Source organism: Bradyrhizobium sp. USDA 4502 (assembly GCF_054063355.1).
The window spans coordinates 6,127,315-6,181,135 of the sequence record NZ_JBSSGF010000001.1 but is presented as its reverse complement, the minus strand read 5'-3'; the positions used below and the strand labels follow the sequence as shown (position 1 = coordinate 6,181,135).

The window sequence follows — 53,821 nt, the reverse complement described above, 5'->3', positions numbered from 1 at the left end:
CAGCTGGAAGGCAGGGCGGCCGATATCGCTGCGGATCGCCGTGTCATCGAAGCCTATCTCGGAATGTCGACGGCATTCTCTTCGAAGCCACATGAGCGACAGATCGGCAGGGCAGGATGACACGCGCCACACGAGAGGCCATCGCACAGTTGAGCGAGCGGTTCGGCGACAAGCTGTCGACGGTGGCCTCGGTCCGCCGCCACCACGCCAGCGGAGTCACATCCCACATGACGATCGCGCCTGATGCGGTGTTGTTCGCAGCCTCGACGCAGGATGTCGTCGACGCTGTTACGATCTGTCATCACTATCGGTGTCCGGTGGTTCCATTCGGCACCGGCACCTCCACGGAGGGACAGATCAGCGCCGAGCAGGGTGGGCTAACCATCGATCTGTCGGGGATGGATCGCATCCTGCGAGTGTCGCCTTCCGATCTCGATTGCACCGTGGAGGCGGGTGTAACGCGCAAGGCGCTGAACGCAGCCCTGCGGGACACCGGCCTGTTCTTTCCGATCGATCCGGGCGCCGACGCCTCGATCGGCGGGATGGCATCGACACGTGCGTCCGGCACCAACGCGGTGCGCTACGGCACCATGCGCGAGTTCGTGACGTCGCTGCGCGTTGTGCTCGCCGACGGCCAGCTGATCGACACCGGGACCCGCGCACGAAAATCGTCCGCCGGTTACGACCTGACCCGGCTGTTCGTCGGTGCCGAGGGCACGCTCGGTGTCGTCACCGAAGTCACGTTGCGGCTCGCCCCAATCCCTGAGCGGATTGGTGCGGCGGTCTGTACGTTCCCGACGGTGGAGGCGGCGGTGTCCGCCGTCGTCACCGCGATCCAGAGCGCGATTCCGCTGGCACGCGCAGAGCTGCTCGATGCGTTGCAGGTCGAGGCTTGCAACCACTATTCAAAGCTCGACCTCGCCGTTCAGCCCACGCTGTTCCTGGAATTCCACGGCACCCACCAGGCCGTCGATGAACAGGTCAGCCTGATGTCTGCGATTACGGCGGAGTTCGGCGGCAGCGCGTTCCGGTGGGCGACCGCCCCCGAAGACCGGACAAAACTCTGGCAGGCCCGCCACGATGTGTGGTGGGCGGCGCTGGCGCTCCGCCCCGGATCGCAGGGGATACCGACTGATGTCTGCGTGCCGATTTCCGAGCTTCCGGGCGTCATTGCGCAGACCCGACAGGACGTCGTGGAGCTCAATCTGATCGCCCCACTGTGCGGGCATGTCGGCGACGGAAACTTTCATCTGTGCGTTCTGGTCGATCCCGAAGACGAGGGCGAGAAGCGGCGGATCGCCGAGCTGAACGCTCGCATGATCGCGCGTGCCCATGCGGTCGGGGGCACCTGCACGGGCGAGCATGGCATCGGCACCGGCAAGATGGATTACCTGGTCGCCGAGCGCGGGGCAGGGATGATGACGCTCGCGGCGCTCAAGCGGGCGCTCGATCCGCGCAACGTCATGAATCCCGGCAAGATCCTGCGCGTCGACGATTATCAACCTTACGCGTGATGTGGTTCGCCCCATGTCCTGAGCACAGAAACTCGAAGAAGAGCATTCCCATGACCCTTCGTGAAACTGCAACCAGCGTCGATCTCGACTACCGCCTCCATGATGCGATTACGAAGGCCGAGGGCCGCGTCTTCACCTCGGGCACGCAGGCGCTCGTCCGGCTGCTGTTGATGCAGCGCCTTGCTGATCGCCGCGACGGCATCCGCTCCGCGGGCTTCGTCAGTGGCTATCGCGGCTCACCGCTTGCGGGCGTGGACACCGAGTTGTGGCGGGCAAAATCGGCGTTAGCGGATCATGACATCCGATTTCTGCCGGGCATCAACGAGGATCTCGCCGCAACGGCCGTCTCCGGCACGCAGCGGGTTGGGCAGGACCCGAACCGGACGGTCGATGGGGTTTTCGCCCTCTGGTATGGCAAGGGGCCCGGCGTCGATCGGGCCGGTGACGCGATCCGGCACGGGCATGCCACCGGTGCGTCGGGTAAAGGCGGCGTCGTCCTTGTGGTCGGCGACGATCATGCCGCGACATCCTCTTCGATCCCGAACGCCAGCGACATGTCGTTGATGGGGTGGGGGATTCCGATCCTTCATCCGGCTAGCGTCGACGAGTATGTAGAATTCGGGCTCTGGGCTTGGGCGGCGTCGCGCTTCTCCGGCGCATGGGTTGCGTTCAAGGCGATCTCCGAGACTGTGGAAAGCAGCCGCAGCTTCACCGCCCCTGTGCTGCCGCGCTTCACGGCACCATCGCGAGACCGCTTTCCGGAAGGCGGCCTCGGATATAGCACCCGTGATTTTCTGACGCCTGCGATCGAGTTGCGCATGGCACGCCGGCTTGAAGCGATCGCCGCGTTCGCGCAGATGAACTCGCTGGACCGTATGCTGATTGATGCTCCGCAAGCAGATATCGGCATTGTCGCCGTGGGCAAGAACGCGACAGATGTTCTCGAGGTCTTCGAGCGCATCGGCCTGCCGCCGCATGTCCTGGCGCAGAAAGGTGTGCGGGTCTGGCGACCAGGCCTGATATTCCCGCTCGATCGCGCGGGCTTCGAGCAGTTCTCGCGCGGGCTGAAGCACATCTTGGTGGTGGAGGAGAAAACAAACCTCGTCGAAGGGCAGATCAAGGATGCGATCTTCAATTGGCCTGCGGATCGCAGGCCGAGCATTTCCGGTCGCGGTGCCCTCGATGGATCGCCCCTCGTGTCGGCGCTTGGTCAGCACCGCCCGTCGTCGCTTGCCGCGCCCTTGTCGGCCTGGCTTTCGAACATACGGCCGGATCTCGCCTTTGCCGACAGACTCGGTCGGTTCGAACGAGCGTCCCCGTTAAGCAACGCGGCCGACGGCATTCGGCGTCTGCCCTATTTCTGCTCGGGCTGCCCGCACAATTCATCCACCAAGATTCCTGAGGACAGCACAGCGCTGGCCGGCGTCGGTTGCCACTACATGGCGAGTTGGATGGACCGGCAGACGTCCGGACTGACCCAGATGGGAGCGGAAGGCGTGGATTGGGCGGGGCAGGCTGCCTTCACCACGACGCCTCATGTGTTCCAGAACATGGGCGAAGGCACTTATTTCCATTCCGGTCATCTCGCGATCCGGCAATCAATCGCCGCGGGCCACAACATCACCTACAAGATCCTGTTCAACGATGCGGTGGCGATGACCGGGGGCCAGCCGGTCGACGGCCAGCTCACGGTGCCCCAGATCGCTCGGCAGATGGCGAGCGAGGGGGCAAGGAAGGTGGTGATCGTCACCGACGACACCGCGCGCTATGCGGGGACGGCTCTCGATCAGGGCGTCACGGTCCATGACCGGCTCGACCTTGATCCGATCCAGCGCGAGCTGCGCGGGATCAAGGGCGTCACGGTGCTGATCTATGATCAGACCTGTGCGGCGGAGAAACGCCGGCGCAGGAAGAAAGGAACCTATTCCGATCCCGCGCGGCGGATGTTCATCAACAGCGCGGTGTGCGAGGGCTGCGGCGATTGCGGCAAGGCTTCCAACTGCCTCTCGATCGTGCCGCTGGAGACCGATCTCGGCCGCAAGCGCGCGATCGATCAAACCTCGTGCAACAAGGACTTCTCCTGCGTCGAGGGCTTTTGCCCGAGCTTCGTCTCCGTCCTCGGCGGACGGTTGCACAAGCAGCCGGCCTCGGGTCAGGACTGGATTGCGCGCGCCAACTCCCTTCCGCAGCCGTTGCTGGCGCTGCCTGACGGACGCCCGCACAACCTTCTTGTGGCAGGCGTCGGGGGGAGCGGCATCATCACCGTCGGCGCCATTATCGCGATGGCCGCGCACCTCGACGGTCTGGAGGTTGCCGAGCTTGACTTCACCGCGCTGGCGCAGAAGGGCGGCTCGGTGATGTGCCATTTGCGCCTTGCGCGGAACGGCCGAACGATCAACCAGCCCCGGATCGACTGGGGCGAGGCTGACGGTGTGGTAATGGGCGATCTCATCGTCGGCTGCCTGCCAGACAGTCTCGGAACGGTGCGCAAGGACGTGACCCGCGTTCTCGTCAACACCCATCTCGGCTCGACTGCGGAGTTCGCTCGCGATCCGGACGCGGATCCACGATACCACGATCTGCTCGCCAAAGTGCGCCACGCCGCCGGGACGGAGATGATCACGGGCTTCGATGTGCAGCAGCTCGCCCAGGAGCAGTTCGGCGAGACGACGGGCGCCAACATGATTCTGATCGGGCACGCCTGGCAGCAGGGGCTGATTCCAGTCAGCGCAGCTGCCATGATCCAGGCGATCACGCTCAACGGCGTCGCAGTGGAGGCGAACAAGCGTGCATTCGCTTGTGGTCGTGTGGTCGCCGCGCAGGGACTTCCCGCGCGGGGCGGGCAGCCTACGGTCTTGCTAGAGCCGGAGGAATGGCAGGCACTGGCCGACCGGCGCACCGAAGAGCTCGTGCGTTATCAGAACTCGCGCTACGCGGCGTCCTATCGGACATTCGTCGGCCAATGTGCAGCCACTGAGCGGCTCAAGCTCGGCTCCGCCAACACCTTCGTCCTGACGAAGACCGTGGCGAACGCGCTGTTCAAGCTCATGGCCTACAAGGACGAGTATGAGGTCGCCCGCCTCTACGCCAGACCGGAATTCATGGCCGATCTGAAGCAGCGTTTCGAGGGCGATTTCACGCTTCGCCTTCATCTCGCGCCTCCGTTCCTGGCAAGACCGCGCGCGGGAAGCACGGCGCCGCAGAAGATCGCGTTCGGACCCTGGATGATGCGCGTCTTTGCCGTTCTCGCGCGCCTAAGAGTCCTGCGCGGAACCGGGTTCGACCCGTTCGGCCATACCGAAGAGCGGCGCCTGGAGCGGCGTCTGATCGATGACTACAAGGCGCTGATCGACCGCCTCTCGATCGGCTTGTCACCAGCGACGCTCGACCAGGCGGTGCAACTCGCAAAGCTGCCCGAGAAAATGAGAGGATTCGGTCACGTCAAGCGTGCCAATGTGGCCGCCGCGAAACGGGAAGAGCAGCGATTGCTCCGGGAGTTCGAGACGATCGCGAATCCGACGCCTCGCGGCATCAAAGATGTTGCGTGAGGCTCCCATGCTGACGGTCGTCCGTTGCTTGTATCGGCCAGGTGGAGCAGACGAGCGTCTCGCCATCCGCGATATCCATGTCGCCTACATGATCGAGAACCGGCGCTGGCTCGATCAGGGGGGCGCCTTGATGTCGGCCGACGGGTCCGTGGTGGAAGGCATGTTTCTGGTGCTGCGCCACGAGACGCGCGAAGCGGCCGATGCCTTCCTGGCGAACGAGCCCTACACCCGGGCAGGTCTTTTCGAAAGCGTCACGATCGAGCCGTTTGAGCGTTTCGTCCCCCATCCGGATCCGCAATTTCTTGAGCATCTCCTCGTATCGGCCAGAGAATGGATCGCACGCAATTTGCGAACGCACGAGCAGCGGGGCTGAAGGCGGCTGCCCCTCCGACATTGCAGATCTCTTCGCGGAACTGACGTGAATCATCATTGAGGGATTATTGTGCGGGCATTTCATGTCGACCAGTTCGGACATCTCGACGGCCTCATTCTCAAAGAGACTTCCGTGCCGCCCCTCGGGCCAAAGGACGTTCTCGTTCGCATCCGCGCGAATTCCCTGAATTATCGCGATCTATTGATTGTGAGCGGCCAAGGCGGAAGCTTCAATGCCGCGAGCGGGACACGACCTGGATTGGTGCCTGTTTGTGACGGCGCAGGTGACGTCTTGGCGGTGGGCAAAGATGTCACGCGGGCAAAGATTGGCGACCGCGTTGCGGGCACGTTCATCAGACGCTGGATCGGCGGGCGTATCAAGCCGGAGTATCTCGGCGAGCAGCGGGGCCGGGATGTAGATGGCTTGCTGCGAGATCACGCAGTCCTCGATGAAGAGGAGGTCGTGCGCGTTCCGGACCATTTGTCCTATACGGAATCCGACTATCAGCCGCAGCTGATCCGCGTTTGCCAGCCGACGCCGGTCGCTACTCATGAAAATCTTTCAGGCGGCGGCCTGTTGGAGGGATCGTCCCTTTAATTGACAGAACGGTCGTACTATGAATAATAATCCGAAGAAGACAAGAGTTGGGGAGGACCATCTATGATGGAGATGCGACAACTCGCCTTGGACGATCGCTATACTGCGACGTCGGATGAGGTCCTGCTCAATGGGGCGCAGGGCCTCCTTGTTGCCATGACGAACCAGATAGGCAGCGGATTCGCGCTCGAGTACAGGACGCGCGAGGAGGCCGATCGCTTCCTCGTAGCCGAACCATACTGCGTCTCGGTGCATCCCATGACGGTGATGGTGCCTGAGCGCCATCCTGGCTTCCAGGAAGATGAACTCCGGCGCCAATTGTCCGAAATCGACACTTCCAAGCTGGTGCCGTGAGTCAGAACATGCGCGGGATCACAAGCATCGGAACCTGCAACTTCTCGCAGCTCGCCAACGCCTACGCTCACCGGCACGGAATCAATACTCGAGACCTCAAGCGCGCGATGGCGAAGGTTTCGGTGAAGAGCCACGCCAACGCTGTCAGCAATCCGCGAGCACATCTTCGCGGCCGACATTGGCGCCTCGCGCCGCTGCCGGCGTCACTGTCGGAATTCTTCCCGGCGGGCACCGGGACCAGCGGATTGTCGCTCTCCTATAGTTTCGCGGTAACGGTGTTCGGCGGCTTCGCTCCGTTCATCATCACATGGTGATCGCAACGACCGGCAGCAAACTCGCACCAAGCTATTACGCCGGCGCGGCCGCGACGCTGAGCTTGGTGGTTCTTATCGCACTGCGCAGCCGCTATCGTCCAACGCCCGAAACTATCAGCGCAATTTCGGAGGGCCGGTGATGAAATTCCAAGCCAATGCCCATTCAATCGCCGAATACCGCGAGCTCGCGCGGCGGGCGCTGCCGAGGATGATATTCGACTTCTACGATGGCGGCGCTGACGGCGAAAACACGCTTGCAGGCAACCGCGCCGCACTGGATGCGAAGCGACTGCTCGGCTCGGCGCCGATCGATGTCGGCCGTCGCAGCCAAGAGGTCAAGCTCTTCGGCAAGTCCTACGCAATGCCGCTCATCATCGGCCCGACGGGCCTGGCAGCAGCGGCTTGGCCGGACGGGGACATAGCTTTAGCTCGCGCCGCTGGCCGGGCCGGCATTCCCTTCGTCATGAGCACCGCAGGCACTTGCACGCAGGACGACGTCGCTTCGGCGGGCGACGGTAGCAAATGGATGCAGCTCTACATCTTCAAGGATCGCGCCTTTAGCGCGCGCATCGTTGACAAGGCGGAAACACTCGGCTTCGAAGCCATCGAGGTTACGGTCGACAACGCGGTCGCCGGCAAGAGGCTGCGCGATGAGCGTAACGGATTCTCGCTGCCGTTCCGATGGACGCCGGCAAAGCTGGCGGGCCTCCTCGTCCATCCCGGCTGGAGCATGAGGATGGCGCGGGCAGGGGCGCCGCAGCTCAAGGTGATGGGGGAAGGACTCGGGCTGGAAAAGACCGACACCATCGCCGCGCTGATGCAGAGCCAGTTCGATGCCTCGATAAGCTGGGACGATATCGCAAGACTGCGCGATCGCTGGAAGAAGCCACTGATCGTCAAGGGATTGCTCGACCCGTCGCATGTCAGCAAGGCCTTGTCAGTCGGGGTTGATGGTCTGGTGATCTCCAACCATGGCGGTCGTCAGCTCGATGGCGCTGTCGCCTCGATCGACGTCCTGCCCGACTTCGTGGCGGCGGCCGGCTTACGCTCTTGATCGATAGCGGTTTCCGCACAGGCTCCGACATTGCTCGCGCGCTCGCGCTCGGAGCTGACGCCGTTCAGGTCGGTCGGGCGACCCTCTATGCGCTTGCAGTCGGCGGCGAGGAAACGGTCTTTCATGCCCTTGGCCTCCTGAAAGCCGAACTGGACGTCGCCCAGGCGCTGATGGGCGTGGCCAGGATCGAGGATTTTCATCCAGGCATGATCCGTCAGCCGGCGCCGGTTCCGCTCGCGCCTCGGCCTGACGCCGGGGCGTCGCCAACTCCTGTCTCATACCTAAGAAAAGGCACATGACATGCGCATATTGAAGGGATTTCTTACCGCTGCCTGCCTCGCTTGGTTCGCATCGTCCGCGACCGCTAAGGACCTGCCTCTCATCGGCCTCACTTATATCGTGGAGCACCCCGCCATCGATGCCGTGCGTGAAGGCATCATCGATGGCCTCAAATCGGCTGGCTATGAAGATGGCAAGACGGCCAAGATTGTAATCCGAAGCGCCCAGGGAAACATGGCGACCCAGGCCCAGATCGCAAACGAGTTTTCCGGTCTCGACCTCGATATCTCGATCGCCATATCGACCCCTTCCGCGCAGGCCCTGAAAAATTCTCTGAAAGGCAAGCCGTTGATCTTCGCAGCGGTGACCGATCCTGTCGGCGCTGGCCTCGTCCCGTCGATGGCCAAGCCGGGCGGCAACGTAACCGGGACCAGCGACCAGCAGCCGTATCCGCCGATCCTCGAGCTGATCAGGAAGCTGGCGCCGGGCGCCAGGAAAATCGGCGTGATCTTCAACCCGGGCGAGGCCAATTCCGTCTCGCAGGTTGAATCTTTGAAAGTAGCGGCCAAGGCTTCTCAATTGGAGATCGTCGAGAGCCCTGCCGCCCAGTCGGCCCTGGTCGGAGACGCTGCGCGCAGTCTCGTCGGCAGGACCGATGCGATTCTGTTGCCTACCGACAGCACCGTCGTGTCGGTTGTCGAGAGCGTGGTGACTGTAGGCAAGACGGCGCGACTGCCCGTCTTCGCCTGCGACACGGGTTCGGTCGAGCGGGGCGCTCTCGCGGCGTTGGGCTTCAACTACTACGAGATGGGCAAACTGACCGCACAGATGGCGGGCAAGGTGCTCAAGGGAATGAATCCCGGCGAAATCCCGGCGCAGGTGCCGAAGAGCCAGGACCTTTATCTCAACGCGTCGTCAGCAAAGGCGATGGGTGTCGATGTCCCCGCCGAAATCCGCGCTGGCGCGAAAAAAGTGATCGAGTGAGATGAGTCTTTTCGCGTTCGCCGGCGCCCTCGAAACGGGATTTCTGTTCTCGCTGGTGGCCCTGGGCGTCTACATCTCGTTTCGTGTGCTCGCTTTTCCGGACCTCACGGTGGACGGCAGCTTCCCGCTCGGAGCCGCGGTCGGCGCGACTGCGATCGTGAACGGCGTCGATCCGTTCCTGGCGACCGCGCTGGCCGCTATGAGCGGCGCAGCCGTCGGGCTGATCACCGCCTTGCTCAGCGTGCAATTCCGCATCATGAATCTGCTGGCGGGCATTTTGTCGATGGTGGCGCTCTTCTCCATCAATCTGCGCATCATGGGGCGGCCGAACCTGCCGATCTACGGACGAGCGACGGTGTTCGATCGTTTCGGCGAACTGGGCGACTTCGGCCTGTGGCGAAATGTGATTGCTCTCGCCCTCTTCGCCATTGCCGCAAAGCTGCTGATCGACTGGTTCCTCAAGACCGAGATCGGCCTTGCTCTGCGGGCCAGCGGTGAGAACCCGGCAATGGCGGAGGCTCAGGGCGTCAACAATGCCGCGATGATCTATCTCGGAATGGCCATCAGCAACGCGCTCGTCGCGCTAGCTGGCGCGTTGTTCGCCCAGACGCAGGGCGTGGCCGACGTTTCCATGGGCGTCGGTACGATCGTCACAGGACTTGCGGCTCTGATTATAGGCGAGGCGCTGCTTAGGCGGCGGGCTCCTTTCTTCGGGACGCTCGGCTGCCTGGTCGGGGCGCTCGTCTATCGGCTTTTTATCGCGGCAACGCTGAGCCTGGGCTTCATCCAGGCGCAGGATCTCAATCTGGTGACGGCAATCGTGGTCGCAGCGGCGGTGATCCTGTCGCAAGGCCGTGGGCTGGGTATTGCGAAGGGCGGAATGGCCCGCCTTCTCGCACGTCGTGCAGGAGGCAGGGTCAATGCTGCGTCTGAATGATCTGCACGTCACGTTCAACGTGGGAACTCCGACAGAAGTGCGGGCGCTTCGCGGTGTAAATCTCGACATCTCGCCTGGCGAATTCGTCACGGTCATTGGCTCGAACGGCGCGGGCAAGTCGACGCTCCTGTCCGCGATTGTCGGCGCCGTGCGTCCGAGTCGGGGGACCATCAAGCTCGGCGCCCAGGACATAACGGATTGGCCGGCCTCGAAGCGCGCCGCGGATGTCGGACGCGTCTTCCAGGAGCCGCGGCTCGGAACGTGTGGATCGCTCAGCATCGAGGAGAACTTGGCCCTTGCCGCAAAACGCGGGCGTCGTCGAGGCTTCTCGACCGCCCTGTCGGGCGGTCGGCAATTCGCGGACAAGCTCGCGCGGCTCGGACTCGGTCTGGAGGACCGCATGTCGACGCCGATCGGCCTGCTTTCGGGTGGACAGCGGCAGGCCGTCAGTCTGTTGATGGCGACGCTCTTGCCGATGAAGATTCTGGTTCTGGACGAGCATACCGCCGCACTCGATCCTGCCGCTGCGGCGAAAGTCCTTTCGCTCTCAGCGGAGATCGCCGACGCCGACGGACTGACCGTGCTGATGGTGACCCACTCGATGGGAGACGCTCTGGCCCTGGGCACACGCACCATCCTGATGGATCGTGGCGTCGTCGCGCTCGATGTAAGCGGCGAGGAGCGGCGAAAGCTCGACATTCCAGCACTGCTTCAGCTCTTCGGCAAGGGCAACCGGAAGGGTCGTCGACAGCGATCAGATGATGCTGACTTGATCGTCTAGTGATGTGTTCTTGTGTGGGAAGCTGGAAACCTGATGAAACGAAAGCGAACCGACAGACAATCGTCGCAAGAGAACGAACTCGGGGCTCCGGCTGTATCTGCAGGCTTCCTTCCGGGCCCGGTCCGAACGGACAGCCTCCTGAAAGCTCACATAGCGGGAATGCCCTTTCACCCTAACAGATTCGCGCCTCCCGCTCCAAACCGACCGTTTTCCTACACCTTCAGCAGAAGAGACGTGTCGGCTTACATAGTTCAATCGTTCGTTCTATTAACTAGGCTACATCAAGGAAGAAACATATGATCAAGCACATCGACTCGGGCTATCTCCTGTCGCAGGTGACCGTCTCGAATGGCACGGCATATTTGTCCGGCCAGGTGGCGTTCGATTCTCGCGGCGCGGATTTCCCGACACAAGCCGCAGAAGTATTCGGGCGGATCGACGCACTTCTGGAGAAGGCCGGGACGGATCGATCGCGATTGCTGACGGCGACTGTGTGGCTAGCGGACCTCGGTCATTTTGCCGGATTCAATGAACTCTGGCGCCATTGGCTTGGCGTGCATGGGCGGCCAGCGCGCGCTACGGTCAAGGCAGATCTGGTATTGCCCGGGCTTTTGATTGAAATTCAGGTAACGGCCGCTGTTGGCGATTGATACGCACAGTTCAGAGGATCCAACATGCAGGCGTTTTCCATCGAGCAACCTGGTAACCCAAATAGCCTATTTCTGAAGAAACGGGCCTCTATAACCCCTGGTGCGCGCGAGGTACTTGTCCGCATCCGGGCAAATTCTCTCAACTACCGCGATCTGCTTATCCTGCGTGGCGATACATTCAACGTGCGGCCGGGTCTAATTCCGCTCAGCGACGGAACTGGCGATATTGTCGCTGTTGGAGATCGAGTCACACGGGCCAAGATCGGAGATCGAATAGCAGCGACGTTCTTCCCGCGGTGGATCGGCGGCCGGGTCAGGCCGGGGTACATTTCGGAACAGCGCGGCAGCGATGTCGATGGATTGCTATGCAGTCACGCCGTCATCAGCGAGGAGGAGATCGTTCACCTCCCGGCTCATCTCTCTTTCGCCGAAGCTGCAACGCTTCCCTGCGCGGCCTTGACCGCCTGGTCCGCACTGACTGGGCCGGTCCCCGTGATAGCCGGCGATACTGTTCTCATCCAGGGCTCAGGGGGCGTATCCTTGTTCGCTCTGCAATTCGCCAAGCTGTTCGGTGCCCGGGTCATTGCGACGACCTCGAGCGCCGATAAGGCCGAGCGCCTGAAAGAACTCGGGGCAGACGACGTCATCAACTATAAGGACACGCCTGATTGGGAGTTTGCCGTGCGGAAGCGAACAGGGGGATTAGGGGCAGATCATATAGTTGAGGTAGGCGGCTTAGGAACCCTGACGCGTTCCCTGAAAGCTAGCGCGGTCGGCGGGCAGATCGCGCTGATCGGCAGGTTGACCAAAGTCGAGGACTTCGATCCGTCGGCGCTCAGCCAGAGTGTGTCGACCGTCCGACGGATCACGGTCGGCAGCCGCGATGGCTTTGATGCGATGAATCGAGCTATCGCCGCGCAGCAACTCCGGCCGGTAATTAGTCGCTCTTTCCCGTATTCTAAGGCCATGGATGCTTTCCGGGCCTTCGAAAGCCGATCACATGTCGGCAAGATCGTAATCGAGCATGAGTGATCACAAGCAACTCAGCGCTGGAGTGGATGCGCAGCCGGAGCCGCGAAGCGTGCACGGCGTCCGTGCATAGCGGACGAAGGGGTGGTTATGCCGCCGGGACGCGTGGTCGTGCGGCAGGCAGCGTAGGCACTTCGCGGACAAGCTCGTGCGGATCAGGCTTGGTCTCCAGGACCGCATGTCGATGCCGATCAGCCTGCTTTCGGGTAGACAGCGGCAGGCCGTCAGTCTGTTGATGGCGACGCTCTTGCCGATGAATATCCTGGTTCTCAACGAGCATACGGCCTTACGGTCCAGCTCAGGATTGTGCCCAACCTACGGAAGGTTCAGTACCTACTACGTCGGCGAAATTTTACATCGATCCCGAGAGCGTGATTCCCAACGCCCGGCGAGACGGCTTCGAGGAGACCGGCGCCTGGCTGGAAATCCAGTCGGAATTGATAACGACGGTCTGTGCACCCCTGGCTTCCGATGCCTATGCGGCCTCGCAACGGGGGCAACTCGACGTCGAAGCAGTCGTCGGCGATATCGGCGATCTGGTGAAGCGCGGCAACACCCTCGCCCAGAGCTCCAGGTCGTCTTACGATCAGGTCGTCGAACTGATGAACTTGGCGAAGAGACCGAGGCGGCGTGCGGCGTCCGCGCTGAAGATCGTCGACGATCTCGACGCGACGGCCGTCGACGAAGGCCACCCAAATCGTCAATAGTCGGTGTTGCTCAAGGACGCCGCCAAATCGGTCGAATCCGTCGAGACGCAAGCGCGGATGCTGGTGGGACGTTTCCTCGACGAGGACGACAAGCTGACGGCGCTCAAGGCGCGTTTGAGAGAGGAAATTCTTCAGGAAGTACTGGACGTCGTCAACGCGTATGTCGATCCGGCTACCTATCAAAAGATCAAGCGCCAACTGACCAGGACTAGATAGTCGGCCAAATTCGCGAGGAACTTGTCTGCGATCGTCTGCTGCAACGTGCCCATGAGCCAATCTCGGCGATTCGTAGGTTGCTGCTGAAAGGATTGTAACCTGCGCAGCGCTGCAGCATAAGGCGACCAAGTCAACATGGATGATCTTGCCGCTGATGGGCGGCGCTTGCCCGTCACGCCGCCGGCCCGGGCGGGTCTTCCTTGATACCGCGGGCAACGATCCGGAGCGTCTGGTCCGGAAGCGGCCGCTGCAGCTTCAGGGCCTCGTCCGGAGGTGCCGTCATCCAGGCCTCGACCTCGTCCGGCGTCGTCAGGATAACCGGCATTGCCTTCGGGTGGATGGCACCGACCTCGGCGTTCGGCTCTGTCGTGAGGAACGCGTATAGGTCGTTTTGGTCCAGATGCCGGCGAAGCAGGCGAGGGGACGATCCTCGTCGAACGCGAACCAGATATCACCGCCCTCAGACTTGTTGAACTCACTGAACGAGTTGAGCGGCACTATGCAGCGATGCTCGGGGCCGAGCCAACGGTCCCAGTGTTTGCCCTTCACATTGCGGATGTTGGTCGTCCCGCCGTCCGGCTCCATTCTGAGCAATTCCTTGAAATCCACCGTCTTGCCTTTGGCCTGCAGCTTTTCCGCTCGTTTCTTCGTGGCGTCCATCAGCGCTTTTGATGACGACGGCATCCCCCATCGCGCCGTAGAGAGTTCGCGGCCCTCGGCTCCGTTCCGCACGATCGGTGCGTTGTAGTCGGGAAAAACCCCCGGCAGCGGCGCCAGATTTCCAACGTATCGGTTCACGACGCGGAACAGCGCGCTGATCGCAGCTTGGTTGGTCGTGATCGAATAAAGATTGCACATCGGTCAGGATTCGGTTGGAGGGTGGCGCGGCTGCCACGTCAACTGTAGCAGAGTCGCGGATGGACGCCGGCCGGCCTTGGCGCATTTGCGGCAGCGCAGCCGGCTGGCGAGATCGTGCACGAAGGTGGTCGGCGGGTGCTTCATCGCCGCGAGGTCGACATCGCTCGGCGTCTTGCAGCGCGCGCACCTGATCTCGAGCCAGGGGAAGCCTCCGTTCGCAGCCTGATCGATGGTCGGCGACGGATCGATCGGCTCGCCGTCACTCCACATCCGTTCGTTCCAGCTTTCGCAAAGCAGCCTGTCGGCTTGCTGGATCATCGCCTCGCCTTTGGCTCGCATCTCCGCCGATTGGGTCGCCAGGATGTTAGCCATCGCGCGTGCCTTGCCGAGCTCTTTCGCCAGAGCCTTGCGATCGCCTCCCGACAGGGGCGTAGGGTGATACTTCGGGGCCATCCGGACATCCAGGCGCAACGAGATCGGATCGGCAAATCCAGAGCGACTACGGCGTCTCGAAAGCTGGCCAGCACCCGTCTTCTTCATGCCTGCCGGTGCGCTGCTGGCAAGTGTTGTCGAGCAGCCGCCGCGCGACGTCCTTCCAGACTGCGTTATCGCCATACAAGCGGACGGCATCGGCGGTCTGGATTTCGACTATTCGCTCGCAGCGGCGGCAGGTCACGCGGAGGACGTGGCGCTGAATGTCGGAAAGGCGTCGTTGCCGGCTCTCGCTTGCGGTCGCGCCGGCGCGAGGATCTTTGAGCACCGAGTCCCAGTATTCGGCCGGAAGCGGTGCATCCAGAGCCGCAGCGGAAGGTGTCGGCCTGTGGGCGGCCTGGGCTGCCAGCTTTTCCATCTGCTTCGGGGTCGGCGTGCGCCAGCTCGCGGGTCGGTCGGTCATGCCCCAATTAGAACATAACAAGAACAAATGTCGAGTCCCGCTCCGGCCAGCCACTGAGAAAAAATCATCCTGGCGCGAAGGATGTGATGTCGGAACCAAGGCTGGTGGATCGTCTTGAATCCGGCATCAGTAATGGAGTTCCCCCGATGGCCCCCCGCGCTAACTGGAAAGGCTTCCTGCGTCTTTCCCTCGTCACCTGTCCGGTCGCGCTCTATCCGGCCACCTCGGAATCCGAAAAGGTCTCGTTCAACCAGCTCAACCGAAAGACCGGCCACCGCATCAAATACGCCAAGGTGGACGCCGATACCGGCGAGGAGGTCGACAACGAGGACATCGTCAAGGGCTACAAGGTCGACACCGACACATTCATCGAGGTGACGAAAGAGGAGCTGGAGAACGTTGCGCTGGAATCGACGCGAACGATCGAGATCGACGAGTTCGTCGACCGCAGCGAGATCGACCCGCGCTATCTGATCCGCCCTTACTATCTGACTCCAGATGGCAAAGTCGGGCACGACGCTTTCGCGGTTATCCGCGAAACCATCCGCGAAATGAACAAGGTCGCGATCGGTCGCGTGGTGCTGACCAATCGCGAGCACATCATCGCGCTGGAGCCGCTGGACAAGGGGCTTATGGGGACCCTGCTGCGCTATCCCTACGAAGTCCGGCCCGCGGAAGAGTATTTCGACGATATCCAGGATGTCAAAGTCACCAAGGACATGCTCGATCTCGCAAAGCACATCGTCAATCAGAAGGCAGGGCATTTCGAGCCGGACAAGTTCGAAGACCAGTACGAGACTGCGCTTATTGATCTGATCAACCAGAAGCGCGCGGGCAAGCCCATCACCGCGAAAGCGCGTCCTCGAGGTGAGAACGTCGTGGACCTGATGGACGCGCTGCGCAAGAGCATCGGAAGAGAGGGCGCGGCAGGTCCAGCGGCACCCAAGAAATCAGGAAAAAAGCCGCGCAAGGCGGCGGCTGGGCAGAAGGAAATGCTGATGCCGATCGCAGGCAAGAAGCCGGCGAAGGAGACCGCGGCGAAGAAGCCGGCGGCCAAGCCGCAGCGGAAGTCGGCTTAGGTGACGTGAAGCATCCGGTGACGCCGGACGGCCACTCCTTCGTCGTCCGCGGCAGGCTCTGGCGAATGAAAAATCCGATCTCGACGACGTCACGCGAGATCATCTCGTCTGCCGTCTAACGGCGGCCCGGCGGGTCGGTGCGCGCGCCAGGAAGGCGACCGAGCCGAAGTAACGGTGCATAGGACCGTGGACGAGGCTAAGCAGGCGCTGGGCGAGCGCGGTCCGGTATGGCGGGACGACGGCTCGCCGGCTCTCGATTGCTCTGCAAAGTAGGAGCGATATGGCTGCGGTGAAAAAGACTTCCAGATCGACCTTGAGCGCGGGGATTCTCGCATACCGCAAGGGCGTTCGTGGGCTCGAGGTACTGCTCGTTCATCCCGGCGGTCCGTTCTGGCGTAAGAAGGATGATGGCGCCTGGTCCATTCCTAAGGGCGAAATCGATGCCAATGATGCTCCGGAGAACGTCGCTCGACGCGAATTTGCCGAAGAACTCGGCCCGAGCGCTTCGATTGGTCTACTCCAGGCGCTGGGGGAAGTCCGACAGCGAGGAGGGAAGCGCGTCATCGCGTTCGCCGGCAAGGGCCACTTTGACCCGGGGGCGCTGACCAGCAATAGCTTCGATATCGAATGGCCGCCCCGAAGCGGTCGACGGCAGAGCTTTCCCGAAGTCGACCGAGCGGAATGGTTTGATATCGAGCTCGCGCGGACCAAGATGCTGTCCGCTCAGGTAGAGTTTCTCGATCGTCTTTTGGCAATCGCAGTTGAGAGCGCCGGGAAATGAGCTTCCGGATTGGAATAATTTCGGACACGCACGGCCTGTTGAGGCCCGAGGCGGAACGAGGCCTGACGGGCGTCGATCACATCATCCATGCCGGGGACATCGGGCGCCCCGAGATCGTCGACGCGCTTCGCCGGATCGCGCCCGTCACGGCCATTCGTGGAAACGTGGACAGTGGCGAGTGGGCTCGCGACTACCCCGACACGAACCTTGTGCGCCTGGCGGGAAAGTCGATCTACGTTCTGCACGACTTGAAGACGCTGAAGGCCGATCCCGGTGGCGGCATCGACGTCATCGTCTCCGGGCATTCCCACGTGCCGAAGATCGACACGGTCGGTGGCATTCTCTACCTGAATCCCGGCAGCGCGGGACCTCGGCGTTTCAAGCTGCCGATCACGTTTGCGACGCTCGAACTCACGCCTGACGGCATGCGACCGGAAATCCACGACCTTGAAGGCGACTGAGTGCCACCGCGGAGGGCCGGAGGAGGCGAGTGCGTCAATCCTTCCGTTTGCCGGGTTACGCCCCCGGGGGGAAGCGCTATTTGCGCGGACGTTCTCGCTCGCGCACGACCTCCTTCGCCCGCTTGTCGGACCTGAGCCCGAGATAGACGGGCTGGCGCAGTTCGCCCTTGCTCGTCCACTCCGCGAATTTGACCTCGGCAACCAACGAGGGCCTGACCCAGGTCGTGGCGGCCTCGTCCTTCACTTTGGCAGGGAAGGGTGATTTAGGGGTCGTCAGCTTCACGAGCTTGGCATGGAGGTCTTCCAGGACCTTGTGGCTGAAGCCAGTGCCGACATGACCGATATAGCGCCATGTTTCGTCTTCCCGCACGGCGAGGACCAGGGCGCCGAAGAACGGCCTGGTGCGCTTAGGCGCTGTGAATCCCGCGATCACCACTTCCTGCCGCTTTGCTGTCTTGATCTTCAGCCAATCCGCCGTCCGGCTTCCGGACGCATAGGCGCTGTCGGCGCGCTTCGCCATGACGCCTTCCAGACCTTTCCGCTCGGCCTCGGCGAAGAATTTCGTGCCGTTCGCTTTGCGGTGACGGCTGAAGGCGATCAACCGGTGGCTCGGCAGGATCGCTTTCAGCCGCTCCTTGCGCTCGAGAAGAGGCCGTTTGCGCAAGTCAATTGCGTTCTGAAACATGAGATCGAAGGCGCAATACAGGAGCTTCGCTTCATGGCGCAGCGCGTTCTGCAGCAGCTGGAAATGCGAAACGCCGTCCTTTCCGATTGCCACGAGCTCGCCATCGATCACGGCGTCGCCCTTCACGCCCTCCAGCGCTTTGGCGACCTCGATATAGCTGCGGCTGATGATCTTGCCGTTGCGGCTGTAGAGCGCAACCTTACCCCGGCGGATTTCCGCGATCATCCGGAAGCCATCGTACTTATCCTCGAAAACCCAGCCGCGGTCATCGAACGGCGCGTCGGTGAGCGTAGCGAGCATCGGCTGTAGGCGTTTGGGCAGGGTCGACGTCCGGCTCATTCAATGGCCAATCCTTCAGCGCGTGTTGCGTAATGCACGGACGGCACCTTATCGTTCGAGGTGGCCAGGGCTGGCTCGATGAAGCCGGGGAAACGCGCCTTGACACCGATAGCCGCCGACCCTTTACGTGGAAACGCCACTGAAGAACTCCACGCTACAGCCAATTCAAATTGGCACAGTGCGAATCGTTCCGGAACGTGCGAATCCTTGTCGCGTTTGCTTCGATGTCGCAACAGGAGGCACCGATGGCGGTAGCGAGGAGGAGCAAGACGGCGCGCGGACGAAAACAGGACCGGGCGCGGGTGGCTGGCGGGCAGGACTACGAAGTGCAGTACGAGGCAAAGAAGAGTGGAAAGTCGGCACCCGCGGTGAAAAAAGCAGTCAAGAAGGTCGGCAATTCGCGCAAGCGTGTAGAGAAACGGCTGGGCCGCTGAGTCGGAGAAGGGTCGGCGTCGGGAGCTAGCGCCGGTCCTCCTCGTCAGGGAGGCATTCTGGGCAGGTATCACCAATCGAGTCCAGCACGTCGCGAACCGCGGCCTCCGCTGCTTGACGGGATACGTCTTCCGGCAGGTCTCGGCGGGCGATATCGAAGGCCCGCTCTCGGGCATGCGGATCGGCGCGGTCCTGCATCCAACCGTGCTCCTCGCACTCGCGGATGGCGCCGGCTTCGTTCAGCACGTTGATCGCCCAACCGCGCAGGGTGCGGATCGCCGGCCGTCTCTGCTTGGTCATCAGCATTGAAAGGTTCTCCCACGCTGAGACGAATCGTTTAGCCCCGCAGACGTTCCCCATCGCTAACACACGACTGGGATTCTGGAGTGGGATCTCGTGGTCCATCGAAGGCCGAATTTTCCGCGCGGCCAGGTGCTAGGGCGGGCAAGAACGAACTGAAGAAGCCGTTTTCCGATACTTCAGACGTCTTATCCGTTTTTTGCGCGTGCAGCTGTCGCCGCACCGGGCCCTCGTGACCGAGCCCCGGAGCATCTACGCCCTGCGGCTTCGATCCGTCGCGCACGAGCAGACCATGGCCCCTCGCGGGGCAGAAACGAAAAACCGGACCTTTATGCAGCAGCCACCTGCACAAAGGTCCGGTCTTATCTTAGCGTGCCGCGATACCGAACGGCTGCAAAGGACGCTTCATATCCTTTGGAAGGTCTCGCTTTTCATCCGGGTTGCGATCCGGAGGCGGCAATAGATCAGTAGCCGATACGACTACTTCTTTTTCTTTGAAGTCTTCTTTGCCACCTTCTTGGTAGCTGCCTTCGCGGTCTTCTTTGCCTTCTTCGCTTTCTTGGCCATGTCGTCCTCTGTAAGAATTGGCTCTAGTGAACATGCCCACGCCGTGCATAGACACGCGCACGAGTGAGACGATATCACAAAAGCAAAATTGATACCAAGGAGACGTGAATCCGCATTGAGTCGCTCGCCGGAGGCACTCGCCCTCGGGCCCGCCGTCATTGCATGCCGGCGTCGCTATCACTGCCCTTCGGGTCGGGTGCCTTGCCGGTAGTGGAACCAATCTTCCACTCCGATTCCTACGGCTATCGGCCCGGCCGTTCGGCGCTCGATGCAGTGGGGAGAGCGCGTGAACGCTGCTGGAAATTCGACTGGGTCATCGACCTGGACATACGGTCGTTCTTCGACACGATTCCATGGAGCCTGATCGAAAAGGCAGTGGCCCACCATACGGAATCGGGGTGGGTGCGTCTTTATGTAAAACGGTGGCTGCGTGCTCCCGTGGAGCGAAAAGACGGGACCCTGGAGGAGAGAACATGCGGAACCCCACAGGGTTCTTCGGTCTCGCCGCTGCTCGCGAATTTGGTGCTGCATTATGCATTCGATTTATGGATGCAAAGGACGTTCCCGCGTCTCTGCTTCGAAAGATACGCAGACGATGCGATCGTCCATTGCAGAACTGAAAGCGAGGCCCGAACCGTCATGGAGGCGATCAGAAGGCGCCTTGCGGAATGTGGTCTGGAACTCCACCCGGAGAAAACCCGGATCGTCTACTGCAAGGATAAGATGCGCCAAAAAGAGTACGAACACATCACGTTCGACTTTTTGGGTTACACCTTCAGACCGCGTGCTGCGCGAGACCGGCGAGGTGGCCTCTTCCTGAGCTACCAGCCGGCGATCAGCACCAAGGCAGCAACTAGAATCCGGCAGACGATTCGCTCATGGCGGATCGCCAGCACTCGGAATAATCAGAAGCTGGAAGACTTGGCAAAGCTGATCGATCCCAGTGTGAGGGGCTGGCTAAATTACTACGGGCGGTTCTATCGCTCGGAGTGTGCTCAGGTCCTTCGGCACATTAACGTGGCGCTCGCTCGATGGGCGAGGTGGAAATACAAAGGGTTGAGACGTCGGCAAAGAGCCTCAATACATTGGTTGGGAAGGTTGGCGAGACGCCAGCCGGACTTACTATATCTGTGGCGTGTCGGCATTCGACCAGCGGTTGGAAGATAGAAGCCGGATGAGGTGAGAGCTTCATGTCCGGTTTCGTGAGCGCCTCGGGGTGAGACTCCCCGGGGCGACTCGACAGGTCGGCAGCAAGACGCTGGGGATCGCCAGCTTCTATCTCCGGGCCGTCTGCATGAACCGCAATCTGTGGGGCGTGGAGAACTTCGAGGAGATCACGATCCGGCATTCGAAGTTCGCGGCCCAACGTTTCGTGCATGAAGCCGCCCCGGCGTTGACTAGCTTTGCCAATTCCTCGCCCGCGCCATTCGTCGCCGGGATCAGGGCGGCCCGGGAGCGAATTGTTGCACGGACGGACGAGGACCGGGAGAGCTTCCTTCGCAGGGGCGGGTTTTCCAAGTCCGAGACCTCGAAAATCATTGAGATCGTTAGGCGAAGAGAATCGCAAGCCGGAAAGTATCTTCGATTTCGTGCAGGGCATTACCGCATTGGCGCGCGGCAAGGCTCATCAGGATACGAGGCTTGAGCTTGAAGGCAAAGCGAAGCGCTTGATGAAGCGCGCAATCTGAAGACTTGAGCCGCGTAACCGGGGCGCCGGTTGCGCGGCCCCTCCAAGCCGGATCGCCGGCGGCGCTGACGCGGATCCGCGTCTGGCGCTCGCCGGGCCTTCGGCCCGGCTCGCGGAAGGGATCAGGACCGAATCTTGGACACTTTCTCGTCAAGCAGGTCGACCGGCCGCACCTCCAAGGCTTGGGCCGTCTCCCAGATTGTGAGCAGGGTCGCGTTTTGCAGCCCTCTTTCCATACTACTGATGAAGGCCCTATCGACGCCCATGCGTTCTGCGACGCCCTCTTGGCTCAAGCCAAGGCCCAGCCGAAAACGGCGCGCATTTGCTCCAAATACCTTGCGAATGTCCATCCGCAGGATAGGAAGCAATCGCGTATTTTGGCGCTACGTGTTATAATACGCGGACGACCTCGGTTGCGTGTGCTCGCAAAAGGAGTTTCGAGTGCGGAAGGATAGAAGAACGCGCTTTCCTGCGGTGCCAAGCTTGGGGCAGGTAGCATGCCATGCGCCGGTGTCGGCGACGATGCGAGAGCGCGCGTTGCGAGCGCTGCGAGTCGAGTCCCGTTCCCTGGAACACGGTAGCCCCGATGCCAAAACCACCGCTTGATCCGGAGATTGCGGACGCCGCGCCGGACGATCCGACCGTTACACCTTATGACCAGCAGCATGTCGTAACCTACATGCGACTTCTACAGGCTGAGGGTGAGGGGGCGGACTGGCGCGAAGTGGCTCGAATCGTCCTGCATATCGATCCGGAGCGTGAGCCCGAGCGCGCGCGGATCGCATACCAGCGTCATCTTGCGCGCGCCAAGTGGATGACCGAGCAGGGCCGTCTTCTACGCGGTGCGGGGGCGAGCTAGAGGAGATTCGTCAACCAGAAGATCAATCTAGAAACGTCTTCTCCAGCCGAAGGTGGTCATCCGGAAGCACCACGTGGTGCCAAACTAGGGACTTCCTACAACTCGCCCGTTCACGATTATCGCACCGCAATCCTTGTTAGTTGCGTGCATGCGGGTGGAAGCAATGCCTGAGTTCGACTGGCGGTCGCCGGAATCCTACAAGAGTCTTCAGGACGCAGAGATCATGGACATCGCCTGGGAATGTCTTCGCCGTAACGCGGATTACCGACGCGACTATGAAGCGATGCTCGCCAACAGCCCGGATGGCGAATTGACACCCGAATTCAGGAGGAGGTGGGGCATCTGCTTTCGCTCATGACCCGCTGAGGTTCTTCAAGGAACAGACGGTCTTTTGGGCATCCGAGGTTCTGCCGACCGTCGTTCCAATCTCAATGACCACGTCGCCCGTTAGCAGTGACGCAGCGTCTCAGCCGTCGATCGATGTCGCGGCTGGTCGGGTTCGCCGCGCCGCCGACGGCTGGCATGCAGTGCTGCGCATTGGCGCGGTCGACCACCGTGTCTGGTCAAGAGAAGCGCCGGCCGTTGCTACCCACTACGTGGCCACGTTGTCGTTTGACGGCGACTTCGCCGCGCGGGCGTACGCTGCGCGACGGCTGTGGCGAGCCATGAGCGGGCGTGCGCCAAGTCCTGCCTTTCACGAGCTATCCAAACAGCGACGCGAACGGTTGAGCGCGGCTCTTCGCGCGCTCGATGCGCGTGGGGACGGCGGCACGTATCGCAGCATCGCTGAAGCGTTGTTCGGCAGCAAGCGTATCCCGGACCGTGCCTGGAAAACGCACGATCTGCGCAACCGGACCGTCCGTCTGGTGCAAACCGGCCTCGCAATGGTGCGAGGCGGTTATCGCCAAATTCTGCGGCGCGGGCGCACGGGCAAATAGCACAGCCCCGCCTGGGGTATCGAAAATCGTCCTTCTCAAACTTCGGCTCCCACTCCGAGATCGCGCTCCCTCTAGGTCTACTTGGCCGGTACAGCGCATCTACCTGAGCTTTCGCGACCGATGTGGCGTGCCCGGCGCGTTTGCGGCGTCCATGCGGGACCAACGCGTTACGAGAGACATCTTGCGGGCGGTCCGGCGCCGGCGGAAACGCGAGCCCATGTCAGCAATTTCGCGAGCTTGTTGGGAGTTGAGGTTCGCGTTTAAATTGCTCCCGGTCAGTTCCGTTGAACCGCCAGTCCATTGGACATGTCGGTGCGGCCGAGCGTCAGGTATACTTTCACGCCAGCCGGAACGACGATCGTGATGCCGTCTCCCTTGCGGCGAGCCGCTGCATCACCGCAGCCGGAATGCTGCCTGCCGGCGCAAAGACACGCCGTCCATCGGCCAGCTCGGTGTCCATTATGCCGCCCGCGGCTGCACCAGAACGCGCAAGGCGGCGAGCGCCGGCATCTCATTGGCCGTGCCGTCGGCGTGCGTCACCGTCGCGAGTTGCGGTGCCTTGCAAGCGGTCTGCCAGCGGACCGCCATGCTGGTGGCGGCGCCATCGCGCCGGCAAACCTGCGCCACGCTGACGCCCGGCTTCTCCGTCTGCTGCTCGATCGCCTGCTTCGCCTTGTTGCTGAACCGACGCCGGATCGACCGGCCGTCCACCGCTTCCGGTGTCACGTAGTTTTGGGGCGCGCGCAATTAGCAGCGCTGCTTGATTGAGCCCGGGCACCCGGATGAAGAACAATCGCCAGTCCAAACTCGTCGCCGGAATCTTCGGGACGATCGCGCCAGATCCGCAACGAATCGGGCGAAAGACCGAGCGTCGCGGCATACCCGGCATGCCCGATGCCGCTCCAGTTCATCGCCTTGACATGCATGCCCAGAACGCTCGAAGCCCGATCGGATCGCAGTTCGAGCGCACACTGTAGCGATAGCGCGTGGGCCTCTTGCGCCGCTTCGGCTACCGCTTGTTGGGTGGACGTTCTGCCGTCGCTTGGCGAAAATTCCGCTGCTCTTCCACACTTTTGCGCGAGCCTCCCGGACTCACCAGATGGCGAACCCAGCGCTCGAACCTCGCCATCGAAAGCATGCGCCGGCCGCAATATTCCTCCGCATCCTGGTCGTCGCAGTACCAAATCTGAACGTGCAACGACCAGCGGGGGTTCGCCTTTGCCCATGAACGACGAGGCGCCGTCGGAGATCTCCCACTGCAGCAAGAACCCCGAAATGGAACGAGAACACACTATGGAAGAGTCATGCAGGGACCGAACGCTTAAGGACGACCGAGCGATGGCGAGATAAAAGGGCGCAATGTGCGCCGCGGTCGGTTCGTTGTGTTGTTTGGAGTTTTCCGCCTGCCGCGCAAGGTGCTTGCCTTGGCAACAATGTGCGCGCTGCACGCAAGTCGCTGACACTCCGCGATCTATCAAACATTGCCGAGGCTTGTTCGCATTCGGCCCGGCGGCATCTGCTCATCCACTTCACCGCGATCGCGGTCTTTCATTGCGCAGGCGATCGCGGCGACCCCAGAAGGCGGGCGGGCACGTGTCCCGTTCGGGCCGGATCAATCCGGCAACCGGTCACGCTTCGGGCGCGGCCAGATCGCCGGCGTGCAGGCCAACCGCCCGCTGACGGGGCGCTCGCGCCTCGTCGTGATCAAGACTCGCATCGTCTGTCACACCGCGCGGTGCCGCTCGCCGCTCATCTCAACGATCTTTCGAGCCGATCTCGGTCTTGATCAGCCGCAGGACCCAGCGGCTCTATGTGCGGCGGGGGCTTCGAACCGGTCTACGAGAGTCCCGTCACCACGCGGATACCGATCGTCCGATCGGCACGCATGTCTTCACCGCCGTCGAGCGCAAAAGCGACGAGACCGGCGCTCGACTGCATTCCGCAGGAGGCACTGGATCGCATCATCGGCATGACCGTGATCGTCGATGGTCGTCACGGATGAGGCCTTGAGTCCGGAAGCGGCAGGGATACCGACTTCGCGATCGTGTTGAACGACCAGCCGCAAGGCGGCATCAAGTACCGAGAGCGCCGTCCACCGGTCGCGTCCGGCCACGAGCGTCCGCGCGATCGCCAGCTCCATTGGGGCTCGCCGACGAGAAGTCCGTTCTCGATCTGGTGAGATCGGGATCGCGGCACGCGGCGGTCGGCCGCATCCGAACGTCCGCGGCACAGTTTCACCTGTTCCAGCGATCATCTAACTGGGGTCGTCCTATCCAGGCCCTGTTCAGGCATCGGGTTGCCCAGCCCAGCTGCGGCGCTCCCTGCAGTCGCGCTTGAGCTTCCTGGTAGGGGCCGACGTAGCGAAGCTGGGTCGGTATTTTGGGATAGATGCGTCGTATCCGCGCAACGGCCCGCTCTGCGGCCTTCCTGTCGCGTTCGTCAAAGGCAAATCCGAAGCCGGTGCGCAGCCGGTCCGGCAGCAGCTCGGCACTCAGGGTTTGATACCAGCGCGGCGGCCGCAACCATGGTCGTCCACCGGCGAAGATCTGTCGGGCCACCGCGCGCGCGGCGGTGCTGACGGATAATGTATCCGATTGCATCATCGCCGCGGTGTAGGCCGCGAATGAATCCCAATCCGCCGGCAAGTCGCTCGACGTCAGCCCGAACAATGCCCCAAACAGCCGGCTTTCGGCCCAATAGCGCTCGCGCTCTTCGACCGAGAACGGAGGCAGGATCAGGTCGTGGACGGCCAGAGCGGTGTCGACGAGGGTCGCGTGAACCCAGCGCAACGCTGCGACCTCATTGGCGCGGTAGGGCGAGCCGCTCTCGAACGGACCGATGGCTTTGGGCAGGTGGCCGACAATCATGGTATGGCGGTGGTGCAGGTGCCGGGCAGCGGTAAGGGCTGCATCGAGCGAGCCGAACACCATCGTAAACACAACGTCAAAGGTTCGATGGAAGCGACCGATCGGATCCGCGAAGGTCCGCGAGTGCTCGGCCACGGCGGCGGCGACCCAGGGATGCGCCAGCTGAAGCAGCAAGGCACGACCGGCGCCCAAGAAGATGATGGCTTCCCGGTCGATCCGCCAGGTCATCGAGCCTGGACCAAAGATGCCCTCGACCGGTCCGGCGGCCCGAGCCCGCACGAAATCAAGAGCAAGCTCGATGTCGCTTTCGGAGACCAAATGCGCACCTTCCGAAGCAGACGGGGCTATTCCACCGGTCTTTCAGCAAGCCAAAGCTCTCTCGAAATTGTCGCATGATCTCCACCCGCGCGGAATACGGCGGCCTGACATTTGGCCGTACCCCATGCGGGTATGACCGAGCCGGGTCGCCTGCTATTTCGCCGATTTCGGAAAGCTGAGCGGCGTGATCGCCATGCGGACGCCGACGCGTTCCTGATCGAGATGTCGATGACGGCGGAGAAACGGTAGCTGCGCGCTGGCTTCACGCGGGCAATCGACCGTGGCACTTCTCAATGGGGCCGATCCGGCGAATCCAACGACCTGCGAAGGCCACCATAAAAAGGAATACCGTGGTTTTACGGGGCGCAATTTGTGAACTGGTTCACAAATGCGCGGTGTGATGGCTGCTACATCGTAGCCCGCTGGGGGATTTAAGGGGCCCAGTGACAAGCGCCGCCGGGACACGATATTTCGAGCCCGACGGCGTAGCTTTTTCAAGGGCATTTGAAGCGGCCTTGGGAGCGCAACAATGAACGCGCGTGTCACAAAAGCTTGGCGGTCGAGTGCCAATCTCCCAGAGCTGGGATTTCAGGGCCCAGACTGGAATGCGTGGCGGGCGCCGCCGAGCGAACATACTCCGCTCGCGCGGCGTTCAGCATCAATCTCCAATTGGAGGGAAACGCATGTTCGACGCCGAAACGACTGCGCTGCTAAGAGCGGTGCTAGAGGAAGTTTGCGAGAATATTTCCGTCTTTGAAACCGGCGCCAGGACGCACGTTGCTTCCAAGATCCTCGAAGCCGCCGCAAACGGTCGACTCTCAATAGATGACTTGAAGGCAGCGGGTCACAACGCCCTGAACACGCCTACGATGTGGCGCTGAGTTTCGTCCTGCTCGGCGACGCTGTGCGGTGCTGAGTCTCTCTCGGTGAGACGCTGTTCAAGAGCGGCAATGGTCACCCTGAGATTGTCGCGCCGCTCGTTCAGCGACTTTGCCAAAATCGGATACCTCACGTTGGATTGGTCGAAGATCCTCGCGCGCTCTTCTTCGGCCGCGATCTCAGCTTCGATCAGTTGGAGGGTGCGGACAAGATCAGCCAGTATCCTGCTGATCGTCAACTCTCGTACCGTGCTTTCGCGGGCTGTCTCAAAACGAGGATGCATATTCATTTGCGTGCTCCGAATGTCTGAGTTCGGCACATCGAGAGTAGCTCGCGCCGAACTATTCACGCACGCATCGCAAGTTGCCTGCCAATATTTGGCACGTAAGAACACGGTTGTCGGGGGCCGGGTGCGTGGCTTGAGTCTGGGTAAGAAACTTTCGCTAGCCGCGCTGCACCGCTGGTGACTCCGAGCGGATCGAATAAAACGCCTGCAACAGCATCGCCCGCAGCAGCTTCTCCGGCGGGATCGACGGCCGTCCAATCGGCGAATAAAGGGCGGCGAACTCGTGCTCCAGCGCCGCCAGCGCCTCGTTCACGATCGTCCGGATCCCTCGCAGCGGATGATCACGCCGCACCCTTGCTTCCAGGTCGACGTAGCTGAACAGCTCGCCCGTTCGATTGTCGCCGCCGCGCACGCACCATCTCCGAATCTCGTCGGAGCTAATGAATCATGATCCTCGGTCGGCGGCGACCGCCTTTTTTCAACAGCCTGCTAGCGGCCGGGTGAGGGCGTGTCACCGCCTGCGGTCGCGCCTGCTGAACATGCTCCGAAAGCCTCGTGGCAGCCGCGGAAATTCTTCATCCGGTTTCGGCCTGTTGCACTTCGGGCAGGGAGCGCCAGCACCACCGCAACGACAGGCATGGTTGCCCGTCCAAGGTTGATCCGGATGGTTTTCGCAGACCCAACCGGTATCGTCGCAGAGGATGCAGGCGGGCTCAGTCATCGCATCAGCCCGAACAGCTCGATGACATCGGCAAGCCGCAGCTTCGTTCCCTTGGGCATGTGCTCGAGCAGGATGTGCCGGGTGTCCGCGGCGATGCCGTCTCGCTTCAGCGGGTCGACCTCGGCATGGAAGGTCCGCATCTTTTCGGCGAACTGCCGGGCGACCTCAGGCGGGATTTCGAGCGGCTTGCGGGTGATTGGCATGCCCGGAAGATAGGCATCAGGGCGGGGTTTGCGAATCCAAACTGGCTTGTTTTTTAGGACGCCGACCTCGGAAGTCGGTGGCAATTCCTGACACCGGTGTTAGCCTTGGATCCTCGGGTCACACGTCCCGATTCATCATAGGATGACTGGCCTCAGCACCGGCCTCCGGCCCCCAAAGGTGCTGAGGCCGTTTCTTTTCGGGATAGGAACCGCCGTGCTGGATTCTGGTTATCGAAAGGTCGAGTGCTGACGATTGCCCAAGCACTTGGACGAACCACTTGAAGTGCCGGCCTCAGTGTCTCCCTGGGCGCTGGGGCCGTCTCGTCACGCGAACAGGTCTTTGCCGGACTGCGTCATCCTCACAAATGTCCCGCTCTCGTGGTACTCGAGCCAGCCTTGGCCGATCGCGTGCTGAAGCCCGGCCCAATACTCGGCCGGCGTCGCCTTGTCCTGGTAGAGCATCGGATGGTTGATCTTCTCGATGTAGATCCGGCCATCCTGAACCGGTTCGAAGGCTCGCGCGTGCTCTATGAGCCGGCGGGCGGCTTTCTCGGGGGGCGGAGTAGGGGCGATCACCCACGTATTTCATTTCTCATCTTGGGTTGCTTGGTTGGCAAGGAAGCGATTCTCCATTCGTTATAGTCGTAGATCCCCGCCCAGTGGTGAACAAGCATTCCACATTGCCGGCAATCGAAGCTCCCAGAAGTATTCGTATGGATTGCGCTACGTTCCTGTATCGCCGAATAGACGATGCGGCAGCCGGGACAGGTAAAATGAACAGCGACGGTTGGCGTCATAACGGCGGCATAACAATCAAGCCTGATCAGTGTTCCTCGGTTCGTTCGAACCGCCCTTTAGCCGCGTCCTGGGTATGGTGCCAGTGCTCGATGCTCTTTGGGCTCAGGCCGGAATAGAACCGCTCCCAGGCCTCCCGGAGCGCCGCCTTGGCGCCCTCCAGATCGGGCGCGCTGCCATTGGCATAGGGCAGCACGGGCAGGGGGACGGTGATGCTATACGTCCAGCCCGGATTGCCGGTGCGCTCGGTCGCCAGCCTGATCCGACCGACCTCCGGCCCTCGCGGATCACAACGAAGTCGTTCCGAGCTTGTCGCCGGCTATGACGGTGGGGCGGAGGGAGAGGTGCATCACAGACCCTTACCGGTGTCCTGCTCTTCCTCGGTGAAACCTATTGAAAGCTGTGTCGGCTGACCGTAGTGAGGATGGAGCTTGTCGATCTTGGCACGGAAATCGTGCCAGTCGGCGCTGAGCTTCGTGATGTGACAACCGATCCGATGTGCTCGCGTAGCATGGGATATCCGACGTTCGTGGTGAGCCATTGGAAGTATTTGTGCTTACGCCGGCCACTCTCGTGCTTTGGGTTTACTTGCTTCAATTCGGCTTGCACGCCAGGCGCGATCTGACCCGACCGTGTGAGGAGATGCAGATTTGCATCTCCTTTGGTGTGCTGGTTATCACCAGGGATTTCACGTCTTGTACGTGGTGTCGTCGGGAATCTGTGCTTCGTAGCGCTTAGCTTTTTCAAGTAGTACGTCGCGAACCGGACCTTCCGGTAAAAGCGCCGCTTGATGGCGTGCCTCTCTCGCGCATTCTGCGAGCTTGCTTGCCAAATCGTCGGCTTCGCTGCTCCTCTGCTCTGGACCGTTGACCATTGCTGAACCTCCTGTTCAGTCTCTACGGGACAACGCATGGCGCTAGCTTTCGATCCTATTGGCTGTGACAGGGAAGCGTCAGCTTGACCGACGTATTGCGTCGGAACAGCAGCGGAGTGCCAGCCCTCGTGGATTGCGGGCTGCCCTAGGGAGCGCTGTAATCGCGCTCATGCGAGACTATCCCACCAAGATCACATTCGGCGAAATGCGCGAAGCCGGCGCAACTCGCATCATCGTCTTTTGCAAGGACTACAGGTGCTCGCACAATGTCCAGATGGACGCGTCGCGGTGGCCTGACGAAGTGCACATTTCTGACGTCGAGCCGCGGTTCGTCTGCACGGTTTGCGGAAAGCGTGGGTCGAACATTCGGTCGGTTGATGTGCCGCCAAAGATGGGAACGAGACGCGGCTAGTGGCCTGTTTGGGGGATCCAGCGGACCAACCGGCAGCATAACGGTTGGTGCGCAGTCGTTTCCAAAGTTCGCTTCCGGTACCGACTCGGCGCCAGGCGGCCTGTCGCTCGTTGGTAAGAACGGTCCCGAGCTTATGAATGTCCCCCGAGGCGCGCAAATCATTCCGAACGACGTACTGCGGAATGGTGGAGTTGGCGGCGGAGCCGTCACCGTGCATGGTGGTTCGGTCTATATACAGGGCGACGCCAGCGAGAAAACCGTGGCGCTGATCAATCATGCGCTTGCGCGGCAGAATGCGGAGTTGCCGATGCGGGTTGTATCAGCAGTGAAGGATGCCAAGGCGAGGAGGGTCTTGGCTTAGGAGGAGGTACGCAGCAGCCAATGCTGACAATCCGGAACCAACTTCCGAGTGGGCAGTTAATCTAGTTATCCACAATCCGGGGGGAACTCCTCATGACCATCGACCCGTCAACGCCTGTCGACGCACGGCCGCGATCGGCGCTTCCGCTGCTCGTGGCCATTCTCGCAATCATCCTCGCCGGTGGTGCGCTTTGGATGAGCTACAGCAACGCAACGAAGCTTGCAGCATCGCATGAGCGGGCCGCGGTGGCACCACCTCCGGACCCGGCCATTGAGCAGATCAAACAGACTTTGTCGTCTATCCAACAGGCAGTGCAAGGGATTCAAGCCGACCAACAAAGGCAGGCCGAACGGGTCGGTGATGCTCAACAGAAAACCGCAGCACAACAGGGCGAGCAAAAGCTGTTGTCCGATCAACTCAGCGCACTGAGTGCGCGAGTTAACTCACTGGAATCGGCAAGGGCCGAAAGCCCGGCTCCAGCACCCCAAGCAGCGCCAGCACCGCAGAAGCGTACCAAGCGATAGACGATCCAGTCGGCGGCGAATGGCGCCCGGAAGTGGTGAAGGGGCGCAAAGGCGGGCTAGAGTTGGCGTAGGGAGGGGGTGTGACATTAACCGAAAGTAGAGCCGAAGTGCAATTGCGCGTAAAAGCTATTGTGCCCCCTGCCTCTCGGCGCTATGTCGGAAAAGTTGCAAAAAATATGATTGCCGGGCGGGGAAAGACCAGTGGCAATAGCTCTGCGCGACGGGACGCCTGGCGAGGCTCTGGCTTCGCTCCAGCAGTTGCTCAACATCGAAGATCCTTTCAGTGAAGAGTTTCAGCACATAGATTTTGGCAATTGGGCCGAAATTCATGTCTATCTTCAGCACCCGGACGTGGATTCTAGCATCACCCCTCCATTTATGGAGGCATTTCTAGAGCTTCAGAAGCAGCTGTATCAACTCGCTGCACAGGCGGCGAGCGGTTCGCCAGATAGCGGTCAACTTTCTGATGAACTCAAACGGCGACTACAAATAAGTGTCGTCGTATCGGGTGGAAGCTCTGATTATGTAACCAAGCTTGCTAAACCCGCTGAAGAGCTTTTGAAAGCAATGGTTGGCAAAATGACAGGAAAGCAGGCCGCCGTCGTTATTCTCGGCGTTGTGTTCTTGCTTGGCACCGGTTGGTCGTTCAGCGCGTGGCTAGAGCAACGCAAGACGGTCCAGATCGAGGAGCTGAAAAGCAAGGACCATCAGGAAGCCCTAAAGGCGCTCAGCCTTAACGGAGCCGCGCAACTCGAAACGATGAACAAGATCATTGGAATCGTCGAGAAACAAGGGGATATTGGTAAGCGAGCGATCGAGGCAGTCACCGCGACCAACGATGCTATTCTGAAGGCAGCATCGAAGACGCCACAGACGGTGATCAACGATACACACTTGAATCAGCAAGAGGCGGAGCTTCTGAGGACCTCGCCGCGAAAAAAGGCCGAGGTGAGGATTGCTATTCAACGCATGCGCGTCCTGGACATCAACTCCAGTGATCCGAACGAGCTAAGCATCTTGATTGCTACGCCGGATAAGAAAACTCAGTATCGAATCAAGTTCACGGACAGCCTATTTGGGCAAGACGATAGAAAGCGTCTTATAGAGGCGCTGGATAGCAGAGAGTCGATTTGGATGGAGCTGGCCTTCAAAGAAGTGGACGGAGATGTCAGGTCAGCTGAACTGATCAAGACGACGGAGCCACCTAAGGCTGCCGCCGCCACTGACGATCAATGAGCGCGCCCAGCGGGGCGCCCTATTTTTCCTTCAGGTATTTTTCGACTTTCTTCACGGACACACCGACAGCGCGAACAGCTCCCGCTAGCGCCTGCCCCGACACTCCAAAGCGCTTTTTCCAGTACTCTTTTTCGTAATCCTCATTGAGGTTGATGCGGGTGCGGTCGCGGTAATCTGTTTTGCTTTTGTCGTCGGCCATAACTTCTCTCCCTTTGTTTTACCAAGTCATCCCAACCGGCATCACCCCAGACAATTGATGGTATTTTTCTTGACCTGTTCTTGCCAGTCCGGTCCCAAGGTTTCGCGCGCGGGCAGGGCATTCGCCGCTCCGGGATCTCCGTCCTTAAACATCTTAATTACGAGGCCTTGGTTGGGCGCGAACATCGGAGTCCCGCCGCTTGCCATGGCTACGCCGCCTCCGAGATTTTGAACGACAACTGGCGTGCTACCTGCGTATGAGGCACCGGCCTGAGCATTCATGACGATGAAGCGATCATAGCCCCTGCGGATGGTCTCGGCCGCAGCCTCTCGAACGGCAATCTTCTCAGCGCCTGCGGCACCGCAGATTGGTGCGGCGCGGGCAGTTATTTGAACCGTGTCTTGCGCCAGTGGGATTGTTGAGGCGCCGGCACAGCCGCCTAGGGCAGCGCACAGCGCCACCATTCGCAAATTACGCATTTATGAGAAAATCCCCCGAAATCAACGCGCGACCATAGATCGAGTGAACCCTGTGCGGCAACTAGTCTTTTGGACTTCGGCATACGGTGCTTGGCCGCTGTCAATGCTCCGAAATCCATTGCGTAGCGGCGCGAGCCTGTTGGGGGGCTCGTCCATGAAAATACGGCGACAGACCCTCCCTGACGCGATAGAGTGAGTTGTTGAACACAACCGCATGCGCCGCGGCTCGTATATTGGGAGAGCGTTCATGAGATTCTTTTTTCTCGGTATCGCTATGGTCGGAATCGTAGTCGGGACACAGGCAAAGGCAGGCGCGAGCCGGGACTACGAGGTTGACTACTACGCGGAGCGACAGCTTCGGACGCAGGTTGGAACGTTCTACAAGCCATGCGGTACTGGCGCCGCCACAATGAACGGGCAACGAACGCGCTACTTCAAGAAGTCGCAATCATCGTGTCTGGACACTGGGGGACATCCGCCGCCGGCAACGATAAGCTGCGAATTCACCCAAGCGGGTTGCACAGACGCTCTCGCACATGCGTTTCCACTCATCCCTCACGCACCCGGATTCAGCCTGAGCATGGGTGGTGCACCCGCGTTGTTCCAAGCTAGCGCCGCTGACCAGGAGCTTTATAAAAGAAATAAGCGCGATTCCGGCTTGAAGTAAAATCGCATTGCAGATTTACGACAGATTTCTTCGGTAAAGCGTCGGAGAGGCCGAGAGCTAGTGCCGCTGAGAGCTTGCTAGTCTAGAACTATTCCTACTCGGGGGATTGCGAGCGCTATGTCAGAAGAGACGAACTGCCCGGTCGTCTTACTGTCGTCTGGGCAAAAACTCACGCTGCTCAAAGTCATGCTCTACGACGAAGAAGGCGTGCAAGAGGTGGCTAAGCTTCGGGCCCAAGCCGCCAAGAGCGTTGGCGGCGGATCGCTTGGTGGAGGTGTTTTGGGATCGCCTAGCTGGACACTGCTAGGAGAGGCTGCGGCCATCTCGATCGTGAGCGGATTGCTTTCGGGCGCGTCTCAGAAACAGGCAGCGGAGATGCTCCGTGTAGCGCAAATAAAGTCCGAGGCCGTCGCTAAGAATGGAATCCTCTTTGATTTTGCGCACGTCAAAAACAGTCATAGTCCGCATCCCAGCGTCTGGTACGTGGATGGCTTGAGACGGCGGCACGTCCATAATGGTGATGAATTTGTGAATGTCGAAGCCGACACTGGCCCGATGAGTATTCGATGGGGGCAAGTGGCTGCATACTCTTCACCGCAGCGGGCGCCCGACGAACCCATAGAACCGATTCACACAAATTTCATTCAGCCGAAGCCGGTGCCGTGGGCCAAGGCTACTGTACCTTCACCGCCGTCGGTTCAAGACTCTGAAGCCTTCCCTGTCGGCACAACCATCTACGATGCCGGCGGTGTGAAGCTTGCCGTTCTTCCGAACCATTCAGTCTTGGTGGTTGGTGCTGATCGTTCTTATCCATCGGTCGAAGCGTATCGAAACGAAACGAAGGATCGTAGCCGCTGGGACGTAATAACTAGATACTAGGGCCGTTTCGCTGGATTGGGATTACTCCTAGCGTCGCTTTTTTTCGCCTTTAGACCAATCTCCACCAGCCTGCGAAGGACTTCCGGTCGGCCGGGTAGGTCGTCCTGCTTGCGGCGCTGGACCACCTTGCCGAGGTAGTTGCCGCCCATTGCGCCCAAGCATCCAAAAAACAGCATGACCGTCCATGACGGCACCGCTGTTGCGCCACCGCGAGCGGCTATTCGTATCGCTCCGGCGAGGGCCGCCTTGCGCGGAGCGTACGCATCCGACGGGCGCCGTCTTGCGTGACGCGAGGTAATTCGCGAAGCGTGTAGCCTTAAGTCTAGCTTTAAGGTCATCAGGCGATGCGGGTCGAGGTTTTGGGCGGGCTGGAGCGGCGGCGGCGCTGGTCGCAGGACGACAAGGCACGGATTGTCGAGGAGACGTTGGTGCCGGGCGCGAAGGTGACTGAGGTTGCGCGCCGCAACGGAGTCGCGGCCAGCCTGGTGTTTACCTGGCGTCGACAAGCACGGACATCAGAGCAGGTCGTACCATCTTTTGCGCCGGTGCAGATCGTCGCTACGGAGGTGGAGGAAACTGCGAAGCTTTTGCCTGCGGGTGACGGCCGAGTGCGCTCCGTGGCAGCCGCGCGTACTGGATTGATCGAGATCGATCTTGGCAACCGACGACGCATCCGAGTGGACGCGCATGTCGAGTCGTTGCCGTATGCCCCAGATTGGTACGACGTGCAGCGCATGTTGGCCGACGCCGAGACTGACACCCCCCGGGACATCCGTGATCGTGCGATCCTGCTGTTGCTCGCGGTCTATGGGATGCGCAGCGGCGAAGTGGCGGCATTGCGCCTCGATCAGATCGACTGGCCCGGTGGGACGCTACGGCTTTTCCGCCTGAAGCGCCGCCAGCCGCAGATCTACCCGCTGGTCCTCTCTGCGGCTGAGGCGCTCGCCCGCTACATCGACACGGCGCGGCCGCTATCATCGTGCCCAGAAGTGTTCCTCTGCATGCACGCGCCCCGTCGACCGTTGAAGGCAGGGAGCATCTATGATGTCGCTAACCGCAGATTTGTTGCACTTGGAATCGACGCTGCCCACCGCGGTGGCCATGCGTTGCGCCACGCCTGCGCCTCCCGGCTTCTTGCCGAAGGTCTGTCGATAAAGGAGATCGGGGACCATTTGGGACATCGCAGCGCGGCGTCAACCAGCATCTACGCCAAGGTGAACATACAGGCACTTCGCGAGGTCGGAGCGTTCGACCTGGGAGGCCTCCAATGATGCTGACCCATGTTGTTGATGCCTATCTGGCCAAGCAACGGTCACTGGGGGCGCGTTTCGAGTCCGCTGAGGTTCTGCTCCGCAGGTTCTGCCGAGCGATGGGCAATCGAGATATCGGCGAAGTCACCCCAGAGGCGGTAGCCGAGTTCCTCCAAGGCAAAGGATCGCTCAGTGCCACCTGGATGATGCGATATAGGATTTTGAGCGGCCTTTATAGATTCGCCATCAGTCGCGGGTACGCGGCATCCTCCCCACTGCCGACAACGTTTCCAAAGCTACCGCCGCAACAAAGGCCCTATGTTTATTCCACGGAAGAACTGCGCCGTCTGTTGGACGCGACCTCGATTCTGAAGTTTGGACATCGCCCTCACGTGCCAGCTATGTACCGTACGCTCCTCTTGTTGCTGTACGGAAGCGGCATGCGCATTGGCGAGGCGCTTCGTTTGGTCTTGCAAGACGTGGATCTGACTGATCAGGTCATCACTGTCCGTGACACGAAGTTCTTCAAAACGCGCCTCGTGCCAATCGGACCAAAGCTCAACCAGGAACTGGTCGAGTACGTCGAGCGCCGTCGCCGGCTCCCTTTGCCGAGCGGACAAGAATCTCCATTATTCACTACGCGCGGCAGTCGACCCTGGCACTATGTGCGGGTCATCTCCTGGTTTCAGCATGTCCGCCGAGCCGCCGGAATCGGTTGCCCTGTCGGCGAGCCTCGACCTCCACGGCTGCACGATATTCGCCACACAGCCGCGGTGCACCGGGTGATCGCATGGTATCGCTCCGGCCAGGAGGTGCAGCGACTACTTCCGCAACTCGCAACCTACCTTGGCCACATCGATATCCGTTCAACCCAGCGCTATTTGCAGATGACGCCGGATCTCCTCCAGGCGGCCAGCGAGCGCTTTGCTCTGTACGCGATGGAGGCCGACCATGAAGGATAAGAGCCTGCTTGGTCCGTGGATCCGGCGATTCTTGCTGGAACATCTGGTCGCCGAGCGCAATCTTTCCCGCAACACCCAAGCCAGCTACCGCGACACGCTGACATTGTTGCTGCCGTTTGCCAGCAAGCAGGGAGGCTGCGCCATCGATCGCATGACCGTCGAAGAGCTGACGCCGGAAGTCGTCCGCAAGTTCCTGGACCACCTAGAGCGCGATCGCCAGTGCAGCGAGGTTACCCGGAACCAACGGCTGGCGACCGTCCATTCACTGGCGCGCTTTATCGGGACGCGTTCGCCGGTCCACCTGGCCTGGTGTTCCGAGATGCGGGCAGTGCCGTTCAAGAAGGCGGCCAAGACCGCGATCGGATATCTCGAAAAGGCCGAGATGGACGCGTTGCTAAACCAACCTGACAGACGCACGAGTCTTGGGGTGCGCGACCATGTTCTGCTGCTTTTCCTATACAACAGCGGTGCTCGGGCCGATGAGGCAGCGAAATTGACGGTCGGCAATCTCCAACTGGGTGCGTCCCCGTCGGTGCGACTTCACGGCAAGGGAAACAAGGTCAGAATCTGTCCATTGTAGTCAACGACGGCAACCTCGTTGACTCGTCTTGTGGCCGACCGGAGCAAAAGTGAAGCGGTCTTTCTCGGGCGGACGAACCAGCCTTTGACGCGCTTCGGAATACACCGCCTCGTGACGCAATATGCCGCTATGGCGGGCGAAACGGTGCCAACGTTGGCGACGAAGCGCGTGAGCCCACATACGGTTCGGCACACAACGGCCGTGCACCTGCTGCGCGCCGGCGTCGACATCAACACGATCCGTGCTTGGCTGGGCCACGTGTCATTAGACACCACGCACATCTATGCTGAAGTCGACCTGGAGATGAAAGCAGAGGCGTTAGCCAGGGTCGATATCAGCAGCCTGAGGCCGCCGCCTCGGCAATCTTCTCTCCCGTCGTTGATGGCATTCCTGAAGGCCCTGTAGGGCGAAAGGTCACACTCTTATGTTGCGGAGCGAGCCGAGGAGGTCGGCGAAATCCTTGGCTCACTCCAGCAGCGACAACATAAATCTGGCCGCAACATAACGCGAATAACGATACCCGCCGGGTTCGCCCGCGATGTACTCGTCCCACAGGATCGACAGCGTCACATGCTTGCGCCGGAGTTCGCGGTGTACCGCCGCCCAGTCCGGCTCGGCCTGCCGGCGATGGCCCCGCCGGGTGCCGGGACCGGCTCCCGCGCTGGCGAACAGCCGGGCTTCCAGCGCAGCGTCGGTGATGTCGTCGGGCAATGGCCAGGTCAGCCCCGCTGCCTCGACCCGGTGGATCGTCAACCGCACCGTCGAAGGGGCTGTCCCCACCCGCCGCGCAATCTCGCGGGTCGGCATCCCGGCCGACTTCAATCTGATCACATCGCGCACATGGCGCATCGCAAACCTCTCCGTCGGCATCCAGGTCCCCCTTCGCAAAGCCGAAAGGCGGGACCGTATCGGAGCCAGAAGAGGCCTCGTCACCCCGGGTTCGCCCTTGCGATACCCCGGGCGACATCATCCCGGAATGGTGGGCGAGATCATCTCGGAATGGCGGGCGACATCAAATCGGAACGGTGGGCGAGATCATTCCGGAATCGTGGGCGACATCGAGCGGAATCAGCACGATTAAGCACATTTCTGCGGGCAGACTCTAGTGAATACGAGCGCCGCGCTGGTATAGCATGATGGTCTTCCGCATCGCGCATTCGCAGCGTCGGGCCGCCGCGCGCCACCAGCATCAGCGCCTCGATCGCTGCCTGCCATTCCAGTGCATCCCGCTCACGCTTCGGCAGCTTCATGATGTAGTTGGCAGTATCGGGCAGGGTGATCAGCTTGCAGCCGTCTGGCAGCGGAATCGGATCGTCGAAAGCACGCTGCCAGCTTGGAACGCGACCGGGCGTCAAATCGGTGGCAGTTGGAAATCAGCGATAGCGTCTCGGTGGCCGGGTCGCTCACCGCCGTTGCAGGGCAGGCATAGTCGGCTGTGCTCGATGGGCGGCAGATTCACGAAAGGTCAGGGCTCAGCCTTCCACCGAAGGCATACGGCAGCAATCGTGGCCGCAATTTCTTAAAGTTGTCGTGCAAGGCGGGCGTGACCTGCTCGGTCAAACCACCATCGTCCATCAGTCTATCGGGATCGATGAACGTCCTCGTCAAGCGCGCGAGTCCCTCTTCACACTCAAGCATTGCATTGACCATCAGTTTTCCGAAGTTTGGCATGGGCAACAACTTGCGATGAAGCATGACTTCGACGCTTGAGCCCAAGATCAAACGCAGTCGGATGTTCGCGGGCGGGTGTTTTTTCTGTGCTAGAACACGTTCGACCGAGATCGCTCTCAAATCCTCCGTCCATATTCGATACTGGAGATAGATCGCGCACAATAAGTCATATACCCGTTTCGCAGTGACGCCCGGCCCGGTGCGAAGCCGGTGCAAGCCTTGTCCGATGGCGAAACAATCGGCCTGATATTCGAAAGCTTGGTAGTCCAGCGCAGAGAGGGGTGAAGTCGATCCCGCTTCTGAGATCAGGCTGGAGCCAGTGACCTGCTTCTGGAGAGCGGTGTGACCGTTGAATATGTGGCCCATCTCATGGTCGAACAAGTGATCAATGGCTGCAAGGGCGAGGTCGGAGGCGTACTTCGCGCGTGCGGGGTCCTTCGGCTGCCAGCTGCGTTGTGCGGCGGTCGTCAGATCATAGAGTTTGCGCTTAGGTTGATAATCTCTGTGAACAATCTCCCTACTGGGCCATCCTATGTGGGGGAAATTGTTCGGGTGCGACAGCACCTGGTCAAACAGATCGCGCAACAGAAACACAGTTCCGCGGTTGATCTTGATAACATTCGTGCCATCGTCCTGCATTTCAGCAGATGCACCAAGATAGGCATCCGGCCAAAGCTCAGCGACCACGGAGTGCTTCGCCTGTAGCCCGCACTCTATGACCATTGCATTCGCGCGCTCGTTGTAGCGCTCGCTTAAGGTATCGACATCGCTCGGGAAGAGGTCCTGAGGGGAAGGATCAGGCGCAAAACTGCCGTGGCAGTGTTTGTGTCGTAGTCCGCTCCCGCACGGACATGGTTGGTTGCGGCTGATCTTGACCATCATGAAGTGATCTCAGCCCTCGGCGACGGTGGATGATCTTCCTTGTCTGCCCCGCGCATCACGATCTTGAGCGCATCATCCGGCAACGGCCGCTCCAGCGCCTTGGCCTCATCCCATGGCGCGCGCAGCCAAACGTCGCGCTCCTCGTCGGTGGTCAGGATCACCGGCATGGCCTTCTCGTGGATTGGCACAACCACCGCGTTGGCCGCAGTCGTCAGGAATCCGTAGACGAGATGCGGCCCCGGAATCGGCTTTGACTTGGTGCCGCGGTCGCCCTTGAACTCGGTCCAGATACCGGCGAACGCGGTGAGCGGCCGGTCGTCGCCGAGCGCGAACCACACGACGTCCTTTTTCTTGGTCTCCGGGTTTGGCTCCGGGGCGTACTCGGCAAAGCTATTGAACGGGACCAAGCACCGGTTCTCGGGCTTGAGCCAGCCGCGCCAGTACGGTGACGACGTATTGCGGATGTTGGTGACCGGCGGCCCGCCTGTGCGTGGCGGGGGCGGCATGCCCCAGCGCATCAGGATCATCTCCCGCTCGGCGCCTGCGTTGCGGATCACGGGGGCAGGGTAGTCGGGAAACACGCCCGGCATCGGCGCGAGGTTGCCGACGTAGCGGTTGACGACGCGGAAGAGGTTGAGGATCGCGGCTTGGTTGGTCGTGATCGAATAGAGGTTGCACATGGAATTGCTCAGTTGCACCCGACTCGTAGTAAGTAGCCCACTTTGGTAATTCGCCAGCGAGCGAGAACAATGGCAAACGAGCGATTGGAGGCGTTCAGGAGGCGCTTACGTGGTCCAGAAGCGCCGCAACAGACGCGGGAGCCACTCAAAGGCAAGGACTGGGTTGCCATTCTCGTTTCCATCAGCGCGCTCGCAATATCCGCCATGACAGCCTATTTCAGCCTGCTGCGCCAGAGCGAGGAAATGCAGGTTTTTTTCGGCGATCCTCCGCTTCTCACTCGGACCGCCGACAAACGCTTGCAGGTTGAGGGGAAACTTGACATGGCGTTTATGAACACCGGCACGCGACCGATAATTGTGCTGGGCGTGGCCTTGCTCATTGAAGATACTTCGAAAAGGACTGCGGCTAGCAGCAGTCCTTGCGGCTCAAAATTCGGATCACTTCGTTTCGAAGTGGACACGTTTGTGGTTAAGGAGAAGGAGTCGGTCACGAAACTGCTGACAGTAAGGTTCGATCCTCGCTGGCCGCCCGAAAGTGCCCAGCTCATGCCGGATGGGCGCATCTCGGTGCTGGCACCAAAGGATGTTCGCGGCGACCCCTCTCGATCTGTTGTGATGTGCGTTCGCATCGTCGGAGCCACGCCATCCCGGCAACCATTGATCGCCGATATTGAGTTAGCAGAATCCGAATGGTCTTCTGAGGGACCTCGCGCAACCGGGTATCCCACAATTAGTTTTGCCGCGACACGGCCTCGTGCCGTCATTTGGACCAAACAGGGCACGATTTTCAATTTTGATTGAGGGGGCTGCGTACAGTAGTCTTGGCGGTTGTACATCGACTGCTACCGTTCTCCCGGCCACCATGACGACTGTGGACCGCTCAACTGAAATCGTCATCAGACGCTCGGCCGAGCAAGAACCTATTTTGCACGGTCGAAATGCAGCGTGAATGGCGGCGGGTCTAGGGGATCGGGCGCCTTATTGTAGACCGAGTTTACCAGATCAGCGACGGCGCGGGTGCGATCCTGTTTATCCTGTATGTCGAAGATCGTTTCGCCCAACACGGTGCCGTCATCGTCGCGGATAGCCTTCACCGTAACCTTCATTCTCTTGCTCCTCTAAATGGTCTTAACGCTCTCCCGGCCACCACGTTGACGGTGGATCGCTGGCTGAAATCTTGGTGGTCCGCAGCGCGACGAGGTGACTGCGCTTGTAGGGATAGCCCCGGACCGCCGAGCAATCCTTGCAGCGCATGCGACGCTCCAGCTCGTGGATCGGCGTCGCCTTCGGTCGGCGGATGACATCGAGCGCAACGGTCTGATGCGTCTCGCAACCGAGGCACTTCACCTCAAGAAATCGATAGCCTGCATTGAGTGCGTCGCCAAGGGTAGGCGACGGCTGCGCCGGTCCCTGAAAGCCGAGCATGCGCGCGTTCCACGCCTCGCACGCCAGCCAGTCGGCCTTCCGGCGCGCCTCGGCGGCCTGCTCGGCGGCGGCGCGGATGCTGGCGCCGTAGATGTATTCGCGAGATTTCGAGCCCATGCCGACCATCAAAGCGCGGCGGCGGGCGGTCGGCAAATTATCAATCCGTTGGGGCCCGGCAGTCCAGCGAGATACTTGTGGTCGGTGTGGATAGCGGATGCCGCGCACGCAGCAGAGGCGGTCCTAGGCGACCGCCTTGCCCGAGCTGCCCTCGCGCTCCAGCCGGGATTTGATCATCTCGTTGATCTGGCGCGTTGAGTTCACAACCCTCAGGCGGTGCTTCAAATCCGCCAAGGACCATTTCGTGAGCAACTGCACGAAAGCGAGGTTGGCAAATGAGGACGTTGCGGTGGTGATGCTCTGAAAATCCAGCTCGACAACAGCATCTCGCCGCGCCAGTGCGGTGCACAGGGCGTCATAAAGGCGGCTGCCTTGCTCGGCAGTATCTGCGCGGCCCGAAGTGCGAGCTACTACTATACGCTCTCGCATTTTCATCACCATTCGAGGTCTTCCCGGTCATCGGGAAGTGCTTCAATCGTATCCGTTCTGAGCACAATGTCGATAGTCGTTCCCGGGCAGAACCCGACGTTCGGAACGATAAACGGTCCGCCTTGGGGCGGGAACCGAACTATCGCATTGAGCGAGTAAATCGAGACAGTTCCGCCGTTAACCTTGACGGCGTTGAGCAGTAGGCAAGGCCGATCCCTTGATTTCCCGGGGTCGTCTTGGTGGTGAATCCTGCCTCGGTTGCCTTGATGATGGCCTGCGCGTCCGACAACTGTGGCAGCTTGGTCCGGACACGCCCGGGGATGCCGAGCCCCATGTCCGACAGCGATATGTAGACCAAGGCTTCCCGGGGGAAGTGCTGCGCGCAGATGGTGCCTATGTCGAGTTGGGTGTGGTCCTGAATATTGTTGAACAGCTCAGCCACGCAGTTTTTGAATTTATACAGCGAGGCGGGCGAGATCGACAGTCGCGATGCCAGCCAAGGGACAAGGTTGTGTTCCAGCCAAGCGTGGGAATTCTGGTGGGCGATCCGCATCAGCGGCTGCGTTGTCGACCTTGGCGATGCGTCGGGGCGGAGCTTTGCCCCGCAATGCTGCTCGAAGAAAAGCGAGTCGTCCAAAAACCTAACTGCGTCGCCGTTGCCGCCGACGTTGACGAGTGTGATTTTGGTGCCCTGAGCCTGCATCCACGCGAATACGTTGCTGAGAAATACGATGCCCGCCGGTCGGACAAAGCCGAGGTTTCCGAAATCGATGTTGACCTCCGGCGGCCACCCGTTCGCGGCATGCGCGGCGAGATCGGCTGCAACCTTCGACAAGGACAGTCCATTGAATTGATACGGCAGCTGTACAATCGGCGCAGGCAACACCACCTCGAATCGGACTTAAAAAAACGCGGTAGTATAATCGTGACGTGGCAACCTGCGCCAGCGATGCCTTAGAGGCAGAAGGGCTTGCACACCTGTCAGTGAAAACGCTGGTATCCAGTACCTGAATGCCTCCGGCGCGGCGGCGATCAGCGTCACTATCGAGGACGGCGGTCGACCTTGGTCCCCAGGAACGCGCCCTTGCCGTCCCCGGGCCGCGCGGCGGCACGCTGGCGACCGGCCGGATGTCGCCGCCATGATGGCAGCGCTCCGGCAGGCTGCGGACGACCAGCATGTGACGTTGGCGGAGCACGATGCGGCGATTGCCCGGGCCAGCGACGCGGCGCAGCGGATTGACCAGTTCATGGCCTCACTCCGGGGCACCGGGCGGCTGCGGGCGTTCAATAGGGCGTACCGAGAGCACCGCCAGTAGGCGGCGGCGAAAGGGCGGAGGCTCATGACCTACGGACAGGCCGAGGGCGCGGTGGCGCGACGCTCATGCCGATCCTCATCAGCGGTCAGACGGTGCCCGGATCGCTTTTTGCCGAGGTACTCGAGTGTCACCAGCTCGGCGGCAGTGCCTATTAATTGCCTATTAGATCGCATCACAGGTTGCAAGGCTGGCCAAGTACGTCGATCTGAGTCGTCTTTCTGTTTGCTTTTATGAGTGAGCGGCCCGAGACATAGGTGACATTTCGTACCGGACACATGGGTTACACTTTCCGCTTTTGTTCTGCGGGAGGTGTGGATGCCGTGGAAAGCGAGTTCGGTGATGGAAGAGCGCCTTCGCTTTGTCGCCCGTCTGCTGGACGGGGAGGCCATGACGGACGTCTGCCGGGAGTTCGGCGTGTCCCGCAAGACCGGCTACAAGATTTTCGATCGCTACAGGGAACAGGGCGCGGCGGCGCTATGCGATCGGTCGCGGCGACCGGTGCGCTATGCCAATCAGCTCCCCGAGCCAATCGAGGGCCTGATTGTTCGTCTCAAAGCCGAGAAACCGCACTGGGGCGCGCGCAAGATCCGTGAGCTCTTGGTCCGGCGGCTCGACGGCGATATCCGGGTTCCGGCCAAGAGCACCATCCATGCGGTTCTCGATCGCCATGGCCTGGTCAAGCGCGCAGGCGGCCACTGGTAGTTTGACGACGGCGAAGCGATCGGCGCCGGCTATCGTGGTTTGGCCGTGATCGTGGATAGTTCACGTGCGTAGGAGGCGAATCGCATCGTACGACGGGACCGAGCGCTGTACCCTGTGTGTCGTATTGGCCTCCTCCGCTCGGACACTTGTGAAGGGCGGGACGCCAACGGCGATGCGGCGTCTCTCCGGAAGTCCTCTGTTCGCACTCCAAATTACAGCACGACCTCGATCAAGCGGGGGCCCTGATTTTGCATCGCGCTGCCGAACTGGCTTGCGAATTCCCCGACTGACATTGCACGGCTCGACTCCACGCCCATCCCCGACGCCAGCTTGACCCAATCGAGCTCGGGATTGTGCAGATCGAGCATCGAGAATGCCTTCGGTCCGGGTTCACCGGCGCCGACCCGGCCAAGCTCGATATTGAGGATTGCATAAGAGTGGTTGGCAAACACCACCGTGGTGACGTCGAGTGATTCCCGCGCCTGCGTCCACAATGCTTGCAGCGTGTACATGGCTCCGCCGTCGCCGTGGAGGCAGACGATCTTCCGGCCCGGGCAGGCGACTGCCGCACCCGTGGCGAGCGGGATGCCCTGTCCGATCGCGCCGCCGGTCAGCGCCAGATGATCGTGCGGCGCGATCGTGGCTGCAAAGCGATGCACTCCGCCGCCCGCCGTCGCACCTTCGTCGGATATGATTGCGCCTTCGGGAAGAAAATGGGCGATGACCTGTCCGGCGGTTTGTGGATTCAGCGGGCCCGCCGGAATCTCCGGCTTGTCCGATGTGCCGATATGCAGCGGCTGATTTGTGGCCTTCATGGTGTCGGCGAGGGCTTCCAGCGCCGCCGTGCCATCCTCGTGCGCGTGGGCGAGATAGAGGATCCTGCAATCCTTCGGCGTGCACCAGGATGGCTTGTTCGGATAGGCGAAGAAGCTGACTGGCGGCTTGGCGCCGACGAGGATGAGCTGCTCCGTGCCGCTCATGAACTCGACGATCTGTTCGGCGAAGTAGGGGATGCGCTCGACCCGCACGCGGCCGGCGCCGCGCTGGCAACGTGGCGCAAAGGTGTCGCAGGCGATCCGCGCGCCGGTTGCGGCGGCGATCCGGCCGGCCGCATTGAGCCCGCGTTCTTTCAGCCCGGCGCCACGGATCAATATCATGCTTTTCTTGCCCGACCGGAGCGCGGCTGCGGCTTGATCGATTGCCTCAAGCGAAACCTGCGCTGGCACGGGCTTAGGCAGGGCCGGCGCCGGACGATCGGCTTCCAGCCATGCGGTGTCGGCCGGCAAGATCAGGGTCGCGATCTGACCTGGATACTGCAAAGCGGCTTGAACCGCGCGGGCTCCGTCCGCGGCGACAGTGTGAGCACTTGCCGATGAATGCACCCACGCGGAGACCGGCCGTGCGAAACCATGGACGTCGGAAGCGAGCGGCGCGTCGTATTGCGCGTGATAGGTCGCGTGGTCGCCGACGATATTGACTATCGGCGTTGCGGCGCGACGTGCGTTATGGAGGTTGGCGAGCCCGTTTGCGAGGCCCGGCCCGAGATGCAGCAACGTCGCCGCGGGCTTCTCGGCCATGCGGCCATAACCGTCGGCCATGCCGGTCACCGCGCCTTCGAACAAGCCGAGCACGGTTCGCATGCCTTCGACCCGATCGAGCGCCGCCACGAAGTGCATCTCCGACGTGCCGGGATTGCCAAAGCAGACCTCGACACCGGATCCGACCAGTGTCCGCAACAGACTTTCCGCGCCGTTCATGTCGCTTCTCCGTCGTTAGGCTGTCTCAACTCTCAGGGATCGCGTTGGTCAGACGAAGGCGCTCAGCCCTGTGATCGATTTTCCGACGATCAGGGTGTTCATCTCCCTGGTTCCCTCATAGGAGTAGATCGCCTCGGCGTCGGCGACGAAGCGGCCGATATGGTTCTCGAGCAGGATGCCATTGCCGCCGAGCAACTCGCGTGCATAGCCGACGCTTTCGCGACATTTGACGGTGCAGAATGCCTTGGCCAGCGAGGCGTGCTCGTCCAGCATCACGCCCTTGTCCTGCATTTGTCCGAGCCGCAACATCATCGCCTGCGTCGCGGTGACATTGCTGAGCATCCGCACCAGGAGGTCCTGAACCAACTGGAAACCGCCGATCGGCTTGCCGAACTGCCTTCGCTCGGTGGCGTAACGCAAAGCGTGCTCATAGGCACCCATCGCGCACCCCACGGCGAACCAGGCGACGCCGGTACGGGTCATGCGCAGCACCTTGGCAGTGTCCTTGAAGGAATTTGCGTTCTGCAGGCGGTCCGCCTCGGGGACACGGCAGTCCTTCAGGGTGATCAGGCCGTTCTGCACCACGCGAAGCGCCATCTTGGTCTTGATCTTCTCGACCGAGAAGCCGGGATTGTCCTTCGCCACGACGAAGCCCTTGACCTGGTTCGAGCTCTCCTCGCGTGCCCAGATCACATTGATATCGGCGAAGGTGGCGTTGCCGATCCACTTCTTCTGGCCATTGAGGATCCAGGCGTCGCCTTCGCGCCGACAGGTCGTCAGCATTCCACCTGACGTCGCGGAGCCGACCAATGGTTCGGTCAGGCCGAACGAGCCGATCTGTTCGAAGCGCATCATCGAAGGTAACCAGCGTTGCTTCTGCGCCTCGTCGCCACACAGATAGATCGAACCCGCAGAGAGCCCGGTGTGTACACCCCAGAAGGTCGCTACAGAGGAGTCGACCCGCGCCAATTCCATTGCAACGAAACCGTTGAGGAGCCAACTGCCGCCGGCCGCGCCATAGCCCTGATAGCCGACGCCGCCGATGCCGATCTCGGCCATCTTCGGAATGATCGCGAACGGAAATTCGTCGCGGCCCCAAAACTCCTCGATGACAGGAGCGATCACGCCCTCGGTGAACTCGCGCACGCGCCGCACAAGCGCGCGCTCCTTGTCGTTCAGGACGTCGGCAATCCCGTAGAAGTCGCCGTTGATCGGCGGTGGGACGTAATCGGTCCTTGCAGACCGAGTTGCCTGCGCGTTGGCCATGGTTTCCTCCCTAATGCCCGCCGAGGTGTTGTTCGTTGTCGCTTGGTCTTGGCAGACGAAGCGTTGCCGCGACGATCGCTGTGGCGTCCGCACTGATGATCTCAAGCCGATTTGTTCGGGCGGATGCTGGAGCGGAACTCTTCGAAACTTTCTTTCACGCGATCCTGGATGATCTTGACCGCATCGGTGGTCGACTGCCGCGCCGTCGACGCGCTGTCCTGTGCCCCCCTCACCGCGATATCGAACATTTTCCGGGCGAACTCGGTCTGCAAGGAAAGGTTTTCCTGAACCTTGAACGGCTTGTATTCACGCGCCAGCGTCGAGGCCTCGCGCAGGCCCGCCTCCAGCACCTCGCGCTGCTTCTGCGCCACCGATTGCGCGCCTTGGGCTGCGACCTTCGCGCTCTGGCCGAGCGCTTCGAGAGTCTTCTTCTGGGCCTGCAGCAATTCGTCGACGTTCAGCTTCGGCAGGCCGAGATCACTCCCGAACTTCCGCAGCATGTCGATATATGAGCTGTTATCCGTCATGATATCCTCCCTGTGGTTACGACTTTTGCCGTCCGTCTCCAGACGTTGGAACAAGATCTCTCAAGTAACTGGTCGTGCGTGAAAGCAGGGATGACGGCGCGACCTCGCGGCTCTCGTCGGCAAGAAAGGCCTCGACTAGGCGCGCTGTTTCCACCGGACGCGTCACCATGAACATGTGCCCGTCGTCTATCAGAAGCAACTCGGCGTTCGGAATCAGGCTCGCCATGATGTGACCGTTGATCGGAGGGACCAGCGGGTCGTCGCGGCCCATCAGGATCAGCGTCGGTTGCGGCAAGGACCAAAGCCACGGTAGGCTGGTCCAACCGGTCATCGCAAGGAGTTGATAGAAATAGCCCATGTTGCGTGCGCCATGCATCGCGTTCGCATGCCTGCCGATCAATGTCGGATCGCCGCGAAACGCGCCACCATAGATGTCGGCCGCGATCCGGTTCATGTAGTCCTTGTCGGTGTAGCGGCGCGGCGTTGCCATTTTCCAAAGAACCGACGGACTTGCCGGCACCATGGTGAAACCCGGTGCGGTCGCGGCAAGCACCAGGCGCCGGCACCGTTTTGGAAATTGATGGGCGAATTGCTGTGCGATTCCGCCGCCCCATGACACGCCCGCGACATCGATCTCGGCATGGCCGAGCTCCGCAACGAGATCGGCGGCAAGCCGCGCCAACGTCGACGGGCGATACGGCCATGCTGGTCTCGGCGACCCGCCAACACCGGGTACGTCGAAGATGACGGCGGTCGTATTGGTGAGCGCTTCCAGGAACGGCCGCGCCAGCTCCCAATTTGCGCCGATGCCGTTGAACAGCAGCAGCGGCGGCCCGCTGCCGCCGCCATGCCGGATCGCGACCTGAAGCAATTGACCGTCGATCGTCACCTGCCGCGTCTCGATAGCGCGGCGCTGCGCCACCGCTGCCGGTCTCGCCTCGTCGGTGCTGGTGGGATCATCACTCAAAGACGTAGGTCCCCGGAGCCGCACCAAGGGCCGGATAGCGCGTGCTGCCGAGCGAGGCAGGCGCCGCCATCTCGTCGCCCGAGCGCGGCTGCAACCAGTCCCGCCAGTCGAGCCACCAGCTGCCCTTGCGCTTCTCGGCCGACGCCAGGAACACGTCGGGCTGCCCCGAGGCGACTGGCCCGATCATGAAGGACGCCTTCGGATTGGTCGGCGGATTGAGCAGGCTTTGCAGATGTCCGCTGTTCGACAACACGAAGGTGGTACCTTCGCCCATGATCTGAGCGGTCTTGTAGACACCCTGCCACGGCGTGATGTGGTCGGTGATACCGCCGACGATATAGCTGTCGGCCTTGACCCTGCTCATGTCGATGGTCTTGTCGTTGAGCGTCAGCTTGCCGGCGTTCACGAACGGGTTGGAGAAATAAAGGTCGAGATAGTCGCCATGGAGCGCCGCCGGCAGGCGGGTCGTATCGGCATTCCAGTAGAGGATGTCGAAGGCTGGCGGCTGATTGCCGAGCAGATAGTTGTTGACCCAGTAATTCCAGATCAAATCGTTGGGCCGCATCCAGGCGAACATTCGGGCCAGGTCGTGGCCGTCGACAATACCGCGAAGCTGCGACGTCGCCTTGGCCGCGCGCATGGTCTCGGGCGTCATCAGGCAGCCGAATGTGCTCTCCTCGGCCGAGTTGGGGTCGAGCAGGCAGACCGCCAGAACCAGGTTCTTGATCTTCTTCTCCGCCGCGCTGCCGAGCGTGGCGAAATAGGCGGTCGCGGTGATGCCTCCGGAGCAGGACCCCATCATCGAGACGTCGTCGCTGCCGCTGATCTCGCACGCGGCGTTGACGGCCTCGTCGAGCGCGGCGACATAGGCATCCAGGCCCCAGTCGCGGTGCGCCGCCGTCGGGTTACGCCAGCTGACGGCAAAGACCTGGATGCCGCTCTCGAGCAGAAAGCGGACCATGCTCTTGTCCGGCGAGAGATCGAGTGCGTAGTACTTGTTGATCTGCGGCGGCGTGATCACGAGCGGCCGCTTCCTGACCGTCGGGGTCGTCGGCGTGTATTGGATCAACTCGAGCAACTCGTTGCGGAAAATCACGGCACCGGCGGTAGTCGCGAGGTTCTCGCCGACCTTGAAGGCGTTCATGTCCACCATCGAAGGCATGCCGCGATTCTGCGTCAGGTCGCCGATGTAGTTCTTCAGCCCGCTCCACAGGCTTTGCCCGCCGGTGTCGATGAACTTGCGGACCGCTGCCGGGTTCGTGAGCATCGTGTTGGTCGGCGCGACGGCATCGATCAGGATGTCCGTGATCAGATGCGCGCGTTGCTTGTCGATGTCGCTGAGGCTGGTCTTGTCGACCAGGCCGTTGACCGCCTCGCCCCAGGCCAGATAGGCCTTGAGCAGGCCGGAGTGCAGCGAGCTCTCCTTCCAGGTCGGATCGACAAATCGCTTGTCGCCAGCCTTCGGCGCCCGCTCCGACTTACCGGCAGCGATCGATCCGAGCTCGTTGACAAAGGACAGCCACTGCTCGGTTGCGACCTTCGGTTCGTTGATGACCGCTTTGAACAGGACGCCCGCGCCCTCGACAAGATCCTGGCTCTGGATGCCGACCAGCGGATTAAGTGCCAGCGTATTCCTGGACGCGGCCTCGGACATGTCAGACGCCGAGGAAACCGGACTGCGATTTTCGGTGCTCATTGCCTTGCTCCCGCTGCGGGAATCAGAAGCGCCAGCGTTTCGGCGATCAGCGCTGGCTTCTCCGATCCTTCGACCTCCAGCGTATTCAGGGTTTTCATGATTACCTGGCCACCGTCCCGCGGCTCGATGCCAGCAAGCACGACGCGCAGCCGCACCCGTGCGCCTGCTGGCACCGGCGCCAGGAAGCGCACCTTGTCGACGCCGTAGTTCAGCCCGGCGGCGGCATCGCGCGGAATGATCCCGACCTCCATGGCGAGCGGCGCCACCATCGCGAGCGTCAGGTAGCCATGTGCGATCGGACCGCGGAACGGGCTCTCCCGTTTCGCCCGCTCGACGTCGACATGGATCCATTGGTGATCGCCGGTGCAAGATGCGAAATTGTCGATACGCTGCTGATCGATCGCGATCCAGTCGGAAAGCCCGAGCTCCTTTCCAACATGGTCGCCCAGCCCGGCCATTGTGAGGTTGCTCATCCTGTTGTCCTCCTCGAAGTTTTTCTGAGGCGTGCCCGCACCCGTCACATGTCGCCGTATTGCTCGCGCAGCTCCTTCTTGTTGATCTTGCCGACGCTGGTCTTGGGAATGCCGTCGATGAACAGGATCTTGCCGGGGATGCCGTATTTCGAGATGACGCCCTTGTCGGCGAACACCTTGAGATGGTCCTTGATGGTCTCGTCGCTGAGGCCGTCGGCACCGGACGGCTTCTTGACCACCAGCGCGAGTGGCCGCTCGCCCCATTTGTCGTCCTTGACGCCGATCACCGCGGCCTCGGCGACGCCGGCGCATTGCGAGATCAGATCCTCGATCTGCAGCGAGGACACCCATTCGCCGCCGGTCTTGATCACATCCTTGATCCGATCGGTGATGTGGACGTAGCCGCCCGGGGTGACCACGGCGATATCGCTGGTGTGCAGATAGCCGCCCTCCCAGAGCTGCTCGGAGCCTTCCGGATTGTTGAAGTAGCCCTGAGTGAGCCAAGGCGCCCGCAACACGATTTCGCCGGCGGATTTGCCGTCATGCGGCACGTCCTTCATGTCGGAATCGACGATACGCAAATCGACCAGTGGGCCGGCCATTCCGGCGCGGGTCCGGAATTCGACTTCGCCGTCGGGATCGCCGCTGAGATCCTTGGAGCTGACATGGGACACTGCGGCGAGCGGCCCGGTCTCCGACATGCCGTAGCCGGCGAAGATGTCGATGCCGGCCTCCATCGCCTGCTTGGCTAGCGCCTTCGGCAGGGCCGAGCCGCCGATCACCATCTTGAGGCCGTTGAGATCGACATTGGCCGCGGCGGCGGCGTTGAGCAGCATCTGCAGGATGGTCGGCACACCGTGGGTGAAAGTGACGCCCTCGCTCTTGATCAACTTGACCAGCATCGCCGGTTCGTAGCGGCCGGGATAGACCTGCTTGGTGCCGGCCAGCGTCGCCGACCACGGGAAGCCCCAGGCGTGCACGTGGAACATCGGTGTGATCGGCATGTAGACGTCGTCGCGCGAGAATCGCCCCTGCGAGCCGGCCATACCGAACAGCGCCAGCCCGGCGATCGTGTGCAGCACGAGCTGGCGGTGGCTGTAGTAGACGCCCTTGGGCAGCCCGGTCGTACCGGTCGTGTAGAAGGTGGTGGCCTGGGTGTTCTCGTCGAAGTCGGGAAAGTCGTAATCGGGCGAGGCTGCCGCAAGCAGGTTCTCATATTCGCCGATGAAGGACAGGCCGCCGGTCTGCGGCGCCGGCCGGTCCGACATCACGATCATCCGCTTGACGTTCGGCAGCTGCGCCTTCAGCCCTTCCAGTAGGCCGACGAATTCCTCGTTGACCAGCAGCGTCGATGCGCCGGCGTGATTGATCGTGTAGGCGATCTGCTCCGGCGACAGGCGGACGTTCACCGTCTGCAGTACGGCGCCCATCATCGGGATCGCGAAGAATGCTTCGAGGAAGCGATGGCTGTCCCACTCGAGCACACCGACCGTATCGCCAGGCTCGACGCCGGCCTTACTGAGCGCCGAGGCGAGGCGGCCGATCCGCTCCCGGGTCTGGCGATAGGTGAAGCGCTTCAGATTACGGTAGACCACCTCCTGGTCCGGCGCCTGCACGCGCGGCGTGTGCCAGAGCTGCTTGAAGATGAGCGGATATTGGTAAGCGGATTGGGCAGTCTGAATCAGCCTTCCAACCATGGAAGCCTCCCTCGACTTGGCATTCCCTCCGACCGCATCGTCCGCAACTCGAAGATGAGCGGATCGCGTGCACTGCCGTCTTGTGTTGCGGCGGTTTCACCGCTTGACATTAGGCCGAAGCGTCGCGTGGCGCCCGAGATTTGTGAAGGTCCGAAACGGACATCGGCCGGGTCTGAACCGGACAGACTGCTCTCATCGACGGCAATCGTCTTTACCGAAACTGCTCTCTTGCTGTCCTTGCGGTCTCTCACCGGTCTCATTTTGCTGCCCCGCAGCAGGAGAGGACTCGTTGATATGTCTTGGGTTGTCCGACGAACCGGCTATCTTGCGAGGTGTTGGCGAATTGAGATACGCACCGCTTCCGCAGTGCGGTGTCTTGCGACCAGATTGAAGGAAAGGCTGGTTCACTTTGCAACCAACCACACGCTTGAAGCGGCCCCTGGGCGCTCGCAGTGACGGTCTGACCGTCGGTGCCGGCGACAAGGTCTACGAGACCACCAAGCTCG

At 61.3% G+C, this 53,821-nt stretch carries 62 protein-coding genes and 7 pseudogenes (1 of these 69 cut by a window edge); 34 read left to right on the top strand and 35 right to left on the bottom strand.

Going from position 1 to position 53,821, the window contains the following annotated elements; genetic code table 11:
• From ACVW1B_RS28780 to ACVW1B_RS28710, 15 genes and pseudogenes are all read left to right on the top strand, one after another.
• Positions 1-120, top strand: the final stretch of a protein-coding gene (locus ACVW1B_RS28780; protein ID WP_456822599.1) for an ABC transporter ATP-binding protein C-terminal domain-containing protein. The gene continues 213 nt to the left of window position 1, outside the view; only the last 120 of its 333 coding nucleotides appear in the window; its start codon lies beyond the left edge, outside the window; it ends in the stop codon at positions 118-120.
• Positions 117-1,514, top strand: coding sequence for an FAD-binding oxidoreductase (locus tag ACVW1B_RS28775; protein ID WP_253638687.1), 1,398 nt, complete (start codon positions 117-119; stop codon positions 1,512-1,514). The genes ACVW1B_RS28780 and ACVW1B_RS28775 overlap by 4 nt, the downstream gene beginning before the upstream one ends.
• Positions 1,514-5,062 carry an indolepyruvate ferredoxin oxidoreductase family protein gene (locus ACVW1B_RS28770; protein WP_456823076.1) on the top strand — a complete coding sequence of 1,183 codons (3,549 nt, stop codon included), beginning with the start codon at positions 1,514-1,516 and terminating at the stop codon, positions 5,060-5,062. Before ACVW1B_RS28775 ends, ACVW1B_RS28770 begins: the two co-directional genes overlap by 1 nt.
• 7 nt (positions 5,063-5,069) lie before the next feature.
• Positions 5,070-5,435, top strand: a complete 366-nt coding sequence (locus tag ACVW1B_RS28765; protein ID WP_253638689.1) for a YciI family protein — start codon at positions 5,070-5,072, stop codon at positions 5,433-5,435.
• Positions 5,436-5,504: 69 nt separating this feature from the next.
• Positions 5,505-6,032 (top strand): alcohol dehydrogenase catalytic domain-containing protein, encoded by a 528-nt coding sequence (locus tag ACVW1B_RS28760; RefSeq protein ID WP_253638690.1) that lies wholly within the window; start codon positions 5,505-5,507, stop codon positions 6,030-6,032.
• 63 nt (positions 6,033-6,095) lie between these two features.
• Positions 6,096-6,386, top strand: coding sequence for a hypothetical protein (locus ACVW1B_RS28755; protein ID WP_253638691.1), 291 nt, complete (start codon positions 6,096-6,098; stop codon positions 6,384-6,386).
• 8 nt (positions 6,387-6,394) lie between these two features.
• Positions 6,395-6,700 (top strand): hypothetical protein, encoded by a 306-nt coding sequence (locus tag ACVW1B_RS28750; protein ID WP_092089126.1) that lies wholly within the window; start codon positions 6,395-6,397, stop codon positions 6,698-6,700.
• A gap of 139 nt (positions 6,701-6,839) precedes the next feature.
• Positions 6,840-8,053 (top strand): annotated as a pseudogene (locus ACVW1B_RS28745) (alpha-hydroxy acid oxidase).
• Position 8,054: 1 nt separating this feature from the next.
• Positions 8,055-9,017, top strand: a complete 963-nt coding sequence (locus ACVW1B_RS28740; protein ID WP_253638693.1) for an ABC transporter substrate-binding protein — start codon at positions 8,055-8,057, stop codon at positions 9,015-9,017.
• 1 nt (position 9,018) lies between these two features.
• Complete coding sequence (locus ACVW1B_RS28735) at positions 9,019-9,954, top strand: ABC transporter permease (protein ID WP_310885557.1); 936 nt, start codon at positions 9,019-9,021, stop codon at positions 9,952-9,954.
• On the top strand, positions 9,938-10,735 hold the full coding sequence (locus ACVW1B_RS28730; RefSeq protein ID WP_456822598.1) for an ABC transporter ATP-binding protein: 798 nt from the start codon (positions 9,938-9,940) through the stop codon (positions 10,733-10,735). Before ACVW1B_RS28735 ends, ACVW1B_RS28730 begins: the two co-directional genes overlap by 17 nt.
• 296 nt (positions 10,736-11,031) lie before the next feature.
• Positions 11,032-11,385, top strand: a complete 354-nt coding sequence (locus tag ACVW1B_RS28725) for a RidA family protein (protein ID WP_456822597.1) — start codon at positions 11,032-11,034, stop codon at positions 11,383-11,385.
• 24 nt (positions 11,386-11,409) lie between these two features.
• Positions 11,410-12,417 carry a zinc-dependent alcohol dehydrogenase family protein gene (locus ACVW1B_RS28720; protein WP_141340659.1) on the top strand — a complete coding sequence of 336 codons (1,008 nt, stop codon included), beginning with the start codon at positions 11,410-11,412 and terminating at the stop codon, positions 12,415-12,417.
• A 368-nt stretch (positions 12,418-12,785) separates the two neighbouring features.
• Positions 12,786-13,121, top strand: a complete 336-nt coding sequence (locus tag ACVW1B_RS28715) for a hypothetical protein (RefSeq protein WP_253638696.1) — start codon at positions 12,786-12,788, stop codon at positions 13,119-13,121.
• Between the two features lie 3 nt (positions 13,122-13,124).
• Positions 13,125-13,337: a hypothetical protein gene (locus ACVW1B_RS28710; RefSeq protein ID WP_225648605.1), complete on the top strand. Its 213-nt coding sequence runs from the start codon at positions 13,125-13,127 to the stop codon at positions 13,335-13,337.
• A 172-nt stretch (positions 13,338-13,509) separates the two neighbouring features.
• On the opposite strand, the pseudogene ACVW1B_RS28705 reads toward ACVW1B_RS28710, so the two are convergent.
• From ACVW1B_RS28705 to ACVW1B_RS28695, 3 genes and pseudogenes are all read right to left on the bottom strand, one after another.
• Positions 13,510-14,195 (bottom strand): annotated as a pseudogene (locus ACVW1B_RS28705) (SOS response-associated peptidase).
• 3 nt (positions 14,196-14,198) lie between these two features.
• The gene (locus tag ACVW1B_RS28700; protein WP_253638697.1) at positions 14,199-14,648 is read right to left on the bottom strand and encodes a hypothetical protein; all 450 of its coding nucleotides are present in this window, start codon (positions 14,646-14,648) and stop codon (positions 14,199-14,201) included.
• 46 nt (positions 14,649-14,694) lie between these two features.
• Positions 14,695-15,090: a hypothetical protein gene (locus tag ACVW1B_RS28695; protein ID WP_456822596.1), complete on the bottom strand. Its 396-nt coding sequence runs from the start codon at positions 15,088-15,090 to the stop codon at positions 14,695-14,697.
• 146 nt (positions 15,091-15,236) lie between these two features.
• Between ACVW1B_RS28695 and ku the strand changes: the two genes are divergently transcribed.
• The 3 genes from ku (at position 15,237) to ACVW1B_RS28680 (ending at position 17,411) form a co-directional block, all read left to right on the top strand.
• Positions 15,237-16,169: a non-homologous end joining protein Ku gene (gene ku / locus ACVW1B_RS28690; protein ID WP_253638699.1), complete on the top strand. Its 933-nt coding sequence runs from the start codon at positions 15,237-15,239 to the stop codon at positions 16,167-16,169.
• Positions 16,170-16,449: 280 nt separating this feature from the next.
• Positions 16,450-16,950, top strand: coding sequence for an NUDIX domain-containing protein (locus ACVW1B_RS28685; protein WP_253638700.1), 501 nt, complete (start codon positions 16,450-16,452; stop codon positions 16,948-16,950).
• A complete protein-coding gene (locus ACVW1B_RS28680; protein ID WP_253638701.1) occupies positions 16,947-17,411 on the top strand; it encodes a metallophosphoesterase family protein in 465 nt (154 codons plus the stop codon). The genes ACVW1B_RS28685 and ACVW1B_RS28680 overlap by 4 nt, the downstream gene beginning before the upstream one ends.
• A gap of 76 nt (positions 17,412-17,487) precedes the next feature.
• On the opposite strand, the gene ligD is transcribed toward ACVW1B_RS28680, so the two are convergent.
• Complete coding sequence (ligD, locus tag ACVW1B_RS28675) at positions 17,488-18,435, bottom strand: non-homologous end-joining DNA ligase (RefSeq protein ID WP_456822595.1); 948 nt, start codon at positions 18,433-18,435, stop codon at positions 17,488-17,490.
• 245 nt (positions 18,436-18,680) lie between these two features.
• Between ligD and ACVW1B_RS28670 the strand changes: the two genes are divergently transcribed.
• Entirely contained in the window at positions 18,681-18,869 is a 189-nt protein-coding gene (locus ACVW1B_RS28670) for a DUF3606 domain-containing protein (RefSeq protein ID WP_456814905.1), read from the top strand.
• A gap of 25 nt (positions 18,870-18,894) precedes the next feature.
• On the opposite strand, the gene ACVW1B_RS28665 is transcribed toward ACVW1B_RS28670, so the two are convergent.
• A complete protein-coding gene (locus tag ACVW1B_RS28665; protein ID WP_141340648.1) occupies positions 18,895-19,173 on the bottom strand; it encodes a hypothetical protein in 279 nt (92 codons plus the stop codon).
• A 361-nt stretch (positions 19,174-19,534) separates the two neighbouring features.
• Positions 19,535-19,783, bottom strand: coding sequence for a hypothetical protein (locus tag ACVW1B_RS28660; RefSeq protein WP_456814904.1), 249 nt, complete (start codon positions 19,781-19,783; stop codon positions 19,535-19,537).
• A gap of 161 nt (positions 19,784-19,944) precedes the next feature.
• Between ACVW1B_RS28660 and ACVW1B_RS28655 the strand changes: the two genes are divergently transcribed.
• Together ACVW1B_RS28655 and ACVW1B_RS28650 are read left to right on the top strand one after the other, a co-directional pair.
• Positions 19,945-20,901, top strand: a complete 957-nt coding sequence (locus ACVW1B_RS28655) for a reverse transcriptase domain-containing protein (RefSeq protein ID WP_456823075.1) — start codon at positions 19,945-19,947, stop codon at positions 20,899-20,901.
• Positions 20,902-20,974: 73 nt separating this feature from the next.
• Positions 20,975-21,422: pseudogene (locus tag ACVW1B_RS28650) on the top strand (DUF932 domain-containing protein); the annotation flags it as partial.
• Positions 21,423-21,543: 121 nt separating this feature from the next.
• Here ACVW1B_RS28650 and ACVW1B_RS28645 read toward each other — a convergent pair.
• Positions 21,544-21,771, bottom strand: coding sequence for a helix-turn-helix domain-containing protein (locus ACVW1B_RS28645; RefSeq protein WP_456822594.1), 228 nt, complete (start codon positions 21,769-21,771; stop codon positions 21,544-21,546).
• Positions 21,772-22,007: 236 nt separating this feature from the next.
• Here ACVW1B_RS28645 and ACVW1B_RS28640 point away from each other — a divergent pair, with 236 nt between their 5' ends.
• The 3 genes from ACVW1B_RS28640 (at position 22,008) to ACVW1B_RS28630 (ending at position 23,218) form a co-directional block, all read left to right on the top strand.
• Positions 22,008-22,280: a DUF2285 domain-containing protein gene (locus ACVW1B_RS28640; RefSeq protein WP_456822593.1), complete on the top strand. Its 273-nt coding sequence runs from the start codon at positions 22,008-22,010 to the stop codon at positions 22,278-22,280.
• A gap of 163 nt (positions 22,281-22,443) precedes the next feature.
• The gene (locus tag ACVW1B_RS28635; RefSeq protein WP_456822592.1) at positions 22,444-22,638 is read left to right on the top strand and encodes a transcriptional regulator domain-containing protein; all 195 of its coding nucleotides are present in this window, start codon (positions 22,444-22,446) and stop codon (positions 22,636-22,638) included.
• Between the two features lie 73 nt (positions 22,639-22,711).
• Positions 22,712-23,218 carry a DUF2285 domain-containing protein gene (locus ACVW1B_RS28630; protein WP_456822591.1) on the top strand — a complete coding sequence of 169 codons (507 nt, stop codon included), beginning with the start codon at positions 22,712-22,714 and terminating at the stop codon, positions 23,216-23,218.
• Positions 23,219-23,555: 337 nt separating this feature from the next.
• On the opposite strand, the gene ACVW1B_RS28625 is transcribed toward ACVW1B_RS28630, so the two are convergent.
• Positions 23,556-23,678, bottom strand: coding sequence for a hypothetical protein (locus ACVW1B_RS28625; protein ID WP_456822590.1), 123 nt, complete (start codon positions 23,676-23,678; stop codon positions 23,556-23,558).
• Positions 23,678-23,965, bottom strand: a complete 288-nt coding sequence (locus tag ACVW1B_RS28620) for a hypothetical protein (protein WP_456822589.1) — start codon at positions 23,963-23,965, stop codon at positions 23,678-23,680. Before ACVW1B_RS28620 ends, ACVW1B_RS28625 begins: the two co-directional genes overlap by 1 nt.
• Before the next feature lie 35 nt (positions 23,966-24,000).
• On the opposite strand from ACVW1B_RS28620, the gene ACVW1B_RS28615 reads away from it, so the two are divergent.
• Positions 24,001-24,195, top strand: a complete 195-nt coding sequence (locus ACVW1B_RS28615) for a hypothetical protein (RefSeq protein WP_456822588.1) — start codon at positions 24,001-24,003, stop codon at positions 24,193-24,195.
• A gap of 914 nt (positions 24,196-25,109) precedes the next feature.
• Here ACVW1B_RS28615 and ACVW1B_RS28610 read toward each other — a convergent pair.
• Together ACVW1B_RS28610 and ACVW1B_RS28605 are read right to left on the bottom strand one after the other, a co-directional pair.
• Entirely contained in the window at positions 25,110-25,358 is a 249-nt protein-coding gene (locus tag ACVW1B_RS28610) for a hypothetical protein (protein WP_456822587.1), read from the bottom strand.
• 94 nt (positions 25,359-25,452) lie between these two features.
• Positions 25,453-26,403 carry an oxygenase MpaB family protein gene (locus ACVW1B_RS28605; protein WP_456822586.1) on the bottom strand — a complete coding sequence of 317 codons (951 nt, stop codon included), beginning with the start codon at positions 26,401-26,403 and terminating at the stop codon, positions 25,453-25,455.
• Positions 26,404-27,086: 683 nt separating this feature from the next.
• Between ACVW1B_RS28605 and ACVW1B_RS28600 the strand changes: the two genes are divergently transcribed.
• Entirely contained in the window at positions 27,087-27,284 is a 198-nt protein-coding gene (locus ACVW1B_RS28600) for a hypothetical protein (RefSeq protein WP_253608121.1), read from the top strand.
• On the opposite strand, the gene ACVW1B_RS28595 is transcribed toward ACVW1B_RS28600, so the two are convergent.
• The 7 genes and pseudogenes from ACVW1B_RS28595 to ACVW1B_RS28565 all read right to left on the bottom strand — a co-directional run bounded on the left by ACVW1B_RS28595 (position 27,248) and on the right by ACVW1B_RS28565 (position 30,161).
• Positions 27,248-27,571, bottom strand: a complete 324-nt coding sequence (locus ACVW1B_RS28595; RefSeq protein ID WP_456822585.1) for a hypothetical protein — start codon at positions 27,569-27,571, stop codon at positions 27,248-27,250. The two genes, ACVW1B_RS28600 and ACVW1B_RS28595, sit on opposite strands and share 37 nt — an antisense overlap.
• A gap of 160 nt (positions 27,572-27,731) precedes the next feature.
• Positions 27,732-27,980, bottom strand: a pseudogene (locus ACVW1B_RS28590) (transposase); the annotation flags it as partial.
• 305 nt (positions 27,981-28,285) lie between these two features.
• A complete protein-coding gene (locus tag ACVW1B_RS28585; RefSeq protein ID WP_456822584.1) occupies positions 28,286-28,492 on the bottom strand; it encodes a hypothetical protein in 207 nt (68 codons plus the stop codon).
• Between the two features lie 324 nt (positions 28,493-28,816).
• Entirely contained in the window at positions 28,817-29,068 is a 252-nt protein-coding gene (locus ACVW1B_RS28580; RefSeq protein ID WP_456822583.1) for a hypothetical protein, read from the bottom strand.
• A 247-nt stretch (positions 29,069-29,315) separates the two neighbouring features.
• Complete coding sequence (locus ACVW1B_RS28575; RefSeq protein WP_456822582.1) at positions 29,316-29,483, bottom strand: hypothetical protein; 168 nt, start codon at positions 29,481-29,483, stop codon at positions 29,316-29,318.
• A gap of 194 nt (positions 29,484-29,677) precedes the next feature.
• On the bottom strand, positions 29,678-30,034 hold the full coding sequence (locus ACVW1B_RS28570; RefSeq protein ID WP_456822581.1) for a P63C domain-containing protein: 357 nt from the start codon (positions 30,032-30,034) through the stop codon (positions 29,678-29,680).
• Positions 29,976-30,161: a hypothetical protein gene (locus ACVW1B_RS28565; RefSeq protein ID WP_456823104.1), complete on the bottom strand. Its 186-nt coding sequence runs from the start codon at positions 30,159-30,161 to the stop codon at positions 29,976-29,978. Before ACVW1B_RS28565 ends, ACVW1B_RS28570 begins: the two co-directional genes overlap by 59 nt.
• Before the next feature lie 865 nt (positions 30,162-31,026).
• Between ACVW1B_RS28565 and ACVW1B_RS28560 the strand changes: the two genes are divergently transcribed.
• A complete protein-coding gene (locus ACVW1B_RS28560; protein WP_456822580.1) occupies positions 31,027-31,458 on the top strand; it encodes a hypothetical protein in 432 nt (143 codons plus the stop codon).
• Positions 31,459-31,659: 201 nt separating this feature from the next.
• Positions 31,660-32,694 (top strand): hypothetical protein, encoded by a 1,035-nt coding sequence (locus tag ACVW1B_RS28555; RefSeq protein ID WP_456822579.1) that lies wholly within the window; start codon positions 31,660-31,662, stop codon positions 32,692-32,694.
• 19 nt (positions 32,695-32,713) lie between these two features.
• On the opposite strand, the gene ACVW1B_RS28550 is transcribed toward ACVW1B_RS28555, so the two are convergent.
• A complete protein-coding gene (locus ACVW1B_RS28550) occupies positions 32,714-32,893 on the bottom strand; it encodes a DUF3606 domain-containing protein (protein ID WP_456822578.1) in 180 nt (59 codons plus the stop codon).
• 41 nt (positions 32,894-32,934) lie between these two features.
• Positions 32,935-33,372, bottom strand: coding sequence for a hypothetical protein (locus ACVW1B_RS28545; protein ID WP_456822577.1), 438 nt, complete (start codon positions 33,370-33,372; stop codon positions 32,935-32,937).
• 784 nt (positions 33,373-34,156) lie between these two features.
• On the opposite strand from ACVW1B_RS28545, the gene ACVW1B_RS28540 reads away from it, so the two are divergent.
• From ACVW1B_RS28540 to ACVW1B_RS28525, 4 genes and pseudogenes are all read left to right on the top strand, one after another.
• Positions 34,157-34,918, top strand: coding sequence for a hypothetical protein (locus ACVW1B_RS28540; RefSeq protein ID WP_456822576.1), 762 nt, complete (start codon positions 34,157-34,159; stop codon positions 34,916-34,918).
• 344 nt (positions 34,919-35,262) lie between these two features.
• A complete protein-coding gene (tnpA, locus tag ACVW1B_RS28535; RefSeq protein ID WP_456822575.1) occupies positions 35,263-36,189 on the top strand; it encodes an IS66-like element accessory protein TnpA in 927 nt (308 codons plus the stop codon).
• Positions 36,186-37,130 carry a tyrosine-type recombinase/integrase gene (locus ACVW1B_RS28530; protein ID WP_456822574.1) on the top strand — a complete coding sequence of 315 codons (945 nt, stop codon included), beginning with the start codon at positions 36,186-36,188 and terminating at the stop codon, positions 37,128-37,130. Before tnpA ends, ACVW1B_RS28530 begins: the two co-directional genes overlap by 4 nt.
• Positions 37,120-38,115 (top strand): annotated as a pseudogene (locus ACVW1B_RS28525) (tyrosine-type recombinase/integrase). Before ACVW1B_RS28530 ends, ACVW1B_RS28525 begins: the two are co-directional and overlap by 11 nt.
• 96 nt (positions 38,116-38,211) lie before the next feature.
• On the opposite strand, the pseudogene ACVW1B_RS28520 reads toward ACVW1B_RS28525, so the two are convergent.
• The 4 genes and pseudogenes from ACVW1B_RS28520 to ACVW1B_RS28505 form a co-directional block, all read right to left on the bottom strand.
• Positions 38,212-38,559: pseudogene (locus tag ACVW1B_RS28520) on the bottom strand (helix-turn-helix domain-containing protein); the annotation flags it as partial.
• Positions 38,560-38,699: 140 nt separating this feature from the next.
• A complete protein-coding gene (locus ACVW1B_RS28515) occupies positions 38,700-39,065 on the bottom strand; it encodes a hypothetical protein (protein WP_456822573.1) in 366 nt (121 codons plus the stop codon).
• A gap of 100 nt (positions 39,066-39,165) precedes the next feature.
• A complete protein-coding gene (locus tag ACVW1B_RS28510) occupies positions 39,166-40,263 on the bottom strand; it encodes an SEC-C metal-binding domain-containing protein (RefSeq protein ID WP_456822572.1) in 1,098 nt (365 codons plus the stop codon).
• Complete coding sequence (locus tag ACVW1B_RS28505; protein WP_456822571.1) at positions 40,260-40,943, bottom strand: SOS response-associated peptidase; 684 nt, start codon at positions 40,941-40,943, stop codon at positions 40,260-40,262. Before ACVW1B_RS28505 ends, ACVW1B_RS28510 begins: the two co-directional genes overlap by 4 nt.
• A gap of 69 nt (positions 40,944-41,012) precedes the next feature.
• Between ACVW1B_RS28505 and ACVW1B_RS28500 the strand changes: the two genes are divergently transcribed.
• Positions 41,013-41,744, top strand: coding sequence for a hypothetical protein (locus ACVW1B_RS28500; protein ID WP_456822570.1), 732 nt, complete (start codon positions 41,013-41,015; stop codon positions 41,742-41,744).
• 119 nt (positions 41,745-41,863) lie between these two features.
• On the opposite strand, the gene ACVW1B_RS28495 is transcribed toward ACVW1B_RS28500, so the two are convergent.
• The 4 genes from ACVW1B_RS28495 to ACVW1B_RS28480 all read right to left on the bottom strand — a co-directional run bounded on the left by ACVW1B_RS28495 (position 41,864) and on the right by ACVW1B_RS28480 (position 43,797).
• Positions 41,864-42,049 (bottom strand): hypothetical protein, encoded by a 186-nt coding sequence (locus ACVW1B_RS28495; protein WP_456822569.1) that lies wholly within the window; start codon positions 42,047-42,049, stop codon positions 41,864-41,866.
• A 22-nt stretch (positions 42,050-42,071) separates the two neighbouring features.
• Positions 42,072-42,485: a hypothetical protein gene (locus ACVW1B_RS28490; RefSeq protein WP_456823074.1), complete on the bottom strand. Its 414-nt coding sequence runs from the start codon at positions 42,483-42,485 to the stop codon at positions 42,072-42,074.
• Positions 42,486-42,608: 123 nt separating this feature from the next.
• Positions 42,609-42,926, bottom strand: coding sequence for an STAS-like domain-containing protein (locus ACVW1B_RS28485; RefSeq protein ID WP_456822568.1), 318 nt, complete (start codon positions 42,924-42,926; stop codon positions 42,609-42,611).
• A 127-nt stretch (positions 42,927-43,053) separates the two neighbouring features.
• Positions 43,054-43,797, bottom strand: a complete 744-nt coding sequence (locus ACVW1B_RS28480; protein WP_456822567.1) for a hypothetical protein — start codon at positions 43,795-43,797, stop codon at positions 43,054-43,056.
• A 748-nt stretch (positions 43,798-44,545) separates the two neighbouring features.
• Between ACVW1B_RS28480 and ACVW1B_RS28475 the strand changes: the two are divergent.
• A pseudogene (locus tag ACVW1B_RS28475) lies at positions 44,546-44,917 on the top strand (helix-turn-helix domain-containing protein); the annotation flags it as partial.
• 227 nt (positions 44,918-45,144) lie between these two features.
• On the opposite strand, the gene ACVW1B_RS28470 reads toward ACVW1B_RS28475, so the two are convergent.
• The 7 genes from ACVW1B_RS28470 to ACVW1B_RS28440 form a co-directional block, all read right to left on the bottom strand.
• Positions 45,145-46,689 carry an acetolactate synthase large subunit gene (locus tag ACVW1B_RS28470; RefSeq protein ID WP_456822566.1) on the bottom strand — a complete coding sequence of 515 codons (1,545 nt, stop codon included), beginning with the start codon at positions 46,687-46,689 and terminating at the stop codon, positions 45,145-45,147.
• A 48-nt stretch (positions 46,690-46,737) separates the two neighbouring features.
• A complete protein-coding gene (locus ACVW1B_RS28465; protein ID WP_456822565.1) occupies positions 46,738-47,955 on the bottom strand; it encodes an acyl-CoA dehydrogenase family protein in 1,218 nt (405 codons plus the stop codon).
• A 101-nt stretch (positions 47,956-48,056) separates the two neighbouring features.
• Positions 48,057-48,482 (bottom strand): phasin family protein, encoded by a 426-nt coding sequence (locus ACVW1B_RS28460; protein ID WP_456822564.1) that lies wholly within the window; start codon positions 48,480-48,482, stop codon positions 48,057-48,059.
• 16 nt (positions 48,483-48,498) lie between these two features.
• Positions 48,499-49,449: a poly(3-hydroxyalkanoate) depolymerase gene (gene phaZ / locus ACVW1B_RS28455; protein ID WP_456822563.1), complete on the bottom strand. Its 951-nt coding sequence runs from the start codon at positions 49,447-49,449 to the stop codon at positions 48,499-48,501.
• Positions 49,442-51,145 (bottom strand): alpha/beta fold hydrolase, encoded by a 1,704-nt coding sequence (locus tag ACVW1B_RS28450; protein ID WP_456822562.1) that lies wholly within the window; start codon positions 51,143-51,145, stop codon positions 49,442-49,444. Before ACVW1B_RS28450 ends, phaZ begins: the two co-directional genes overlap by 8 nt.
• Positions 51,142-51,618 carry a MaoC family dehydratase gene (locus ACVW1B_RS28445; RefSeq protein WP_456822561.1) on the bottom strand — a complete coding sequence of 159 codons (477 nt, stop codon included), beginning with the start codon at positions 51,616-51,618 and terminating at the stop codon, positions 51,142-51,144. The genes ACVW1B_RS28450 and ACVW1B_RS28445 overlap by 4 nt, the downstream gene beginning before the upstream one ends.
• A 44-nt stretch (positions 51,619-51,662) precedes the next feature.
• Positions 51,663-53,315 carry a fatty acid--CoA ligase gene (locus ACVW1B_RS28440; protein ID WP_456822560.1) on the bottom strand — a complete coding sequence of 551 codons (1,653 nt, stop codon included), beginning with the start codon at positions 53,313-53,315 and terminating at the stop codon, positions 51,663-51,665.
• Positions 53,316-53,821 lie beyond the last annotated feature (506 nt).

Excerpts from the sequence above, each read along its gene's own strand:
- ACVW1B_RS28775 (WP_253638687.1), top strand. The coding sequence starts at position 117 with ATGACACGCGCCACACGAGAGGCCATCGCACAGTTGAGCGAGCGGTTC.
- ACVW1B_RS28770 (WP_456823076.1), top strand. The coding sequence starts at position 1,514 with ATGTGGTTCGCCCCATGTCCTGAGCACAGAAACTCGAAGAAGAGCATT.
- ACVW1B_RS28765 (WP_253638689.1), top strand. The coding sequence starts at position 5,070 with ATGCTGACGGTCGTCCGTTGCTTGTATCGGCCAGGTGGAGCAGACGAG.
- ACVW1B_RS28755 (WP_253638691.1), top strand. The coding sequence starts at position 6,096 with ATGATGGAGATGCGACAACTCGCCTTGGACGATCGCTATACTGCGACG.
- ACVW1B_RS28750 (WP_092089126.1), top strand. The coding sequence starts at position 6,395 with ATGCGCGGGATCACAAGCATCGGAACCTGCAACTTCTCGCAGCTCGCC.
- ACVW1B_RS28740 (WP_253638693.1), top strand. The coding sequence starts at position 8,055 with ATGCGCATATTGAAGGGATTTCTTACCGCTGCCTGCCTCGCTTGGTTC.
- ACVW1B_RS28735 (WP_310885557.1), top strand. The coding sequence starts at position 9,019 with ATGAGTCTTTTCGCGTTCGCCGGCGCCCTCGAAACGGGATTTCTGTTC.
- ACVW1B_RS28730 (WP_456822598.1), top strand. The coding sequence starts at position 9,938 with ATGCTGCGTCTGAATGATCTGCACGTCACGTTCAACGTGGGAACTCCG.
- ACVW1B_RS28725 (WP_456822597.1), top strand. The coding sequence starts at position 11,032 with ATGATCAAGCACATCGACTCGGGCTATCTCCTGTCGCAGGTGACCGTC.
- ACVW1B_RS28720 (WP_141340659.1), top strand. The coding sequence starts at position 11,410 with ATGCAGGCGTTTTCCATCGAGCAACCTGGTAACCCAAATAGCCTATTT.
- ACVW1B_RS28700 (WP_253638697.1), bottom strand. The coding sequence starts at position 14,648 with ATGGCCCCGAAGTATCACCCTACGCCCCTGTCGGGAGGCGATCGCAAG.
- ACVW1B_RS28695 (WP_456822596.1), bottom strand. The coding sequence starts at position 15,090 with ATGACCGACCGACCCGCGAGCTGGCGCACGCCGACCCCGAAGCAGATG.
- ku (WP_253638699.1), top strand. The coding sequence starts at position 15,237 with ATGGCCCCCCGCGCTAACTGGAAAGGCTTCCTGCGTCTTTCCCTCGTC.
- ACVW1B_RS28685 (WP_253638700.1), top strand. The coding sequence starts at position 16,450 with ATGGCTGCGGTGAAAAAGACTTCCAGATCGACCTTGAGCGCGGGGATT.
- ACVW1B_RS28680 (WP_253638701.1), top strand. The coding sequence starts at position 16,947 with ATGAGCTTCCGGATTGGAATAATTTCGGACACGCACGGCCTGTTGAGG.
- ligD (WP_456822595.1), bottom strand. The coding sequence starts at position 18,435 with ATGAGCCGGACGTCGACCCTGCCCAAACGCCTACAGCCGATGCTCGCT.
- ACVW1B_RS28670 (WP_456814905.1), top strand. The coding sequence starts at position 18,681 with ATGGCGGTAGCGAGGAGGAGCAAGACGGCGCGCGGACGAAAACAGGAC.
- ACVW1B_RS28665 (WP_141340648.1), bottom strand. The coding sequence starts at position 19,173 with ATGCTGATGACCAAGCAGAGACGGCCGGCGATCCGCACCCTGCGCGGT.
- ACVW1B_RS28660 (WP_456814904.1), bottom strand. The coding sequence starts at position 19,783 with ATGCACGGCGTGGGCATGTTCACTAGAGCCAATTCTTACAGAGGACGA.
- ACVW1B_RS28645 (WP_456822594.1), bottom strand. The coding sequence starts at position 21,771 with ATGGACATTCGCAAGGTATTTGGAGCAAATGCGCGCCGTTTTCGGCTG.
- ACVW1B_RS28640 (WP_456822593.1), top strand. The coding sequence starts at position 22,008 with ATGCCAAAACCACCGCTTGATCCGGAGATTGCGGACGCCGCGCCGGAC.
- ACVW1B_RS28635 (WP_456822592.1), top strand. The coding sequence starts at position 22,444 with ATGCCTGAGTTCGACTGGCGGTCGCCGGAATCCTACAAGAGTCTTCAG.
- ACVW1B_RS28630 (WP_456822591.1), top strand. The coding sequence starts at position 22,712 with ATGACCACGTCGCCCGTTAGCAGTGACGCAGCGTCTCAGCCGTCGATC.
- ACVW1B_RS28625 (WP_456822590.1), bottom strand. The coding sequence starts at position 23,678 with ATGGACACCGAGCTGGCCGATGGACGGCGTGTCTTTGCGCCGGCAGGC.
- ACVW1B_RS28615 (WP_456822588.1), top strand. The coding sequence starts at position 24,001 with ATGAAGAACAATCGCCAGTCCAAACTCGTCGCCGGAATCTTCGGGACG.
- ACVW1B_RS28610 (WP_456822587.1), bottom strand. The coding sequence starts at position 25,358 with ATGGAGCTGGCGATCGCGCGGACGCTCGTGGCCGGACGCGACCGGTGG.
- ACVW1B_RS28600 (WP_253608121.1), top strand. The coding sequence starts at position 27,087 with ATGTTCGACGCCGAAACGACTGCGCTGCTAAGAGCGGTGCTAGAGGAA.
- ACVW1B_RS28595 (WP_456822585.1), bottom strand. The coding sequence starts at position 27,571 with ATGAATATGCATCCTCGTTTTGAGACAGCCCGCGAAAGCACGGTACGA.
- ACVW1B_RS28585 (WP_456822584.1), bottom strand. The coding sequence starts at position 28,492 with ATGCCAATCACCCGCAAGCCGCTCGAAATCCCGCCTGAGGTCGCCCGG.
- ACVW1B_RS28565 (WP_456823104.1), bottom strand. The coding sequence starts at position 30,161 with ATGGTCAACGGTCCAGAGCAGAGGAGCAGCGAAGCCGACGATTTGGCA.
- ACVW1B_RS28560 (WP_456822580.1), top strand. The coding sequence starts at position 31,027 with ATGACCATCGACCCGTCAACGCCTGTCGACGCACGGCCGCGATCGGCG.
- ACVW1B_RS28550 (WP_456822578.1), bottom strand. The coding sequence starts at position 32,893 with ATGGCCGACGACAAAAGCAAAACAGATTACCGCGACCGCACCCGCATC.
- ACVW1B_RS28545 (WP_456822577.1), bottom strand. The coding sequence starts at position 33,372 with ATGCGTAATTTGCGAATGGTGGCGCTGTGCGCTGCCCTAGGCGGCTGT.
- ACVW1B_RS28540 (WP_456822576.1), top strand. The coding sequence starts at position 34,157 with ATGTCAGAAGAGACGAACTGCCCGGTCGTCTTACTGTCGTCTGGGCAA.
- tnpA (WP_456822575.1), top strand. The coding sequence starts at position 35,263 with ATGCGGGTCGAGGTTTTGGGCGGGCTGGAGCGGCGGCGGCGCTGGTCG.
- ACVW1B_RS28530 (WP_456822574.1), top strand. The coding sequence starts at position 36,186 with ATGATGCTGACCCATGTTGTTGATGCCTATCTGGCCAAGCAACGGTCA.
- ACVW1B_RS28510 (WP_456822572.1), bottom strand. The coding sequence starts at position 40,263 with ATGATGGTCAAGATCAGCCGCAACCAACCATGTCCGTGCGGGAGCGGA.
- ACVW1B_RS28505 (WP_456822571.1), bottom strand. The coding sequence starts at position 40,943 with ATGTGCAACCTCTATTCGATCACGACCAACCAAGCCGCGATCCTCAAC.
- ACVW1B_RS28500 (WP_456822570.1), top strand. The coding sequence starts at position 41,013 with ATGGCAAACGAGCGATTGGAGGCGTTCAGGAGGCGCTTACGTGGTCCA.
- ACVW1B_RS28495 (WP_456822569.1), bottom strand. The coding sequence starts at position 42,049 with ATGAAGGTTACGGTGAAGGCTATCCGCGACGATGACGGCACCGTGTTG.
- ACVW1B_RS28490 (WP_456823074.1), bottom strand. The coding sequence starts at position 42,485 with ATGGGCTCGAAATCTCGCGAATACATCTACGGCGCCAGCATCCGCGCC.
- ACVW1B_RS28485 (WP_456822568.1), bottom strand. The coding sequence starts at position 42,926 with ATGGTGATGAAAATGCGAGAGCGTATAGTAGTAGCTCGCACTTCGGGC.
- ACVW1B_RS28470 (WP_456822566.1), bottom strand. The coding sequence starts at position 46,689 with ATGAACGGCGCGGAAAGTCTGTTGCGGACACTGGTCGGATCCGGTGTC.
- ACVW1B_RS28465 (WP_456822565.1), bottom strand. The coding sequence starts at position 47,955 with ATGGCCAACGCGCAGGCAACTCGGTCTGCAAGGACCGATTACGTCCCA.
- ACVW1B_RS28460 (WP_456822564.1), bottom strand. The coding sequence starts at position 48,482 with ATGACGGATAACAGCTCATATATCGACATGCTGCGGAAGTTCGGGAGT.
- ACVW1B_RS28450 (WP_456822562.1), bottom strand. The coding sequence starts at position 51,145 with ATGAGCACCGAAAATCGCAGTCCGGTTTCCTCGGCGTCTGACATGTCC.
- ACVW1B_RS28445 (WP_456822561.1), bottom strand. The coding sequence starts at position 51,618 with ATGAGCAACCTCACAATGGCCGGGCTGGGCGACCATGTTGGAAAGGAG.
- ACVW1B_RS28440 (WP_456822560.1), bottom strand. The coding sequence starts at position 53,315 with ATGGTTGGAAGGCTGATTCAGACTGCCCAATCCGCTTACCAATATCCG.